The sequence below is a fragment of the Paenibacillus montaniterrae genome (assembly GCF_018403185.1).
GTDB classification, from domain to species: Bacteria; Bacillota; Bacilli; order Paenibacillales; family Paenibacillaceae; genus Pristimantibacillus; species Pristimantibacillus montaniterrae.
The window spans coordinates 519,043-576,713 of the sequence record NZ_BOSE01000003.1 but is presented as its reverse complement, the minus strand read 5'-3'; the positions used below and the strand labels follow the sequence as shown (position 1 = coordinate 576,713).

The window sequence follows — 57,671 nt, the reverse complement described above, 5'->3', positions numbered from 1 at the left end:
ACTAAGCTGATCATACATCTCTCCTGCTACTGTAATGATGAGATCGGGCTTCAGCTCTAATATCTTTTCCAGCGATGATGCTTCGATTACTCCTATATCTTCAATTCCGTCTGTCATCCCCGCGAGATGAGGATATTCGATTTCCCAGCTTGGAGCGCCTACTGGCTTAACATCAAAGGCAAGCAAATAAGGCAGCAAGCCTTGCGTCACAATTCTTTGCGGATTTGCCGGAATCTCAATATCGCCATTCACAGTTGAAAAAATCCGGGTTGCTCCCTCCCTTGAATTAGAGCTCGATGTTGCCGAGCCACAGCCCGCAAGCAGGCAGATAACCAGTAAATAAATCAACAGCAGTTGCTGAAGGCGTAAGCGATAATGCATAAATAAACCACTCCTGTTCTCATTGAGAAAGATTCTCATCATTAGTTACCAGCTTATTATAACTGGTAGTAGAAGAGGGCTCCATTACATAATCTCGCATCCTTTGTATGCCTTTCTGTTGCAACCTGCCTGCTCGATGTATAGAATGATGTCTTCATGCTGACAATTCCAAGTCAAGATAAGCCCTTTCACCTTTTGCTTCAGCTTATTGTCCGCCGCTTTTCTTTGCCGCCCACTGCTTAGTCGATTCCGCTGCACTAACTATAAGCGGCAGCTGTTGCAGCAACGTCGCTGCATCGTCTGTCCAGAATTGCTGAAGCGGTAAAGAGTAGAGCTGTTTATTTTGCATTGCCGGCAGCGATGACCAAATATGATCAGCCTGCAGCAGCCTGTACAGCTGCTCAATACTATCAGCATGCTGATGGATAACAAACATATGATCCGCTGCAAATTGCGGCAATTGCTCCAATGGAATCGCTATATAACTGAGCTGCTTATGTTTGCACTGCAAGAGTGCTGGCGGAGGCTTAAGTTGAAGTCCTTGATAGAAGTTGTAGCTGCTTCTACTGCCGCTAAACCAAATTATAACAAGCTGCTCGCCTCTCAATTCATAACAGGCGGCCGACTCGTCTGGAGCAATGATTTTTGCCAATCGCTGTCTCCATTTTTCCGCAATTTCTCTATATTCCGCTATCCAGCGCTCTGCTTGCCGTCTACGACTTACAATGTCTGCAAGCTGCATGAAGCGAGTGATGCTGTCCTGAGCATAAGACGAAAAAAACAATATAGGAGCGATTTGCTCGAACTGACGCAAGCGACTGGCGTTTTGCAGCAAAATATAATCTGGAAGCAAAATCAAGTCTGGCTGCTGCTCTTTTAGTAATTCAAAATCCTCCATCTCATAGATGTTAATGGTCCCTGCGCGAATCAGGCTTTCGTGCAGCAGAGGTGAGGTTTGCCATGGGGCAAAGGAAGCAGCAATCGGCGCTGCCCCTAACGCCAGCAAATCTCCCGCCTGCTGCAACGCAGCGATACGCAATGACTTGTTTTTCAGTATTGCGCGAAATTCTGTAGGCGCCAAGCCGCAATCCAGCTTAAATCTCCGGCTTAAATAAAGGCCGTTTGTAAAGCCGACACGATGGGCAATTTGATCAAGCGTCATCTCCGTAGACAGCAGCAGTATGCGAGCCTGATTGAGTCTGATTTTCCCAAGTAAGGCAGAAAAGCTGTAGCTGCTTACGCTTTGGAAAGCACGTGAAAAATGGCTGACGTTGAACTGCTTGCTGCGTGCAGCTTCTTCTCTCGTCCAGTTCCTGTCATAATGAGCCAGCATTTCTCGAATCGTTTCCGTTACTGCTTGCTCCGCTGTAGGGCGGTCCATCCTTGAGCTATTCATTTGCATTATAATTTGCTGTACAAGCTCATTGAGATTGCGATTGCATAGATAGCCATCCGGCGAAATCTGCATGCTTTGCTGCACTAGCTCCAGAATAAGACCAGGCGTCCTCGACGTTATTGGCTTAAGTACAAAACCATGGTTAGGCAGCATGCTGTAGTCCTGCCGATAAACGAGTCTATCTCCTGTCTCCTGCTCCAATACATAAGCCCGAAAATACAATCCGATCACGACGGTATCGTTGTCATCGGCAGGATACAGTGTCACAATCGACTCCGGCTGAACGTAGATTAGCAGCTTGCTATTCAATTGCTTTCGCTTGCGTTCAAAATCAACATATGCCCTTCCTTCCGTGTAAAGCAGCACCGCTTGCTCTGTTTTAATCGTGACGGGCCGCTTGTCTTGCTTCCACTCCCATACACAAGCTTTGTAAAATTTGTACACGTTAGCTGCGCCCCTTTCTTCTCAGAAATGAGAATAATTATCAATTATAGCGCAGCTAACTTGCGTATAAAAGCTTTCTGCATTAAAACCCCCTACAAAGTAAGCTCTGCTCAAAAGCAGATTCAATACTTTGCAGGGGGTTACGAAAGCTTAAAGCTTCTATAAATCAGTATTACTAATTAATCGTCGTAGCGATCATCGTCATCCCAATTATCATCGTCGTCGTGATCGTCATCATCCCAATCATCGTCCCAATCGTCATCATCCTCGTAACGATCATCATCCCAATCGTCGTCGCGATCCAGCTTTTGCGACAGCACCTTGCCGCTATAAGCATCGATGTCGAGCTCTACCTTGCCTTCAGTTGTTTTTATTTCAACTTCATACTTCGTAACCCCGTCATCGCGATCCAGATCCAGCTCGATAATCGTGCCCTTCACAGTATCAAGCGCGATTTTTTTAGCCTGCTCTTTTGTAAGGATGGTGCTGCTGTTGGCTGACTTGCCGCTTGCTGTAGTACTAGTTCCATTTGTCGGCTTTGCGCTGACAGACTGGCTGTTCGCAGACTTGCTGCCTGCTGCTCCGCTTGAGCCCTGCGAGCCGCCACCGTTAGCGCTTGAAGCCGAAGCGGCAGCGCTTGACACAGCCTCTCTGCCAGCACGCGGCATATCATCGTCATCATCATCATAAACCGCCAAAGTCTCGCCTGTTTTCGCATCAATGATAACCGTTGCATCATCGTCCTTGCCAGAGCGCTCTATCTCGATCTCATACACAAGCTTGCCCCGCTCACGCTCCAAATCGATCTCTTCCACAACCCCGCTTACTTGCTTAAGCGCGGCTTCCTTGGCTTTGGTTTTGCTGATGATGCCTGAGGATTGAGCGGCAATAACGCTGCCTGTTCCCAGCAAAGCAACTGCGGCGGCTGTAATAATCCATATCCTTTTATTCATTCCTATCTCCTCCTGTTTTTCTTGATGCTTTCATAGTAAAGCCGCTTTCTAACAAAAGGATTATAGAAAAATTAGAATTTGATGAGAATGCAAAGCTTATTGATCATCATTGTCATCATCGCCTGCATCGTCATCGTCTGCATCGCCATCATCGTCATTATCATCATCATCGCCCCATGTAATCGACATCACCTTGCCTGAGGCAGCCTGGATTTGAACCTGCGCCTCCTTGCCGTCCTCCGTTTCAATCTCGACCAAATAGTAGCGCGTGTCGCCTTTGCGTTCCAAATCGACATCCTCAACCGTGCCGGCAACCTGTGCCAGCGCAAGCTCAATCGCCCTGTCTTCGGAAATAAGCGCCGGGCGACCTGGCGGAGGCGTTGGCGTAGTGGTTGGCTTTTCTCCTTTATCAGGTGTTGCTGTTGGCTTGCCATTGTTGCTGCCTGAAGTCGGCTCAGGCAGCGTGCTTGACTCTGGTGCAGCCGAGCCATCGGGGGATGGACTGGCTGTTGGCTGAGCTGAAGTTTCAGGAACAGGTGCCGATTCCTGTCCACCTTCCTCACTGCCTTGCTCACCATCGCCTTGCCCGTTGTTGCCTCCCCCGTTTGTAAACTGCTCCAGCGTCGTAATGCCGTAAATACCGCTGCCATCCGTTTTCACCTCGACCTCATATAAGCCTGCAGCTGTTTGCAGCTTTACGATATACAACGCCCCAGAGCGCGAGGTTTCCAGCACCTCGCCTTCATATTGCTGCAGCACCGTTTGAGCAGCTTCCTGCGCGCTAATCTTTGCTTTATCCTTAGCTCCGCAATAGCTGAGCACGACTATGAAAACAATGGCCAGCAGCAGAGCGCCGCTTATCATTAATGCTTTTTTTCGCATCCCTCTCACCTCATCCAGGGCGTGTCTCGCACGCCCAATCACTTGCTGCTATTGTAACTCGCTTTTATTAGATTTTGCTGAGAATGCCGGAATATGAATGGCAGCGGTCGTTCCGACGCCTTCCTTGCTTTGCAGCTCCAGACGAACACCTGTAGCCTCGGCAATCTCCTTGGCTAGCGACAGGCCAAGCCCGATCCCGCCCGCAAGCACGGATTCATCACGACTCCTCGCTTTATCTACCCGATAAAATGGCTCGAACACCCGTTCAAGCTCAGCCTCGGCAATGCCAATCCCGCTGTCCTTAACCGCAATGCAGCAGCCATCCGCTTGCTGGCTAACCGCTACAGTAACCGCCGCTTCGCTATATTTGCGAGCATTATCCAGCAATATGATGAGCAGCTGGCATAGCTTATCCTCGTCGCTTACGATCATTACCGCTCCTTGCTGCGCCAGCTGCAGCTCGACCTGGCGACCATAAGCCTTCTCGAAATTAGCTGCTGTTCTTTCCACCACACCTACAGCGTCAAATTCAGTAAGCTTAATTTGCCACTGGCGATTCGGCTTGGCCAAAAGCAGCAGCTGTTCCGTCATCGCCTTCATCCGCACCGCTTCAGAATGAATCGCCTCAAGCGACTCCTCCAGCAGCTCCGGCTGCTGATGCAATCGTCTTTTTAGCAGGCTGGCATAGCTTTCAATGACTGTAATCGGGGTTTTCAGCTCATGCGAGGCGTTGGCGACAAATTGCTCCTGGCGCGAGTAATTGCTTTCCAATAGCGCGATCATCTCATTAAAGGACTCGCCCATTTCCAGCAGCTCATCCTTGGAGCGGCCTGCTTGCTTGAGCCTGACAAAATTGCCGCTTTTGGCAACCTGCTTCATCGTTTTGATCATTTCTGCTATCGGCTGCATAATGACGCTGCCGAGCACCCTGCTCGATATAACGGCGGGCAGCATGACACAGAGCGCAACGATGAGCAGCACGATACGAAGCATGCGAAGCAGCCCCATCAGCTCGCGCAAGCTAATCATGAGCTGCAAATTGACCACCTCGCCGCTGGCTGCGATAACTGGAATGGAAACAAAGCCGTAGCTTTGCTGATTAAGCTCGATTTTTTCCAGCCGCTCCATGCTATGAAACTGCAGCGTCTGCTTGCTAAGCTGCCATTCTGATGCAGAGGTGACGACAAGCGGCGTGTCGCCTTGTGCAACATACGCAATCATCCCGTTGAGCGGCACATAAGCGCGCAGCAGTTCCTCGATTGCAAGGCGGTCGGTGCGCTGCATTATATCTGCCGCTGCATGCTGCGCCTCGGCTTTCAGCTGCTGCAGCTCATTCGAAATCGACATGCGGCTGAAGGCCGCATATATCGTAACACTGGCAGCGATAAGCAGCAGCGCAAACAGCACGGACGTATATAAATGGATTTTACTGCGCAGCTTCATACGCTTTCTCTCAGGACATAGCCTATGCCGCGAACCGTATGAATCAGCTCCTGGCCAAAGCCCTCGTCTACCTTCTTGCGGACATAGCGAATATATACATCAACTACATTCGTATCTCCCGCGTAATCAAAGCCCCAAACCTCAGTTAGCAGCTGCTCGCGGTGCAGTACAAGCCGCTGGTTTCTCATCAAATAAGCAAGCAGATCAAATTCGCGCTGCGTCAGCTGAATTCCCCGTTCATCTCGATACACCTCGCGCGTTGCCGGATTCAACCGCAAATCGGCAATCGTCAGCCATTCGCCAGGCGAAGCCTGCACAGTCGCTTTGCGAGAATTGCGCAGCGCCGCTCTAACGCGAGCCAGCAGCTCCTCGATTTCAAATGGCTTCGTCACATAATCCGTTGCGCCAAGATCAAGGCCGGAAACCTTATCCTCGACCGCTCCTTTAGCGGTCAGCAAAATAACTGGCGTCTGCTCATCCTCGCTGCGTATTCTGCGCAGCAGCTCTATTCCACTCATAACAGGCATCATCACATCAAGCAAAATAAGATCAACCACCTGCTCGCGATAGCTGTTCCAGCCAGTCAGGCCATCGAATGCTACCTGCACCTGATAGCCCTCACTTTCCAGCTCGATTTGCAATAGACGGGCGATTTTCCTTTCATCCTCAACGACTAAAATTGTTGCGCTCACTTCATCTGCTCCTCCCTTGACCGTACGCTGCCGCAAAACTCATTTACGGTTAGTTTAAAGCGTAGCTGGCAAAAGGTAAAGCTGAAGCTGAAGTTGTTAAAGAAGCTTGGGACACAATGAAATAATGTAATACTATAAGTAAAATATGTTCTAAGGAGGATCGCGTGAAGTTTGTTTTAATTTTTGGTCCGCAGGCAGTAGGGAAAATGACGGTAGGTATGAGTTGGAAAAGATCGCGGAATTGAAATTGTTGCTTCTGAAGTTGCTGCAATTATTAAAAATAGATTTAACTTGTAAATTAAAAAACCGTCTTTTTCTGAGCAATGGACGTGACTACACTCCACTTTCAGAAAAGACGGTCTCTATGCGTAATCTGGCAATTAGCCAGCAATTATAACAACGTGCCCAAGCAACTAATTCCGCAATAAAGCCTGCTCGCCTGAGGGCAGCGGCATTGCTTGGTCGGCCGCAACAGGCGCGCCAAGCTTTGGCGTACCATCGTCATGCCAGCTAAAGCGCTGCATGCGAATTTCACGCTTCCAGCCCGCTCCCTCATGCTTGGCTGTATGATACACGATCCACTCCTCCGTGCCGTCCGGCGATACTGTGAAGGAGGCATGGCCAGGTCCGTACAGTCCGTTGCCTGCTTGAAAAATCGGCTGGCTTTGCTTCGTCCAGGAGGCTGGATTCAGCAAGTCGCTGGCTTCGCTCGCCGTAATAAGGCCAAGACAGTAATCGTCCGTCCAGCTGCCGCTCGCCGAGTAGACCAAATGAATTTGTCCGTTGCGGATTAGCAGCTGAGGTCCTTCATTGACATGCGGATGATGATTCGTCTCCCAAGCATAAGTTGGTCGTGCCAGCTCCACACGCGGCGAAGCAATCGTCCACGGATTTTGCATCGCGGCAATGTACAGGTTTTGTCGTATATTTTCATCCCCTTCCCAGCCCGACCATAGAAAGTAAAGCTGCTTGTTCAGTTGCAGCACCGTGCCGTCAATCGCCCATTTATTGCTTGCGTCGGTAATTTGCCCTTTATCCTCCCAGCTTCCTGCAAACGGATCAGGGGAGCGGTTTTCCAGCACGTACATCCGATGATTGGCATTGTCGCCATCGTCGCGAGCGTAGTAGATATACCATGCGCCAGCTATATAATGCAGCTCAGGCGCCCAAAGGTTGCAGCCTTCAGGCTGGATCATACAGCTTCTTCCCGAGCCGATCGTTGAAAGCCGCTCTGATTTCCAAATTGTAATGTTGTTCCCGGTTGTTTTCGTGAAGTAGTAATAGCCGTCCGTATGCTTGTATACCCACGGGTCCGCGCCATCCTCCACGACTAAGCTATAAAAGCTGTCTTGCGCAGCAGTATTGACTTGCATAGCTGCATCTCCTTTCCAAACCAGCTATTCTCGAGGCTGTCCGCACTAGCCTTTAATCGAGCCGACATAGACCCCTTTTACGAAATACTTTTGCAAAAACGGGTACACCAGCAAAATCGGTACGGTCGATACTACTATTGCGCAATATTTGACCAGCTCGCGAAATGCGGTTGAGCTTTCCGCGCTGTTAATGACTACCCCTGCGGCGCTGCCCATCGTTGTCGCCGTAGAATCATTGGCGACCAAAATTTCCTTCATCAGCAGCTGCAATGGAAACAAGCTGCGGTCCTTCAGCAGCACCATCGCGTTAAACCAGGAATTCCAATTGCCAACCAAATAATATAAAAAGATGACAGCGAGCGTAGCCTTGGACAGCGGCAATATAATTTGCAGCAAAATTTTTGCCTGGCTGGCGCCGTCAATCGTCGCCGCTTCCTCCAGCTCAATCGGCAATGACTGAAAGCTCGTTCGTAAAATAATGATGTTCCATGTGTTCAGCGCGGTAGGCAAAATCATCGCCCACAAATTGTTATACAGCCCGATATCCTTCATAAGCAGAAACCACGGAATCAAGCCGCCGCCGAAAAACATCGTAATCGTAATAATGATCATAATGAAATTTTTGAAATACATATCTCTGCGCGACAGCACAAATGCCGCCAAAATCGTCATTACCATATTAACCAGCGTTCCAAGGCTGACATAGATGAGCGTATTGCGATAGCCAATTAACAGGCTGCTGTCCTTGAACACCAGCTTGTAGCCGTCCAGCGTAAAGCCGAGCGGCTTGAGCAGCGCTCCTTTATGCGCCATCAAGGCAACCGGATCACTGACTGAAGCAAACAATATGTGAATGAGCGGATAAAGGCAAACTAAGGTTAACGCCGCCAGAAACAAATAGTTTAGCGTATTGAACGTTACATCGCCTATTGATCTTTGTCTCATCATTCTCTGTCCTCCCCTACCATAGACTAACCTCTGAAGTGCGTTTGGCGATTCTGTTCGTAAGCCACAGCAGCAGGAAGTTGATAATCGCGCTAAACAGCCCAACCGCCGCGGAAAAGCTTAGACTCGCCTCGCGCAAGCCGCGCCTATAGACGTACGAGGCTATAACATCAGCTGTGTCGTAGGTTAATGGATTGTACAGCAAAATAATTTTTTCATGGCCGGATGCCATCAAGCCGCCTACTGCGAAAATAAACAGAATGACAATGATCGGACGAATTTGCGGCAGTGTAATATGCCACATTTTCCCGATCCGACCAACGCCGTCTATTTCAGCCGCTTCGTACAGCGCTGGATTGACCGTGCTCATCGCCGCCAAATAAATGATGCTGTTCCAGCCGATGTCCTGCCAAATGCCGGAAAAGGTGTAGATCGGTCTGAAAAATGAGGAATAACCGAGCAGCGAGGTGTACTCCTTGCCTGTAATGAGCTGCACAATTTGCGTAATAATCCCTTCATCTGCCGTAAAGATATGAATAATCCCGCATACGACAACGAGAGAAATAAAGTGCGGCATATACGTAATCGTCTGCACTACTCGTTTAAACTTGCTGTTGCGCACCTCATTCAGCAGCAGCGCCAGCAGAATCGGAGCAGTAAAGCCGAAGGCCAGTCCCCACACATTTAGCATTAAGGTGTTTTTTACGACGCGCCAAAAGTAAGGCCCTTGAAAAAAGTCGATAAAATGCTTAAAGCCGACCCAATCGCTCTCGGCAAAGCCAAGCAGCGGCTTGAAATCTTTAAAGGCAATCGCAACTCCCCACATCGGCCCGTAGCAAAATACGATGTACCATACAAGCACGGGAATCGCCAGCATATATGCAAACCAGTGCTTGTTCAAATCCTTCTTAAGCACACTTTGTAAACGGGAGGATTTAGGGGCGTTGAGCACGCCCCCGGCCTCCTTCACTTTCGGGGTTGACTTCATCATTATGCACCTGCTTTTCATATCTCGAATGACCAAACCGAGCTAATCTTGAATCGCACGGAATGCTTGCTTTAACCGCCTATCTGTTGTTGTATCGATCCAGTGCCGCCTGATGGATGCTAAGGAATTCATCAAGCCCCATCTTTTGCGCTTCACTTAAAAATTTATCGTAGGCATCAACCGGCAGCTCGCCTTTAATAATTTTGGCAAAGTATTCATTTCTAAGCGTAGAAAGCTGGTTGCCGAGCTCCGCCTCGCGTGAAGCCTCTTCCTTCGTAAAGGAAATTGGCGGCATCGCAACGCTTGCGTCCATATTCTCCGTCCAATATTTGCGAATATCTCCCGAATAGCTGCCTTCGGATACGATTAGCGGATTGGAATGATGCTCGTCGCGAATGTTTGGCCAGTTATGCATGCGATATTTATGGAGCGTAACCGCGACCGGCTGACCGTCCGGGTCGTTGTAGATGTAGCTTTCAGGGTGGTAGTACGGCATGCCGTTTTCATCAACCAGATGCACGGTGCCGTATTCGCCGTAGTTGATCATTTCCCAGCCTTTTTTCGTATAGTTGAAGTCAAGCCAGGCCATCGCTGCCTCTACATGCTCGCTCTGCGTCGTAATCGCAGCGCTAACACCGGTGCGCATAAAGTTTCTGTAGGTTGTAGCAGACTTGTCGCCTTCATTGAGCACAGGGTTGAGCGCGCCGACAAAGTCGATATTGTTCTGCTGCTTCCAGAAGCTCCACATCGTATCCGGCGAATCCATCATCGCTGCCGTTTTGTCGGAAATAGCGGTCGACATGCGCTGATTGAAGTCTGCCGTCGCCCAGTCGCGATTCAATAGCCCTTCCTTATTCCATTGCTGCATCGTCGCCAAATAGTCCTTCGCTTGCGGCTGAGCCGGTCCCCAGCCAACCTTTCCATTTTCATCAAGGAAGGTCCAGTCCCATACGCCAAAGGCGCCATTCAATATTCCCGTAAAAATTTGTCCGTAGTTGGAGCCGTAGTTAAGCGGCTCGCTATAGCCGACTTCCTTCGCCTTCGTCAAAAACGCATGCCATTCCTCAATCGTATTCGGCACGTCCATTCCTGTTTTATCAAGCGCTTCCTGCTTGATCAGCATACCGAACCACATCCACTCCGAGTAAGGGGCGATGCCGTAGAAGCCGAGCAGGCGGCCATCGTCAGTAACAGTTGTTTTTCTTCTCATTTCGTTAGAGTTGCGCCAAGCTGTATAGTTGGGCGCATATTGCTCCATCAGATCCGTCAAGTCCAAATAAGCGCCATCATTTACACCTGCTTCAAAGCCGCCAGGATAACGACCCGGGTCAATAATAATGTCTGGCAGGTCGCCGGAAGAAATCATCAAGGTAAAGGAGTCCGCTTCCTGACCAATTGGTGGTGTAATGAAGTTGACCTTAATGCCTGTCAGCTTCTCGATCTGCTTCTGAACCGCATGCGCGTTCATATCAGGAATATCGGAGTTGGCCGGCATCCATACGTCGAGCACAACCTCCTCCTTGAACGGATAAGCGGAATAGTCGCTCGGAATGACCTCCTCAAACACATCGCCGAGATACGTGTCGTTCAGCGTCGCATTAACAAGGTCAATTTGCTCCTGGGTAGGCCCCTTGTTGCCGCGAATGTCTGCGCTTATGTCGTCAAAGTTTTGATCCGTGTTGACTGCTTGATTGCTGTTGCCTTCGTTGCTCTGCCCGTTTTCTTTATTAGTGCCGCCGTTTGAACCGCCGGAGTTGCCGCTGCAAGCAGATAAAACAAGCATAATTAGCATAGAAATAATGGCAAGATTCACAATACGTTTGGATCGTGTATTCATGTTTATCCCCCTTGTTTTAATCCTTATAAAATGATTTAATACAAAATTTTCGAATCAATGGCAATGCTAGTGCTGTAAAAAACAGGCTGATCGATAGCCTGGCATTTACTCTAGCATCTGCTTTTTCTAGCATCTGCTTTCTACCACTTGCTTTCTAGCGTTTGCTTTCTAGCATTTGCTTTCTAGCATATTACCTGCTAAACGCTCGCTTCTCCTGACGGCAAATCAAGCCATTTATCGGTCGCCAGCGGTGTGCCGAAATCCGGCATGCCGTGCTCCGTCCAGCCAAAGCGCTGAATCCGCAGGCTGCGGCGCGAGCCTTCTGCACGACTCATTTCCGACTCAGAGTACGAATAGGCATGGTAGACAATCCAATCCTCCGTACCGTCGGGCGAAACCGTAAAGCTGTTATGCCCAGGAGCGTAGACGCCCTGCTCCGGGTCTTTGGCAAAGACGGGGCCTTCATGCTTTTCCCAGGCCGCAGCATCCAGCAAATCGCCAGCTTCAGCGATGCTGGTCATTCCCAAGCAGTAATCGTCAGACCAGGTGGCGCTCGCCGAAAAGACCAGGAAGATACGGCCATTGCGTCGCAAAAACACCGGGCCTTCATTAATCGCCATCCCGCCTTGCTTTTCCCAAGCCTGCGTTGGCGCGGTAATCAGCACATTGTCACCGGTCAGCGTCCACGGATTGGACATCTTCGCTGCATAAATCGCCGAGCCGTAATCTGGAAAATAGCCATAGCCTGAGTAGAAAAAGTAAAGCTCGCCTCGATGCGCAATAACGGTGCCGTCCAAGCCCGCATGCTCGGTATTGACAGCTCCCTTGAAGCTCCAGCTGCCGCTTAGCGGATCATCACCTTGCAGCTCAAGCACGCATATGCGGCGCGATTGATCGCCGCTGCCATCTGACGCCGTATAGTAAATATACCAGCCGCCTTCCACATAATGGAGCTCAGGAGCCCAAAGCTGACGAGAAAGCGGCTCGGAAGGATCAGGCTGCCAGACAACCGTTGGCTGCTGCTCGCCAATGCTGCTCAATGCCTTGCTGCGCCAAAGCGAAATGCGATCATTTTGCGTAACCGACATATAATAGTAGCCATCCGTATGCTTTATAATCCATGGGTCCGCGCCATCAGAAAGCAGCGGATTTTGAAATGCTTGCCTGCTCATAACTTCCTCCTTATGCTCTTGAAAGATTAATTTCACGAATCGTCTCAAGCGGTAGCTTCGGCTGACGCGTCTCGGTCAGCAAGCCGTTTACCTCCTGCTGCACATCCGTAACCTGCGTGTAGCAGTAGCCGACAATATACTTCGCTTGCCTGATCGCTTGGTGCAGTCCGCGCAATCGCTGCAGCAGCGCTTCCTCATCCGCTTCCTGCCTGCCGTAGCCCCAGCCGCTATCATTTTTCAGCGCAACTCCGCCAAATTCACTTAAGATGATCGGCTGCCCTTTATAGCTATAGCCGTCGGCAAAGGCGTATTTGAAATAGTTGAATGCCCGCTCATTGTGGACTATGCTTTGCTTGTCGCTGAAGCGCTGCAGCAGCTCCTCACCTGTTTCCACATAATCATGCAGCGTTAAAATGTCGGATACAGTATGCTCCCAGCCATCATTCGTAATGACCGGACGATGAGGATCAAACGATTTAGTCAGGTGATAGATCCCTTCCGTAAATTGCTGCTGCCGAACGTCTGTCTTAATCTTCATAATTCCCCACGACTCATTAAACGGCACCCACGTTATAATGCTCGGATGATTGTACTGCTGACGAACAACCTCCAGCCATTCGGCTGTAAAGCGATGCACGGCCTGATCATTAAATTCAAAGGCGGCAGCCATCTCCGACCAGACGAGCAGTCCCTTAACATCGCACCAATACAGAAAACGCGCATCCTCCACCTTCATATGCTTGCGCACTCCGTTGTAGCCCATTTGCAAAATGAGATCGATATCCGCGATAATCGCTTCCTCTGACGGCGGAGTTAAGTGACTTTCCGGCCAATAGCCTTGATCAAGCACAAGCCGCTGATAAAGCGGAACATTATTAAGCAGCACCTCTCCCTTCTCAATCGAAATCTTTCTCATGCCAAAGTAGGAATGCACATGATCGACCTTCTCTTCGCCGTGGTACAGCACAAATTCCACATCATACAAATGCGGATGAGCAGGCGACCAGTAGCACATCTTCCAAGGGCCATTGCCTTCATGAATGAGGCCTATGTCGACCTCCAGCCAAGGGCGGTCGATTGCCAGCCTAATTTTTTTAATTTGCTGGCCCTTGAAGCTGATGATCGTTTCCAAGGCAACAGGCTTGCTCTGAAAATCCCCCTTTACTTGAAATTCAAGCTTGACGGAAAATGCATCGACATCCGGCGTTATTTTGACCGAATCGATATGTACAGGATCAACCAGCTCCATCCATACCGTTTGCCATATGCCGGTCGTCTGGACATAGAAGCATTCAAAGCTGCGATCCACCCATCTTTGCTTGCCGCGCGGCTGCGTTGCGTCCTTGCTGTCCTCGACCTTAACGGTTATTTGATTCGTCGAGCCCGGGCGCACATATGGCGTAATATCAAAGGAAAACGCTGCATATCCCCCTTGATGAGAGCCGGCATAAATGCCGTTGATCCATACCTTGGCGAAATAATCCACCGCTTGAAAATGCAAAATTAGCCGTTTGCCTGGCACTTGCAGCGGAACCTCAAACGCACGATGATACCACACATTAGCATGATGCTCCTCGACGCCAATCCCGCTAGCCTTCGTTTCATACGTAAATGGAACACGGATTTTCAGCTCATTTGGAAATTGCGCAAACCATCGCTCCTGCTCGCCTCGATTATGATCATCAAACCGAAAGTCCCACTCCCCATTCAAATTAACCCAGTTGCTCCTCACAAATTGAGGACGCGGATAATCCTTCACATACATCGCTGTTGTCATCCTGTTTCTCTTCTCCCTAACAAAACAATTGTTTTATTTCATATATTTTGTTTATAAACAAATATTATAACTAAATAAAAATAATGTCAACGCTTTCTTTCAATATTTTCGTTTCAATCAATAAAAAAAGATCCGGAATATACCTCCTTCCCTTTAGGAAGACATATCCGAATCCTTAAATGAACGTTCAATAATTCGGCTTTCAGGACCAAGAAGATGGCACGATACTAGAAGGCGAGGAGCGCAGCGTAGGCACTAGCTACGTGAGCACCGCAGCCTTCGGTAGCGTGACATATTCGCCGTCGACTAAGCTACAGAGCAACTTCATCGTCATCAAAGTCGGATTTTTGAACTACCTCTTCCAATAAAAGTTCAATAATCCGGCTTTCAGGACCAAGAAGATGGCACGATACTAGAAGGCGAGGAGCGCAGCGTAGGCACTAGCTACGTGAGCACCGCAGCCTTCGGTAGCGTGACATATTCGCCGTCGACTAAGCTACATAGAAGCCGCATCGTCATCAAAGTCGGATTATTGAACTACCTCTTCCAATAAAAGTTCAATAATCCGGCTTTCAGGACCAAGAAGCTTGCACGCTAGTAGAAAATGAGGAGCGCAGCGTAGGCACTTGCTACGTGAGCACCGGAATTTTCGCTAGCGTGCAAGATTCGCCGTCGAATCCGCAACAGAGAAGTCACATCGTCATCAAAGTCGAATTATTGAACTACCTCTTCCAATAAAAGTTCAATAATTCGGCTTTCAGGACCAAGAAGCTTGCACGCTAGTAGAAAATGAGGAGCGCAGCGTAGGCACTTGCTACGTGAGCACCGGAATTTTCGCTAGCGTGCAAGCTTCGCCGTCGAATCCGCAACAGAGAAGTCACATCGTCATCAAAGTCGAATTATTGAACCTCCTCTCTACAGTCTAAATATCGTATTCTAGGCGCATAATAATCCCCTGCGCATGATCGCCAAACGCTTTGCCGAACAAATTCATGCCGCCCTGATGCTTGGCATCCGGCTTGATCCCGATGCGCAACGTAATGTAAGGCTTGTCCTCAAGCATCAGATCTGCAATTTTCGTATCAGAGCATTTCTCCTGATCAATCGTGCTGCGGCTCAAGTCGACGCACCACGTTTTCAGCAAACCATACTGCGTGCTTTTGTCGTACCACCACGAAGGGTTCAGCTTGCCACGATGATCGCCAAAATCACCCGGCGAAATCCAGGAACCAAGCTCTACTCCATTTACCCAAACTGTAATTTCCGAAGGCCAGTCATTGTTGTAATTTGGCGCCTCGGAGCATAGCTCCAGGGAAAACTCCAGCGAGCGAATTTGCGCTCCCGGCGGGTGCTTTCTCGGAAAACGGTATTCTATCCAGCCCTTGCGGAACCAGATCAGCTCGGCTGTGCGGCTTTCTGGCAAGTAAAAGCTGACGGGATCATCCTCGGGAAACAGCATGCCTGTGCTGTTAGCCATGCCGCATGTCGGCACAATATCAAAGTTGATAAAATGCCCGATCGGCATTTCTACCTCCTCCACCTTGCCCCGCTCCTGCTCATACACGCTAGGATTAAGAATCATATGCACATCGTCAAAGTTGCGTCTGCATACCTTCATCGCTCCACGCGTTGCAGGCTGCAGCTCAGTAATAATCAGCTCGGCCTCCTCCAGCACCTTAACATTGTTCGCTGCCGTCGATACTGGAATATCCAGCTTCTCGGCGATTTCAACAATGTTGTAATCCGGCTTGGTAAGCAGCAGCTTTATAATGCCAACTCTGGTATGGGTACTAAGCGCATGTGCGACCTTTACGAGTCGATCAGGATCATTAATCGAAAGTTGCAGCAACGATATTCACCTTCTTTATCATTTAATTCAACTCAATTTGGTTGTGATGATTTTAATTTTATATTTATTGTAATAAAACAATCATATCACATTATTGTTAACTTTTCAGCCTAAAAGATAGAGCTACTAAATTCCTACTACCGTAGTCAAAAAGTTCCAATTTCTAGGATGCTGGCAGGTTTTTTTAAATAAAAGCCGAATGTTTCTGGTTGGATAATGATAGATCTATTCATAACGAACAACGAAGGAGAAGGATAAGATGAGAAAACAAACTTTAAAAGTACAGCTAACGATTTTGCTTGCATTCATTCTTATTGCCTCATTTGCTTTGCCGGGAGGAAAACTGGAAGCCGCCAGCACTTTCATGGGTGAGGTTGAAGAGAAGTACGAAGCGCTTGAAGCTAAGTTTACGGAGCAATATAAAACTGATTTGAAAAGCGAAACGAATTACTATGAGCAATTTTTACAAAAGATATCTAGCGAACAGAAGAAGCTAGAGCAATGGCTCGATGAAGATTTGGAGTATCTGGCCGATCTGCTGAAGGAGGATTACAAGAAGCTTGAAGCTCAATTCGGCTCAGACCGCTCCTACAATTCAAAGCTTTCGCGATATAAAAACCAAATTAATGAAAGCTACTCTACCGGATCGCTGTGGAAGTACGCCAAGGAATCCGACAAAAGCTATTCCACAAGCCTGCACTGGAAATTCAATACGCAAATTAATCCAAGCTACAGCACCAGCCTAATGTGGAAGTATAAAAACGAAATCAACCCAAGCTATTCTACGAGTACGATGTGGAAATATGCCAATATGGTTAATCCCAGCTATTCTACAAGCTTGATGTGGGAGCTTCATAATGAAAGCAATCCGAATTATTCAACCAGCACGATGTGGAAATATAAAATAGGAAACCTCAGTCTCGAGGAAGCAAAGAAAGATATCGAGAGCATACTGAAAACTGGCGAAGAGGATTTGCAGGCTGAGCGCGACTCGCTTATGAACACGATTCAGAAGACGCGCGAAAATACGATCAATGATGTCGTCAAGCTGCGTGATGAAACGGTTCGCAGCATTCTAAAGCAGCGCACAGATAGCCTTGAAGAAATTTCTGATTTGAGAGAGCAATATTTTGGCGCTGGCATTAAAGCAAATGCGCTTGTCATTAGCTTCGACTCGATTAAAGTCGTTATCGATGGAGAGCTGCAGCAGTTCGAGCAATCGCCAATTGTCGTAAAAGGTAATACGCTAGTTCCAATGCGAGCGATTTTTGAGCGGCTAGGGGCAAAGGTTGAATGGAATCAAATTCAGCGCACCGTCAAGGCGACAAAAGGCGACACAACCATTGGGCTAACGATTGGCAGCAGCACGGCAACTAAAAACGGGCAATCCGTAAAGCTTGATGTTCCGGCACAAACGAAAAACGGCCACACAATGGTTCCGCTGCGTTTCATTAGCGAAGCGCTGGGCGCAAATGTGCAGTGGAACGGCAAAACAAGCACCGTAACGATTACAACCTCATAACAATACGCAAAAGATATGTCGGAGGCTCATGCTGCCAAGCAGCTCGGAGCCTCCGACATTCTTTTTTATGCCCTTATTCAGAACGAAGAAGATGACGGAAATTTGAACAAAAAGATCGTTTATCTGTCTGTTCCTTCACTAAGCCAAGCAATAAGCTAGTATTGTGTCTACTAATAAATCAGGTTGAGGAAAGTGAGGTTGAGCATCAATATGAACACCAAGATCCGAAAAATTGCAGCATTGCCCCTGGCGCTGCTCATGGTGCTAGGGCTCATTTCTCCAAATTTTCTCGCAGCACAGACTGTACTGGCTGAAGCCAACACTCCATTGGAGCTAAAGTTTAATATGGCGCATCCAGGAGCTTCACAGACGGGAATGGAGGAATGGACATCGATCTACCCTGCAACGCCAGCTTATTCACCCGAAATTGGCTACGGCGTCCTTGATCCAAGCGGCTTGAATTCGCGTGACCGCAATCAGCCTGGATTAACGCCGCTGGAAAATCAGTTTTTACTTGGCGTTGCTGCTTTTCGCGTCGATCTGCCAAATGGCCATTACAGGGTCACGGTATACTCGGGCGACCCTACTGGCAGTGGAACAACGAATATGAACGTTTCAGTAGACGGCTCAAATAAAGGCAGAATTAGCGTTAAAGCGGGAGTTAGCTCGCTAACCTTTGAGCAACAAGCAGTAAACGGATATATTCAACTCGATTTTTCCGGTCATTTATATCTTAATGGCATTGTCATCACTGAACTGCTGCCTGAAATTCCTGAAGCGCCAGCTTCTTTGCAGGCAACTGCGTCCTATACGAGCATCACGCTAAATTGGCAGGCAAGCGCAACTGACAATACGAGCTATCAGGTTTACCGCTCGCTGAGCGGCGCAAACGAGTTTGAGCAAATCGCTGCGCAGCTCACTGAGCCAAGCTATCAGGATACAACAGCCCAGCTCGCAAGCAGCTACGATTATTATGTAACCGCCGTGAAAAACGGCTATGAATCTGGACCAAGCAATCTCGTAACCACTCAGTTGCAAGCGGTTACAGAAGCGCCGCCAGCACCAGCCGCGCTCTCGCTGCATAGCGTCGGTGCAGGCTCTGTTACCCTTGCCTGGTCAGCAGCTCCGCTTGCCGATAGCTATCGTCTTTACCGTGCCGAGCAAGCAGCCGGTCCCTTCGAGCTGATTGCCGATTCCATTGTCAATCTGCAATACAGCGACACTAGTGCCGATACCTCGAAGATCTACTTCTATCAGGTGCGGGCAGTGAACAGCATCGGCGAATCAGAGCCATCGCCGACGGTGCAAAGTGTAATCTATTCCGCACCTGTCGAGCTTCCTGACAGCTTCCCATATCGTTTTGACTTTGGCCAAGGCGTAGCAGCCGAAGGCTATATTCCGATTAATGAGCAAAATGTGTACAGCGAGGAGCTTGGCTATGGCTTCTCCAGCATGGAAGGCACTGTATGGGGGCGGAACAACGATGCTGATCCAGTAAAAAATGATTACGCGATTCCGCAGCCAGCAACCGAGTTCAAGCTCGATTTGCCTGCTGGCGACTATCGCGTTACCGTGATCGCAGGCGACTCGCAGTTAGCGTCGCGCACAGGCATCATTGCGGAAAGCATGCAAAAGGTGCAAATTCCCGAGACGGAGGCAGTTGGATACATGGAGCGCACATTTGATTTGGCTTTGATTGACGGGCAGCTTAATATCAGCTTTAACGGCAGTGCTCCGAAAATCAATGCGATAACAGTGGATAAATTGCCTGAACGCCAGCCGGGCTCGCAGCCAACAGTATATCTTGCCGGCGATTCCACCGTGCAAACCTACGATGAATATTGGAAGCCGGAGGCGGGCTGGGGACAAATGATCAATCGCTTCTTTACCAGTGATGTGCTGTTCGACAACCACGCCATCGGCGGCAGAAGCAGCAAAACCTTCTTTACTGAAGGCCGCCTCGACAATATTTTGCGTTCGATTCGTCCTGGCGATTATTTGTTAATCCAATTCGGTCATAACGATGCAACGATTAGCGTGCCGGAGCGCTATACGTCCGTTCCAGACTATAAGCAATATTTGAAAACCTATGTCAACGGTACGCGCCAGCGCGGAGCAGAGCCTGTTCTTGTAACTCCGGTTGGACGCCGTTCCTTCAACGAAGCGACAGGCAAGTTCAATGTCAGCTTCCCGGAGTACGTGCAAGGGATGAAGGAGGTCGCAGCAGAACTGAATGTGAAGCTGGTTGACCTTAGCGCGCTGAGCATTGCCTTCTACGACGAAATCGGCTTTGAAGCAACTCGCTCCGTCTTTTTGCATACGGACCCAGGTGTTTATCCTGCTTTCCCTAACGGCAGCACCGACGATACGCATTTTCAGGAGTACGGCGCTATTCAGCTGGCAAGACTAGTAGCCGGTGCAATCAGCGAGCTGAATCTGCCAATCTCGCAATATGTGATTGCTAGTGAAGCGCCTGACGCTGTGCCTGACGCTCCGAGCGATTTAATTGTAAGCAGCATTAGCAATGCTGGCGCTACAGTGAGCTGGTCGGCAGTAAATGGCGCAGACATTTACAAGGTGTACCGCAAGCAGGCTGATGAAGCCGCGTTTACGCTGGTAACAACCTCAACCTCGCCGCTGGCAAGCATTACTGGCATGACGGACGGAACCGAATATGTCGTATATGTAACGGCCGTTAATGCCAAGGGAGAATCTGAGCCTTCGGCTCAAGCAAGCTTCCGTACAAAATCGGCCGATTATAAATTCGATTTCCAGGGCGGACCTGATTATCCGCATCCGGGCACCGATGCGGCTGGCTATACGATCGTTAATTTGGGAGCGTCCGAAGCAACCTCGACAGCCTACAATGAGCAACGCGGCTACGGCTTGTACTACGAAGCCGGCATGATCGCCCGCAACCGCGGCTACGGTAATTACGCCGGCCAGCTGCCAACAGAGGTGCTTGATGCGCTGCGCGATTGGATTGGCTATTTTAATACAGGCTGGCAGTTTAGAGTGGATGTGCCAAACGGCATCTACGCGATCAAGCTTTATGTTGGCGACTTCGGCGGCAGCGCGCGCACTAATCTGGCGGTCAATGGCGTAAGCTACGGCGCAGTGAACGCGGCCAACTCCAGCTATACAGAGCGGGTCATTAACAATATTCAAGTTACCGACGGCAAATTATTGTTCCACTTTACCGGATCAACTGCAATTGCCAATGCGCTTGAAATTACAACGATTCTTGTCGCTCCTGACAATTTGCATCTGGCAGACTCGACACTAGACATCGAGCAGCCATCGATCTCATTAAAATGGAATGATGCTGCCGACATCGTCAAATACCGCGTTTATCGTCAAATTGAAGGCTCCTCCGTGCGCGAGCTGGTTGCAGAGCCTGCCGAGGCTGAATGGACAGATGAAAACGTAGTTGTCGGCGCAAGCTACCGCTACTCGGTATCAGCGGTTGACCCGGGCGGGGTCGAGTCGGTTCGCTCCAATGAGCTGGTCGTTGATTTGTTCGAGGCAAGCAATGGCGTGATTGACGCACCGCAGCAGCTTGCTGTGGCAGAAATAAACAAAAATGATGTAACCATCGAGTGGGATGCCGTTGCTGGTGCTCACGCCTATGCGATCTATCGTTCAGAAAGCATTGACGGGCCATATGAGCTGGTTGGCTTTGCGAATGCTCCGGCCTTCACCGATACGAGCGTGCTGACGACAATCGCTTACTACTTCAAGGTCAAGGCGCTGCATAACGGTCTACCTTCCGAGCTGTCTGAAGCTCTGGCAACTCCTGCTGTTACGACGCTTGTACGGCAAGCGGAGGCGCTTGACCGCGGACTGGTTGCAGTGAATACGAGCGAAGGTGTATTTGTGAGCTGGCGCATGCTCGGAACAGATCCGTCCTCCATCGCCTTCCATCTGTACCGCGATGGGCAGCGCATTACCAATACGCCTATTACAAGCAGCACCAACTATTTGGATGCGCAAGGCACGCTGCAATCCGTTTATGCTGTAGCAGCCGTTATCGACAATAAGGAGCTGCCTGCCTATGATCAGGCACAAGTTTGGGCCGAGCAATATATCGACATCCCGCTCAACAAGCCGGCTGATGGTGTGACGCCGCTTGGCGACCCGTATACGTACAGCGCAAACGATACAAGCGTGGCTGATCTCGATGGCGACGGCGAATATGAAATTATCGTCAAATGGAACCCGTCCAACGCCAAGGACAACTCGCACGCCGGCTACACCGGCAACGTCTATATTGATGCGTATAAGCTGTCCGGCGAGCAGCTATGGCGGATTGATTTGGGCCGCAATATTCGTGCAGGAGCGCATTATACGCAATTTATGGTGTATGATCTCGACGGAGATGGCAAAGCCGAAGTCGCCATGAAAACCTCTGACGGCACTATCGACGGCACAGGCAGCGTTATCGGCGATGGCAGCAAGGATTATCGCAATTCATCCGGTTATGTCATTATCGGCAATGAGTATTTAACGATATTCGATGGCTTGACGGGAGCGGAGCTTGCTACTGTCGACTATGATCCGCCGCGCGGTGTTGTCGCGGATTGGGGCGACGGCTACGGCAACCGCGTTGACCGCTTTGCAGCCACGATCGCTTATCTTGACGGTGAGCGCCCTAGTTTAGTGATGGCACGCGGAGTATATACCCGGATCGTGCTTGCCGCCTACAACTGGAGAGATGGCCAACTGACTCAGGAGTGGAGATTCGACACGCTAGATGAAGGCAATGGCGACTATGCGGGCCAAGGCTACCACAGCTTGAGCGTTGCGGATGTCGATCAGGATGGCAAGGACGAGATCATTTACGGCCAGATGGTAGTCGATGACAACGGCAAAGGCTTATACACAACTGGCCTGGGACATGGCGATGCGCTTCATGTCGGCAACTTCGTTCCAAGCCGCGAGGGACTGGAAATTTTCGCTGTGCAGGAAAATACCGGCGCACCGTATGGCTATAACCTGCGTGATGCTCGTACCGGAGAAATTTTATGGGGAGAGCACACGGGCATTGATACAGGACGCGGTCTGATTGCCGATATCGATCCTCGCTATCCTGGCGCCGAGGCATGGGCAATCAAAGGAGAATGGAACAGCCGCACAGGCGGCTTGCACAATGCAACGACAGGAGAGCAGATCAGCACCTCGATTCCAACGAGCAACTTTGCGATTTGGTGGGATGGCGACCTGCTGCGCGAGCTGCTTGACCATGACTATCATGAAGCGATTGGCGCAGGCACTGGCGTTATCGACAAATGGGATTATGAAAACGCCAAGCTGGAGCGAATTCTGACAGCTGAAGGCACGCTTTCCAACAACAGCACCAAGGGCAATCCATCGCTGCAGGCCGATTTGCTGGGAGATTGGCGGGAAGAGGTGCTGTGGAGATTGGAGGACAGCTCGGCACTGCGGCTTTACACGACAACGGATGTGACTGAGCATCGCATTTATACGCTAATGCATGATCCAAACTATCGGCTAGCAATCGCATGGCAAAACGTTGCCTACAACCAGCCGCCGCATCCTGGCTTCTTTATCGGAGAAGGCATGGCGGAGCCGCCTAAGCCGAGCATTTACTTGAATCAGATTGCCATTAGCAGCATTACGATTCAGAGCAGCAGCAACGAGCTTCAAGCTGGCGAGCAGCTTCAGCTGCAGGCTATGATAGCGCCTGCTGCGGCAACGAACAAGCAAGTCGCCTGGAGCGTAACGAACCTCGATGGCTCAGCGACAAGCAAGGCCGCGATAACGAGCGATGGCCTGCTTGTGGCTCAAAGCGCAGGCGAGGTCAAAGTAACAGCGCGTGCCCAGGATGGCTCAAATGCTGCTGGCGAGATGATTATGACGATAAAAGGCACAGGCGGCGAGCCTGGAGAGCAAGGGGTTATTGTTGCACAGCCTAACAGCGATGGCATTGAAGAAGCGGTCATTACACCAGAGCTGCTGCAGCAATTGGCAAAATCAAAGCAAGTCATTCAGGTTAAATGCTCAAGCAGCAACTGCACGAAGCTGCTGTTAAGCTTTACACAGCAAGTAACCGAGCAATGGACCAGACTGAACGCACATAAGCTTGAAATCGAGACACCACTTGCCAGCATCAATCTTGGCGCGGCAGTTGTGCAAAGCCAAAAGGGCAAGGGCAAGCTGGAGGTGCTGCTGGAAAACGTGCAAGCTCCAGAAGCAGTCGTCAAAGCTACGGGCAGCGATACTATGCTGCAGCTTACTGTCCTTTATGATGGCAAAGAGGTTGATAAGCTTAAAGGCGGCGTAACCGTAACACTGCCGCAGCAATTAGAGAGACCTTCCTCGAAAGGGAAATGGACAGTCTACCGTGTAGACAACAATAACCGCTTAACTGCTGTCAACAACAGCAAGCTCAATAGTAATCACCAGCTTGAGTTCAAAGCGGAGCAAAATGGCAAATATGTCGCGGCATATGTAGAGAAAGGCAAGAAGTAAGTGAGAACCACGTAAAAGAGAGGCAGTGACAGGCGCTTTCGCCCATCACTGCCTCTCTAGGCGTGTCTGAAAACCCGCTCAGTAGCAGTTCTCAGACGCACCCTGACTTAAAGCTCAACCATGCTGCCTGCTTTAAGCTCAACAGGCTGGTCATCTACGCTAACCCATAGATCAAGCGCGGTCGGATTATGAACGACACTGCAATCCATCGTAAACCGCAACTGCTGCAGCGCCTTCATATAGGCGACAATTTCCGCATTGGTCGCATACCAAATATCGTCGCGGCCTGCGATTTTCTCGCCAAACTGCTGCACGATTTCCCAATTGTTGTCACCTTCAAATTCATAGCTATGTCCCCATACGTAAAGCAGGCTCATCCGTGTATGCCGCTGCTGCAATTGCAGAAACTTGTCTGCATGCTCTAGCATATGTTTGTGGTGGCAGGTCGGATGCCATGCCAGCCAATTTTGCGGCATATGAAATTCGCCGTGGCTTTGCACCGTGCGCGCATATTCTATTCCTAACGCTTGAAGCTGCTCGATTACACCAGCATGATACGTGCCGAACGGATAGCTCATCCCTCTGATCGGGTAGCGAACAAGCGACTCCAACGCCTGACGATCCTGCACAACTTGAAAAATGATTTGCTCCTGCGGCGATTGCTCGAGAAATGGATGATGCGTTGTATGGATCGATACTTCATGCCCTCGGAACAGCTCGGCAACTTCTCCCGCTTCAATATAGCTGTTGCGGCCAAAAAAACCGCTGTTTAAATGAAAGGTTCCTTTCAGCCCATACTCATTAAACAGCTCCACCAGTCTGCGATCATATTCTCTGCCATCATCAAAGCTTAGTGTAAGCGCCTTCGTAACGCCGCGAGGAAAACGATTAAACAAAATATTCATAAGTTCCGCCTCCATCAATTTAGCTATACTTGAAATTGTGCTTCTCTATTATTTAGCTGTAGCGTTGCAAATATCCTGCAATATATGCTGCCTGCAAACGTCTAATCTCTTCCTTGTAATGCACATGATCACAGTACGCTTCACTGCCGAAGGCTCGCGTGAACGTATAAAGATCAATTGTCGGGACCTTGTGCTTGTCCATAATCTCATCCGCCGCCTCATTATAGGCTACAACATCGTCGTGAAATCGAAAAAAAGCTGAGCCAGGGGAATTATGTATGTTCTCATCCGCATCCGTCGTACGAATCCAGATTAATCTTGGTGAAATTTCCTGCGCGAAATGGATGATCGCTTCAAGATTGGTTCGATACAATTGCAGCGATATTTGCTTTAGCCCTGAGTGCGGATCTGTCTTCAAATCATGCAAGCCGCAATTTACGAGCAGAACATCATAGCGCACGCCCTTGCTTCTTTCCTGCAATAAATATTGCAGCACCATGCTGCTGTCGCCGCCATTGGCACCAACCGGCTTGTCCAGGTCAGCCAACGCTTCCTCTACGCCGCGTTTCCGATCATAATGAAAGCGGCCTGCTGTCATTTGCTTTAAGAATGGGCCATACTGAATGGAAATACTGTCTCCAACGACGAACAGCTTTTTCATTTACAGCCCTCCTCTCCATTAATGCTTTATCGCAATGCGATTAATCTACATGTTTACTTTATTACAAAACTATTAAGCAATCCTCTACTAATATTGCACTCTTCCATTAAATCATTGCAATTATTGCACAAGCCAAAAAAAGAGGCCAGCTATTGACCTCACTTCAGGATTTAATAGTAACGATTATAGTCTCATATGAATACCTTCATCTGCCAAATACTGCTTTATTTCCTGCACGGTATATTCTTTATAATGAAGAAGTGACGCAACAAGCGCAGCATCTGCATTCCCTTCAATAAAAACATCCTTAATATGCTCTAGCTTGCCCGCTCCGCCTGAAGCAATTATCGGTATTCCGACATGCTTGGAAAGCGCCTCTATAAGCGCCAAGTCATATCCTTCTTTTGTTCCATCCTTTTCAATACAGGTACAAATAACCTCTCCCGCGCCGAGTTCCTCGGCGTACTTCACCCATTCAATCGCATCTAGCCCGGTATTTTCGTGTGCCGAATGCGTATAGACTTCCCATCTGAGCACGTTGCTTTCTTCATCGTAAACAGGCATCACATCCAGGCCTAAAACAACACACTGACTTCCAAATATTTGTGCCGCTTCTGAAATTAACTCCGGTCTTTTTACTGCGGCCGAATTTACTCCTACCTTATCCGCACCGGATCTTAGAACTTGTTTGATATCATGAACTGATCTAATCCCGCCAATAACGGAAAAGGGAATAAAGATTTCTTCGGCAACTTTTTTAATCCAATCATATTTGACTTCCTCATTATGAAGCGATGCCGTTGTATCCAAGTAAACGATCTCATCAGCTCCCGCATCAGCATATAATTTGCCAAGCTGAGCCGGGTCGCCAATAACCGTAGGGTTGCGAAATTTCACATATTTTACAGCCTTGTCCTGCAAAACATCAATCGCTGGAATAAGTCTTTTCGTCAGCATCCACGGCACCTCCCAATTATTATTTCCTTCATTATAAAGAGATCCCCATACAGAAGTAAGGGGAATCTTGTCGAATATATTAATTTTCTTGTTACTTAATTAATATATATGTTTATAAAATAACGAATCGATATGCTCAGCGATTTCTTCAGTATCATCAAGCTCAAAAACAGACAGCTTCATACTATCCGCCAGCTTGCTCCTAAGTTCCACCTGCTCCCACATGTCAGGCCACAATGCAGCAGCCGTAACGCCGGGCAATTGCTTAATCAACTCAACGTCCTCAGCGGAGCGGATTAGCACGAGCTTAGGGTAGGGTTCAAGCTTAAAGCCTTCGACAATTACAATCGCATCCCTCGGCGCCTGCTTTATCAAATCAGCCAACTGCTCCGTCTCATTATAAACAATCGCTGTACCGTTGCTGGCCGTTATCGCTGACCAACAGGCGCCAGAATGGCGGTGCAGCCATGTATCGCTGCCTTTGCGATCAAATTCAAATTGATGGGCATCATGCTTAATCGTGGCAACACGCTGTCCCTTATCTGTCCAGAAATCGATTAGCCGACAAACAAGATTGGTCTTTCCTCTATTTTTATACCCGACAATTTGATAGGGGCTAGCCATATTGCCGCGCCTCCTCTCCTACTGGAAAGCTCCGTGCTTCCTCTCTTACTGAAAAACTCTGCTGCAAGCGCTCATATTGCTCAGGAGTGTTCATATTGCAAACAAAGCGAGGATCAATACCTGCATCAAGCAAGGCTTGCTCTGTCACAATAAGCGGCTCCAGCCTTTGCATAAGCACTCCCATGCGGCGTTCCCCCGCTGCAACGAGCGGGGCAAGCAGGTTAATGCTCTCCTTGCGGTAAATAGCCTGCAGCGGATGCAGCTTGCCGCCGATCTCTGGAATAACCGCCATGGCTCCGCTCACCTTTAATTGCTGGACCATCCATTCCGCAGACTTTGCAGAAACTAGCGGCATGTCGCAGGCCGATAACCAGACGAGCTCCTCCTCCCTCTTCTGCAAAGCGGAATAAAAGGCGACGAGCGGGCCGCAATCTGGCGCTTCGTCCAAAGCAACAGACAGCCCTAGCCTGCTGTAGTGCTGAGCCTGATGCTCATATGCGGCAGCGACCGTTACAGACTGGCACAGCCTGCTCATTTCTACAGCAATTCGCTTTATAACAGGCATTCCAGCGAGAGGTAGAAGCGACTTCATTTCCCCATTCATTCTGCTGCTGCGCCCTCCGGCTAATATAATGCCGCCAATGCCGGTATTCCCTGCTGTTCCGTTTTCATACGATTGCTCTCGCTTTGCTAAGGCATGTTGGATCATAGATAGCATGGCTCCTTTCCTATGTGCGGCAGACGGCAGATTAATCCGTATAAGCTCTAATCGAAACCGCGCAGGCTTTAAAGTCGGGCATTTTGCAGTTGGGGTCGAGCAGCGGATTAGTTGAAAGATTGACATTTTGAACGCCGCCCCAATGCATAGGCGCAAATACCGTATCCTCACGGATTGCTTTGGAAAACCTGCTGCGCACTACGAAGCTGCCGCGTCTCGATTGCACCTCGACCAAAGCACCATCGGCGATCCGGTATTTTTTTGCCGTTTGCGGATGAATTTCCAGCACAGCAGCCACCTCGCGCGCAATTAGCGAATGACTTCGTCTCGTTTGTACCCCTGTCAAATAATGCGGCAGCAGCCGGCCATTAGTAAGAATTAAAGGAAATTGCTCATCTGTTTGCTCCGAGCCAGCACTCATCACAAGCTCGGCAAATACGGCGCGTCCGTCTGGATGAGCAAAGCTTTCTTCAAACAATCTGGCTGTGCCGGGATGCTCAGGCGCTGGACACGGCCAGTAAATTCCCTCTTCCTTTCTAAGGCGCTCATAGGTAATGCCGTAATAGTCGGCAGCTCCCCCTTGACTGGCGCGCCGCAGCTCTTCAAATATCGACTCAGCGGAATGAAAGGCAAACTTATCGCCCTTGCCAAGCAGTTCCGCAAGCGCGCACAGCACCTGCCAGTCATCACGAGCTTCGCCGGGCGCTGGAAGTGCTTTTTCCCGCAGCAGCACGCGTCCCTCCAAATTCGTCAGCGTGCCTTCATTTTCCAAATATGCGGTAACAGGCAGCACAACGTCCGCCAGCTTCGCAGTTTCGGACATGAGCATATCGGCGACAACTAAAAAATCAAGCCCGCGTATTCCTTCCTCTACATAGCCTGCATTCGGATTTGATACGATCGGATTGGAGCCCATAATAAATAGCGCTTTAATATCCCGTTGACAAATAAGCTCCATCATTTCATAGGCGGAAACCCCTTTGCGCGGCAGCTCCTCCGGCTCGATCCCCCATATCTTCGCAATATGCTCGCGATCCTGCTCATTTTCAATCAAGCGGTAGCCGGGCAGCTGATCCGCTTTCTGTCCATGCTCTCTGCCGCCCTGCCCGTTTCCTTGTCCGGTAACGGCCCCATAGCCGCAGCCTTCTCTGCCTATTTTTCCGGTAGCGAGCGCCAAATTAAGAAAATTTCGAACTGCAATATGACCATCCGCGTGCTGTTCAACACCTCTGGCCGTGAAAATCATGCCGCTTTTCGCTTTGCTGTAGAGAGAAGCTGCTAGCCGAATATCTTTCTCTGAAATGTCCGTCGCCTGCGCCACTTCGCCAAGCTGCACTGATTCCAGCTGCTGCAGCACGGCTGCAATGCCTTTCGTCCGCTCGCGAATAAACGCTTCGTCCAGCCCGCCTTCCTCTACAATCGCCTTTAGCAAGCCGCTTGCCAGCAGCGCATCCGTTCCAGGCTTCACCTTCAAATGCAAATCAGCAAGCTCTGCGGTTGCCGTCCGCCGCGGATCAATTACGATAATAGCAGCGCCGTTTTCCTTCGCTTTCGTGAAATAAGGCATTAGCGTAGGCTGACATTCGGCGATGTTGGTACCGGCCAAAATGATGCATTCCGTAAAAGGAATTTCATCCAGTCGATTGGTCAAGCCTCGATCCACCCCAAACGTCTTCACTGCTGCCGAAGCTGCTGCGGACATGCAGAAACGGCCGTTATAGTCGATATAGCGCGTGCGCAGCGCTACTCGAGCGAATTTGCCAAGCAGGTACGCCGTTTCATTGGTGAGTGAGCCGCCGCCGTATACACCGACCGCGTCCGCACCATGCTCCTCTTGAATGGCAGTCAGCTGCGAGGCAATGACGAAGAGCGCCTCCTCCCATGAAGCCTGAACGAATACGCCATTCCTTTTAATTAACGGCTGAGTGAGCCGTTCCTTGCTAGTCGCGTGTTGATAGGCATTCATTCCTTTAACACATAAGCGTCCTTCTGAAGCTTTATTCATCAGACCCTCGACTTTTATCGCTGCTTCGGCGGCTCCTTGCTGCTCTGTAAACTCGATTTGCATCTTGCATTGCACACTGCAAAAAGGACATTGCGAGTGCACCAGATTTTTCACTTCCATCGCCATAATCTTCACCTGCCTATTTGCTAAATAAATGCTGAAGCGGTCGTTCCCGCTCTGTTCATTTGATCCTGCCAGCTTAGCTGCAGCTTTTTCCGCTCTTGCGGATTATGCAGCTGCTCACGAATATTCATAATGCCCAATCTATCAAGCCACTCCCATACTGTTTCACCGTAATAAGCAGACTCTCTATACCACTCAATAGCGCTGACAGCTATATCCAAAATCTGCTCTACGGACGACTCAATCGAGAGCAGCTGAGCTTGACGAAGCGGCAGCTCCGCATGTCCGCCAATATATAGCTCCCAGCCAGCAGGAGCAGCGACAAGGCCGAAACCGCTAACGAGCACGCCTGCCGGAAAACGGGTACCGCCTGAAATGGCAATTGTGACCTTTGCCGGCATTGGAAAGGATGCAAAGCTCATCTCCAGCTGCTCCTTAAGCAAGCCCGCTTCAAATGATGCTATCCCCGGCTTCGCCTCAGCCTCGCATGCCAGCTGAATCGAAGCGCCTAGCGGAAATAGGCTTTGGCTAGCATCTATTAATCTTCTATTATGACTGCTAGCTTTTGCATGAACCGTCCAATAGTATTGAAGGGCTGGCTGACAAACTGCGCAGCCAGCCTGCGTTTTCCAATTCAGCCTGCTCATCACCTGCGAAGGCTCAAGTGCTAATCCGCGAGTAATCTCGCTTATTAATGCGGGATGATCAACTGTGCTGCAGCCGCAGACAGGCTCCAGCTCCTCTGGCTCCAGCTCTGGTGATTCAAGTGCTATCCGTATTACCGCTTCGACTAAAGGGCGGCAGCCGCCACAAGAGCCTGATGCCTTTGTTTTTTCGCGAACCTGTTCAATGGTTTCAAGCCCATCCCTGCACACCGCGCTTACAATGTCGGCTTTGCAGACGCCATTGCAGGAGCAAACCGTATCCTTCGGCGCTAGTGCCGCCGCTGCATCATCATTCGCATTGGTCGCCTGCTCGCGATATAATTCAGACACAGGCGAGCGCTTTTGAATAAGGAACAGCAAATGCGAGGCTTCGTTAATGTCGCCGTACAGAATCGCTCCAGTAACTTTTCCGCCGCTCATCGTTACCTTTTTGTAGCTTCCTTTAATCGCATCATACATTTGCAGCGCGGTTTGCTGAGAACCATCGTAGCTGTTGCCTGCCGAGAACAGATCAATCCCGGAAATTTTCAATTGGGCTGACGGCACTGTGCCGCGATACGGTTCGGTTTTCACACCGCATAAGACTCGAGCCAGCACCTTTCCCTGCTCATAAAGTGGCGCTACGAGCCCGTATACGATGCCTTGATGCTCAGCGCATTCGCCGACCGCATAAACATCGGCAATATTGGTCTGCATATAATCATCGACAATAAAAGCACGATTCGCCTGAAGTCCACTGCCTTCTGCCAGCTCGATCCGCGGCTTTATGCCGACTGCAAACACGATATAGTCGACGGCAAGCTTCGTCCCGTCATCAAATAACAATCCTTTCGCACGGCCTCGGCCGATAATTTTTTCGGTCCGCTTATTTAGCAAAAAGCGCATCCCTTGGCCTTCCAGCTCTTTTCGCAGCAGCTCGGAGGAAAAAGGGTCGAGCTGACGATTCATAATATAAGGTGCGTTGTGGACGATATGAACCTCCATGCCTAAATTGAGCAAGCCTTTTGCTGCTTCAAGACCGAGAATCCCTCCTCCGATCACGGCTGCTCGTTGATAAAGCTTGGCTGCTTCCATCATCGCAAGGCAGTCCTGAATATTGCGAAACCCTGTTACGCCTGCTTTATCTACGCCAGGAAGCCTGGGAATAAACGCCGAGGAGCCCGTTGCCAAAATAAGCCGATCATACGCTGTTTTTACCCCTTTGTCGGTTTCAACCAGCTTTGCTCTCGTATCAATTTTAGTAACAGCTGTCCCTGTATGAAGCTGTATTCCTTTCTCCTCGTACCACGACCAATTATGGATCATAATATCATCGAACGACGAATTCCCCTGCAGCACCTTCGACAGCATGATTCGGTTGTAATTAGGGTACGGCTCGCTGCCAAACACTGTAATTTCATACTTCGAATCATCGATGCTCAGCAGCTCTTCTATACATTTCATTCCCGCCATTCCATTTCCAATAACGACTAGCTTTTGTTTATTCATGTTCGATCTGCAACCTCCATTCATGATACAGCGCCACGCTTAGAAGCCAGCTAGCGGGAGCAGGCTTACCGTTTCTCCCTTAACGGCCCCGCGCGCTCCCGGCGGGATGACAGCCAAAGCATTAGCATGTGCAAACGCAGCAATGTTGCCAGATCGATCTCGGCCCAGTGGCTCTACGAACAGCCGTTCCTCCTGCCAATAAGCAATCGAGCGCACAAATCTAGTAAAAGGACTCGACTTATCTAAACCAGAGGCGAGTGTTCCTTGGAGAAAACGATTTTTATAGTCTATATATCCGGCTGCCTTCAGTACCGTTGGCTTAACGAGCAGCTCCAGACCTGCAAAGCAAGCGGAAGGATTGCCTGATAGCGAAATAATTAGCCTGTTATCGGCAATAAAGCCGGAGGTTGGCTTGCCGGGACGCATCAGCACCTTGCGAAATAAGGCTGAGCCTCCTGCTGCCTCCGCCGCTTGTGCGACAAAGTCGTAGTCGCCAACCGAAACACCGCCAATCGTAATGATCAAATCATACTGGCTGAGCGCGAGTGTTAGCGCATCTGCAATTGCTTCTACATCATCGGGTACTGGCGCAAAGCGCTGGACAACTGCTCCTAGCTCCTGCAAGCGCGCAGCAGCCATATAGCTGTTCGCATCATAAATATGATAGGGAATGAAAGAATCGCCAGGCGACAACAGCTCATCCCCGACAGGGATTACCGCAACCTTTGGCTTTTCGTAAACGGATACCTGCGCTTGACCGAAGGAAGCAAGAATCGCAATTTCCTTTGCATGGAGCACCTTCCCGCTCGCAAGCGCCATCGCTCCGGCCGCAATATCTTCTCCAGCCTCTGCAATATGCTCGCCTTGCCGAAATGCTTTATAAAGCTGGATGCTGCCAGGATTAAGGCGTCTTTGCTCAAGGGGGATCGCTTCCTGCACAATAAGCGTATCCCACTGCTCGGGAACCGGGGCGCCTGTAAATATTCGTGCGCTTTGGCGCTGCCCGGATTGCATTTGCTGAAATTGTGATTGCAAAGCCAAGCCAGAGCCCGCTTTAATTTCACCTACAACGGTTAACGTGGTCGGATTGTCGGGACCTGCTTCAACTAAGTCTTGCGAGCAAACGGCATATCCATCCATCGCTGCTCTGCGAAAGGGCGGCATCGGGAACGGCGTAATGAAATCGTCGGCAAGCACTCTTCCTGATGCCTCATGCAACGCAACACGCTCCGTTCTTCGCTGTGGCTCTAGCAAGCTGCACAAGCAATCAGCAGCCTCTTGGGCGGTTAATGCCTTGATGATGGTTTTGGTTTCGATTTGGGTCATACGATAATCCCCTCCTCTTTTTAGACAGAAAAAGTCCATCCTCTATGAAAGAGAACGGACATCTTTGTCACGATTACAGGCACGCCATTGTGCCATTCTTATTGGATTGTTAGTTTGATTATAATTTCCACAATTATAAATGTCAATAAAGTTAACGTAATATGGGAATGTAGTCAAGGATTATACGTGAAATTAGGGTGATATAGATAAATAAGAAAATTTGTGTAATATTTATTGACATATTCTTGACGGTCATTCTATAATGATTTTGAAATTACGAAATGTGAACTGAATGCAGACACAAAGGAGTGTCTGATAGGCAATGGGGCCGGGAGTACGCCATGGATATAGGCGCACTACGGCCTTTTCTTTTTTTAGCAGTAGTTCAAAAAGCACGACTTTGATGACGAGGTTGGGCGTTGTAGCGGATTCGACGGCGAAGATTGAACGCTAGCGAAAATTCCGGTGCTCATGTAGCTTGTGCCTACGCTGCGCTCCTCATTTTCTACTAGCGTCCAATCTTCTTGGTCCTGAAAGCCCTGCTTTTTGAACACTTATTGGAAGAAGAAGTTCAAAAAGCACGACTTTGATGACGAGGTGATGCGTTGTAGCGGATTCGACGGCGAAGATTGAACGCTAGCGAAAATTCCGGCGCTCACGTAGCTTGTGCCACGGCTAGCGCTCCTCGTTTTCTACTAGCGCCCAATCTTCTTGGTCCTGAAAGCCCTGCTTTTTGAACCTACTACTCTATGTTGTGCAATTGAAGAAAAGAGAAAGAAAAAAATTTATATGTTGGAGGGATTTACTATGGAGAGTAAAAGCATGGAGAATAAAAGTTTTTGGAATAGCGGCCATAAGCCATCTCTTTTCGGGGCGTTTCTGTATTTTGATTTTAGCTTTATGGTATGGGTGCTAATTGGACCGCTAAGTGTATTGATCGCTAATGATTATGATATGACGGCAGCGCAAAAGGCTAATCTGGTTGCTCTGCCTATTCTGGGCGGCTCTATTCTGCGTATCGTATTCGGCTTTCTTACCGATTATATCGGGCCGAAACGTACCGGTCAGCTTGGCATGATTTTAACGCTGCTGCCGTTACTTTGGGGCTGGAAGTTTATAGGCTCGCTTGGCGATTTATATATCGTTGCCCTGCTGCTCGGAGTCGCGGGCGCTTCATTTGCTGCTGCTTTGCCGCTTGCAAGCCGCTGGTATCCGCCAGAATATCAAGGTCTGGCAATGGGGATAGCAGGTGCAGGCAATAGCGGAACGGTATTCGCCACACTGTTTGCCAATCGCTTGGCTGTTCATTTTGGTAGCTGGGAGGCTGTTTTCGGTCTCGCCATGATTCCTATCGCAATTGCGCTTATTGTCTTTACGATCTTTGCCAAGGAAGCGCCTAATCGTCCTGCTCCGAAAAAGCTTGTTCATTACTTGAATATATTGAAGCAAAGAGATACTTGGCTATTTTGCATTATGTACAGCATCACCTTCGGCGGCTTTGTCGGCTTATCGAACTACTTAACGATTTTCTTCAACGCCCAATACGGGCTTTCCGCAGTTCGTGCGGCAGATTTTACAACGTTCTGCGTCATTGCCGGAAGTCTGTTCCGACCTGTCGGCGGCTTTTTGTCTGACCGCTTGGGCGGCATAAAAATGCTCATTGTGTTATTTGCCGGAGCAGGCATTATGTTCGCCTTTGTCTCCACGATTCCAACACTTTATGCTGCACTAGCTCTGCTGTTTGTCGGAATGATGTGTCTCGGCATGGGCAATGGCTCAGTATTCCAGCTTGTTCCGCAGCGCTTCCGCGACGAAATTGGACTTATAACAGGTATTGTCGGCGCGGCTGGCGGTGTTGGCGGCTACTTGCTTCCAAATATTTTAGGAAATCTGTATCAAGCTACAGGCTCCTATACAACAGGCTTCCTCACATTAAGCGGCATTACGCTCTTAAGTGTAATTATGATGTTCGTGATCCAGGGCAAATGGAAAAAGCAATGGCTGGCGAATGGCGGTAAAGCAAGTCTGCAATCTGATATTTAAGCTTCGGAGCAAAGCTTTCATCCTTACGTTTTTCGGAAAGCTTTGCTCCTTCACTGCTGCTTTATTGAACTTCCTTCATTATTGTGCGACGAACTCGCAAGCTTTAATGCGGGTAGAACGCTTCGAACTCAATACCACAAGGACCGCCATCTGGGTTTACTTCCAGATCAACCTCGGTTCCATCGGCACGATACAACGGCTTATAAAATTGTCCGATATGGGTCGCCGATTCATTGGCATAATGGCAGATGAACGCTCTGCGGAATCGGTCCTTCGTCTTGTTGCGGTAAGAGCCATGAATCAAGTTGCCGTTGAAAAACAGCACATCCCCCGGCTCCATCACAACCGGCATCGCCTTCTGATCCTTCGGCGGTTTTACAAAATGCGTCGTAAATGATTCCTTTGCATCCGCATATTCCGGACATACGATATCATAATCCTGCGTCTTCGGCACAACCAGCAAACCGCCGTTTTCTTCATCAGCTGCATCAACGGCCGTCCAAGCGGCAATGCAGTTTCCAGGCTCCACCTTCAAATAAAAATTATCCTGATGCAGTGCCTGCCCTCTAGCTCCAGGCGGTTTATAATAGAACATGCTTTGCGCGGCAAGAGCCGGCTCCCCATACAAATCCTGCAAAATTTCGAGCACCTGTGGGTGCAGCATATACTTTTTTGCGGTTTCGTTAAAGCGATGCGGATGCATGACCCGCGGATAGCGCTTTAGCGGATCACCCGAGGCATTGCTCAAATCCGGCTCAAAAAAGCCTGGCACCACCTTTTGGCTAATTTCCTCAAACGTTTCCTCGATCTCGCTAAGCTGCTGTTGCGTGAATACCCCTTTCACAATTAGAAAGCCTTCGTTCTCGAATTGCTGTTTCTGCTCTTCACTCAATACTTGAAGCAAATAAGTCATGTAAATGCCCTCCTTTCAAATTACATTCAGTTTAATTCGTTTGCACGGGATAAGGGATTATCTATCCTGCTTAATACTCACACGATCCTGCTATCCACTGGATTTAAAATTCGCGGCGCGCTATGCTTAGCTTACAAAGCACTATAGATCAGGGGGCACTTGTAATGGAACAATTCGACGAACCTTCGCATTTTGACGGGAAAGCGTATGGGATCATTATTGCTGGACATTTTCAGGTAGATGACACTTATATGACTAGCCGGCCTCACGGTATGGACGATTGGCTGATTGCTTTTACGCTAAATGGCAGAGGCTATTTCAAGGTCGATGGAGCCGAAAGGGTTTGCGGCGAAGGAGATATTGCCTTGCTAAGACCGGATACTGCTCATGCATACGGCACAGTGAAAGGAGAAAGCTGGAATTTCGTATGGGCGCACTTTACGTCCAGGTCAGTAGGTGATCAATTATTGCCGGTCGAGCCTTTATCCGTTCACTCTTTTGAGCAAAGCTCGCTCCGTTCGCGTATCGATCAGGCTTTTCGGAGAATTCTTTCCGATTCAAGAGAAAGAAGCGAGTTATGGCATGAATTATGCGCAAACTCGCTTCGTGAAATATTAATGCTATTATCTCAATTACGCAAACAGAAGCTTGACCCGCGGGTTGCAGAGGCTCTGCACTATCTTTCGCTTAACATGCGTAGTCCAGTTCAAATCGCAAAGCTAGCGAAAATGATCGGGATCTCGCCTTCTCGCTTGTCCCATTTATTTAAAGAACAAACGGGATTATCAATCATTGATACTTTAAACCAAATGCGAATACGTCAAGCCGCCTTGCTGCTCGAGCATACGAATCGCAGCGCTTCTGAGGTTGCCTACGATGTAGGCTTTAATAACTATAATCATTTTATCGAGCAATTTCGCAAATGGCTTGGCACCAATCCGAGCGGATACCGAAAAGCAAGCAAGTCACCAAGCCTATCCTGATACAGCGGTAAGACCGCTTTCGTTGAATGCGTCAAGATCTTCAATGGACTGAATTTCCTTCAAGCTTTTACCGGAAAATTTATATTCAATGCGGCTGGAATTGTCGTCTTCGGGCTGCAAAATAAATAGCGCATTGCCAATTTCAAGCTGTTCATGCTGCTTTAGCCTGGATATCATTTCAACAATTTGCTCCAGGTCGCCCGCTTGCATGCCGCGGTTCAGTTGAAACGTCAAATCGAACTTCAAATTCGCTTCGGAGTAAGCAGTGACTTCTCCATTGCTTACTCTCACTCTGTCACCTTCCATGCAGCAGGTGAAATCGATAAAAAGAACGTCTTTAAATTCGCTGTCAACGTCGGCCAGGAGCATGTCCACATCCTCTTTCGCTTGATGCAGCCATACGATTTCTGCATAATCATCATAGTAGGCATTCGCTTGCTCCTTGCTTGGATAGACTGTAAATTCAAGTTGCTCAGCGTCTTTTGGATATACGCGCGCACTTATTGGCTCAATATTGTCCCACAAATAACTTACTTTTTTGACTACCATCTTTTCATTATACGTCTGTTCAAGATAGTTTTTTACTTTGTACTTATAAATTGCTTTTTGAATGTTTCCATATTGAAACTCCAGCACCCCTACGATTATGAGGAGTGCAAAAATACCGATACCAACTACATAAACTTTTCCGCCATTGTTCTTCCCGATCATTAGAAAACTCCCTTCTAGTGTTTAGACGCAGGTGCTGTACGGGAGGTTTCAACTTTATTCCGTTTGCGAGTCCGGCAAGTTCAGCAGCTCAGGTACCGTCACGAACGAATAACCGTCCTCACTCAGCTCGGGAATCATTTGCTTTAGTGCCTCAATCGTGTTGGCAAGATGATTTTTCCCGTTGGCGGTATGCTGCAAAACAATCCCTCCAGGGTATAATTGCTCGCGGACCAAGCCTATAATCTCCTCTGAGGATACTCCCGACCAATCCATCGTATCCACCGTCCAGTTGACGACAGCCAGATTCATTTGAGAAAGCTGATCGAGTTTATCTTGTTTAAGTGTGCCATAGGGCGGTCGAAACAGGCTAGGACGATATCCAATCGTTCTTTCAAGCAAGCTTTGCGTATCCTCGACTTCCTTTAGCGCCTCCTCCATTGAAATGTTATCGAAATTCGGATGAGACCAGGAGTGGTTGCCGATCGCATGTCCTTCATCCACGATGCGTTTCACAATGTCAGGATGGGTATTGGCCCGATTTCCTAATATAAAAAAGGTTGCTTTAACATTATGTTCCTTCAATACGTCCAAAATTTTTGGAGTAACGATTTCGTCCGGCCCATCGTCAAACGTTAATGCCACTTGTTTCCCGTCCTCCGACTTGCCGCTAAAATAAATTTTGTTGGCAGCTGCAGAAGTATCGTCTGAGGAAGTGTCGTCTGACAAAGGATCGTCTTCGCTGCGTGGAGTTCGTTGGCTAACATACTTCTTTATCCCTTCGAAAATAGCGTTGGCTGCCAAATCCTGCCCATCGCGGCTTACGATTGACTTCTCCTCTTTTTTATTAGTCAGATAGCCGACCTCTACGATCACCGCCGGCATTTGCGCCAATGACAAAACAACAAGCTGATCCTGCTTCACGCCGCGGTCGCGGGTGCCTAGCGCTGATACAACCTGCTCCTGAAGCAGCTGAGCAAGCAAGATGCTATCGTCATTGGTGTATAAAGTTTCCGTTCCGGAAACCTTCTTATCCTCGTATGTGTTGCCATGAATTGAAACGAGCACATCCGCCTTCCAATCGTTAGCGAGCGCAGCCCGATCCTCCAGCTCAATAAATTGGTCGTCCTCACGAGTTAATCGCACCTCAAACATCGGGTCCTGATCAAGCAGTTGAGACACTCGCTTAGCCAGTGACAGATTAAACTCCTTTTCATAAGCACCACTTGCTCCCGTTGCTCCTGGATCACTGCCGCCATGACCCGCATCAATCACAATCCGAAATACAGCTTGATTCGGGTCCACTGCTTCGCCCGCTTCAGATAGTGATTTGTCGGATTTCTCCGTCGGATGCGAGCTCGACTCTGCTTTAGTAAAATTTAAATTCCTAACTACTCCAATCGTAAGAACGACAACAAATAATAGCATTAAAATGTATAGCCCTTTTATTGAATTATGTTTTTTGCGGTAACCAGGATTAGCCATTGTTCCTCCTTGTAAGTTCTAAGTTCGTTTTCTATGAATTAAAGTTAATAGAAGAATACACGCTGGAAATAAAGATCATATGCAGACAGAATAAAAATCAACTAGGGCGTGTCTGAGAACTCCGAAGACAGCCAATTTTGCCGAATTTTCGTTCCATGCAAGGCGCGTTTGTGAAGGCGTACCGGGCGTACGTCAAGCAAACGGAACGAAGCAGGGGGCGAAAAGGCGGTGAAAGGGGCCTCTGAGCGGGTTTTCAGACACGCCCTAAACGATGCACTCGGTATGCGCAACATATTCGTTGCCAACTACGCTACAACGAAAAAGAAAACCACATCAAAGCTGAGCCATTTATAATCATTCAGCGTTTCGGAATAAGCATTCCATCAGTCGCTTTTTAAATACTGATGCTTTTTTAGTAAGATAGGTTGCATCAGCATTTAAAGACGACCCTTTCCTTTTTCGCAACTTTGAATTTCCTCCTACGTTCGAGGTTCAAAAAGCAGGGCTTTCAGGACCAAGAAGATGGCACGATACTAGAAAACGAGGAGCGCAGCGTAGGCACTTACTACGTGAGCACCGCAGTTTTCGGTAGCGAGACATATTCGCCGTCGACTCCGCAACAGAGAAGTTACATCGTCATCAAAGCCCTGCTTTTTGAATTTCCTCTTCCAATCGAGGTTCAAAAAGCAGGGCTTTCAGGACCAAGAAGATGGCACGATACTAGAAAACGAGGAGCACAGCGTAGGCACTTACTACGTGAGCACCGCAGTTTTCGGTAGCGTGACATATTCGCCGTCGACTCCGCAACAGAGAAGTTACATCGTCATCAAAGTCCTGCTTTTTGAATTTCCTCTTCCAATCGAGGTTCAAAAAGCAGGGCTTTCAGGACCAAGAAGCTTGGACGCTAGTAGAAAATGAGGAGCGCTGCGTAGGCACTTGCTACGTGAGCACCGGAATTTTCGCTAGCGTTCAAGATTCGCCGTCGAATCCACTACAACGCATAACATCGTCATCAAAGTCCTGCTTTTTGAACTTCCTCTTCCAATCGAGGTTCAAAAAGCAGGGCTTTCAGGACCAAGAAGCTTGGACGCTAGTAGAAAATGAGGAGCGCAGCGTAGGCAAAATGCTACGTGAGCACCGCAGTTTTCGCTAGCGTTCAAGATTCGACGTCGACTAGACTACAAAGAAGCCGCATCGTCATCAAAGTCCTGCTTTTTGAACTTCCTCTTCCAATCGAGGTTCAAAAAGCAGGGCTTTCAGGACCAAGAAGCTTGGACGCTAGTAGAAAATGAGGAGCGCAGCGTAGATAGACCTACGTGAGCACCGGAATTTTCGCTAGCGTTCAAGATTCGACGTCGAATCCGCAACAGAGAAGTTACATCGTCATCAAAGTCCTGCTTTTTGAACATCCTCTATGAACTTCCTTTAGTATAGAGGATATATGTAACCAACTCCCGTACAACTTGTAAACAAGTTGTAAGAATTTCTATTAAATTTACAACTTATTAGCCAAAGCAAAAACGAGCAGCAATCAGGAGTTAATTTTCCTGATTACTGCTCGTAAAAAAAGGCGACAATGAAAACAAGCCGAGGCTTGACATCAGCAGATATTCGTTACATCACATTGAACAAAATGACATAATTCAACCAACAAGGATTCAATAATTGCTGTTAACCTCTGTCCAAATACGTCGGGCCATTCTCATGAAGAACAACGACTGCTCCCAGCGGTCACTTATTTCGCGCCTACGATCCCCATTTTCGTCAGTCGTAATCGCATATGGTGGAGGCCCTAGTTCCACAACAAACGGAAAAATATCCCCTTGACTAGCAGAGTCGCACCAATGTCTCATGCCGCTATGCCACCAGCGTTCGAAATGCTGTAGCATCGCATGTTCGCCTCGGGCACCAACATCTACCTGAATCTGCTCACCGTTCGACACTCTCGAATGGATTGCCGAAGTACGCGGGAGCAATTTCTGGATATGAGATTCCGTTTCTTCACTGATAGTATGCATTTCGCCGGCTACCACATAATGCGACAGATCGATCGTAAGCCGTAAAGTTTCCAGTGATTCTATGTAAGAGATCGTACGCAGCAAATCTTGTGTAATGGTTCCGCGATGCGTCTCAACATAAGCAGGAATTCCAGCTGCAGCAGATAATTTATCAAGTTCACGCAGCAATTCAACAGCTTTTTCGCCAATCACAAATGGAGTCATGACCTGAACATTAATATGCTGAATCCGCCCATATTGCTTGGCACGTTGCAAGAACTCGACCATATCCTCAGGAGTTCTTGGATAGGTATTAACGCTTAATTTTAATCCATAATAGTCAAGCAGTTGATTCCATTTGCCTTCATCCTCAGGGGAAGGTATAAAACCATTTATTCCATCAAAACCTGCCTCTGCTATCAACTCGAATCGTTGTTCCAAAGATAGCTCCTGACCGTTTCCTGCTAGCCCCGTCATCCCCCACCACGACATATGAACCTCAAGGCTTGGTGGACATAGCTTCTCCATCGTAATAACCTCTCCCTCATAACTATTCATATTTAGTGTATTGCAGTTGACGTTGCCAAGGTAGTAGCGATTCTGCTTTTCAGTCACACGATTCTGCAATTTATTTATTCACTGGTGCTAATGGACTAAAATATACTAAAGTGTTCCAACCATCGTATATAAAAGAATTTTGAAATTGGGTTAAATTTTGAAGCCACTTTACAGATTTTCGAAACAATTCACCAATGCCTTTGTGCAATTTCGTTATCAGCTTGTTAAGAAAAGCTCATTAAACAAGAAGCGGTCTTTATCGATGGCACTAAGATTGAAGCGAATGCGAATAAGTTTCAGTTTGTGTGGAAGAGGGCAGTGGAAAAGCACCATGCTCGGTTAATCGAACAGTCCAAATCAATTGTGCACGGAACTATTTGTAGCGCATATTCTGCCTGAAATAGAGCGAGAACGTGAAGATGAACTTTCTGTTAAAGAACTTGGACAAGTCGTGGAGAAACTTGAAAAGGTTGCACTGAAAACATAAATAAATCCACGACTCCGGTTGAGCGAAAACAACATCGTCGTGAGCGTAAAGTACCAAAAGAGCACCCTAAGAAAGTGCGTGAATGGCTTAAACGTAAGCAAAACTATGAGAATCAGCGTAAGATTTTAGGAGCACGCAATAGTTTTTCCAAAACGGATTGTGATGCCACCATTATGCGTGTGAAAGACGATTATATGAAGAATGGGAGTCTGTCGATTTAACCGAGTAACGGGCATATGATACGAAAGAGGACGGTTATACTTGTCCGAATGAGGAAGCAGGTCAAGTTCGTTAGGCATACCTATCACAAGGTTAAACAGGCTTTCAGCGAAACTTTAATGTATATGAATGTGAGGATTATACAGAGGCTGTCCCTTTCGATTAGACTGTACCAAAGCAGAGACGAGAGACAACCGTACCCTCAAACACAAGGGGAATGGCAGTAAATCTAAGACAATATGTAAGGAGGGCGTAGATTTTCACTCCCAATGGTAAACCAAAAAACAATGACGGTGAAATCTTGGCGATTTCACCGTCATTGCTTAATTTAGAGACTGGTTATGTCCCAACCTCTTTGTATTGATTTTAGTTATTCTTTTAATCAAGAAAAGTAAGAATTTTATGCACGTAACCTTCTTTTAATGTTATCTTTGCATTAAGAAATGCCACCGGGAATTTTTCTTCATCATACAGAACGAAATATACATCATTTACTCGATATCTAAAATACTCTAATCTAGGATAGGCATTGCCATATATATAGAGTACATTATTGATAGGGAATTTTTCATCGTGTCTAAGATAATCAGTATAAGATGGTTGTCTGCCTCTTGATCTAACAAAATCATATGTCTCCTTACCGTATTTAGCCTTAGGTATTGCTGAAAGGTCAGCTATACCCGCATATAGAGCGACAAATCCACCCTCAAATCTATTTTTAACTAACCATTCTTGATCATACTGATTAAAAGTTATTTTATATTTTGAACCATCAATAACAGGAAGCAGATGCGTGTCATATTTGTAGATAGTATCGTACAGATATCGATCTCCACGTTTTATTCTTATTATAATGTTACTCGTTTGATTAGGTGTATCAAGTATCACTTTTGCATTAGTATAATTTTTAAATTCGTAAAATGCTTTGGGGTTAGTTCCGTATTTAAAATTAATGTATATAGGCTTTTTATTCGATGTAAGTGAAGCAGGGATTGTAATAGAGACTATATCATTTGGCAGTAGAGGTTCAATGAGTCTAAAAGAATTTTCATTTAAGTAAAATAAATCTGCAGTAAAATGATTTTTATCAATAATAAACTGATATTTATTTGTTATATAGGTTTCAGGATTATACATTTCAACATTAATTTCAATACGTGTAGTTGTATAAGGATCAAAAATTAGTTTATACTCTTTACCCGTTATTGCTTTTTCGTCAAAATAAAGTGATTCTGTCTTGATAGAATTTTCGTAAGCGCTAAAACGATAATCAGGAGAAGTTATCTTAACAGAAAAATTCACTTCTAATCCCTCTAAAAAATCAAATTTAATTGTTTGTTTATTGAGTTTTTCCCAATTTTCCCTTGATACCGTAGTAATATAATGATTTTTATCGCTATTAAAAGTGCCACTAGTATAATTGGTTGTTAAAGTCACATTGTTCCGGTAAGTTATATATTTAGGAAAATAATCATTAGCAACATAATCCCATTTAAGGCTTGGCAAAGATGAAATCGAAAATTTATCTAACACCGTAGGTGCAGTTTTCAATGGTGAATTTGAATTATAGTCAGGATTACTGAACGTAAAGCCTGTATGTAGTTTTTCTTTTGGTACCTCAATTGGGATTAGAACTAGATCAATGAATTTGTAATTACTATCGTAGAATGCGATGTAATGGTCTATATGTTGATCAGTTGTTTTGGTATTCCCATTATTTACATCTGCTGAATCCCAAATATAATATCTTTTGATCGGATCCCAATCCTTTGTGAAATCTAAAGTTTCACTCCTTTCATATAAGCTAGAATAATATTGATCTCTATATATATCATCCATATTAATTCCATTCTCTCGCCCAATTCCTTTTAATTTAAACCCTTTATAGTAAACTGCATTTGGATATTTTGTTTTGTAGTAATCCTCATATATGATTAGTCCATAATAATAGCCCAAGCTATTTATTTTTTCCTTGTAATATTCGTCGTCATAATATTCGATTTCGTAATCTTGAGACGTTAACACTACAGGCTTTATCTTAGAGATATTATTTACAACTACTGCTTCACCTATATATCGGTTATAAGTTACCTTATATTCAAATGCATCGGTGAGAAATTTAAGAGGCACGTAGGTGACACCATCTACTACCGTAGGTGCTAAAGATAGAGTTACATTTTTTTTATTTAACTTAACTATTTTACTGTTAATTGTAAATTCAATGCTAGTATCATGTTTTGTTGCAGTAACCGTATTGGCAGAAGTCTTTTTTACTGTCACTCCCATATATGAAGCGAGTTCTCGTAATGGCACCATTAACGTTCCATTAAAGTCACGAAGATTTCCATTATCGAAATCGAAAGACTTGCCCTCAAAAATTAAATCTACCTCTTTACCAAATTCTTTTATACTCGTATTCGCCGAAGCAATTTGAGCAAAACAGATCACAAAAAATACTAGAACAAAAATAAAGGCAACTTTTTTCTTCATAACAATCTCCTTATTTAGATTTAAAAGCTTTAATGAGAAATAAGTGTACTTAGTGCAAATAAAATATCCATCTATTAACAACTACAACAAAATAAAGAGTTTGTAAAGATCCAATTTACAGATTATATTCTCAATAAATAGAGGTAATACAGCGATGAAGGAAACGTAGCGAATCGATTCATGCTTTTCAGGAATTACTGAAGCAGCAGATGAGGGTAGTGGAAAACAAGAGTGACGTTTATCCGTCAATAATGGAAAAGGCGTAAAAAGTGTAGCATCAGGGCAGCAGGTGGTATCATAACAGGTTGTCGCAAGCGCTAATCCAGAAAGCAAGGAACGAGTTGAGATTATTCTAGACGGTGTCGAACATGTATTAAAAGAGCGTGCGAATGAAGTATTTTGAAGTATGTCGTACGTATAAAAGTGAGTCTCTTTGTAGCTGTAAAGTCGTTTATCGTAAAAGTAGAACGCAACGCTATGCCTGATGTTGAAGCTTTCAAACGTAAAATTCAACATATGATTGAAGAAGCTATCATCAAAGAAAATGTAGGTGTTGCAGCGAAAACTATCAGATGAGAATTTATAACGTATTATGGCTATGAAGCGTAAAAACGTTCCGATAACATACAATTAAGTTCGCAAAATTAAAAAGGAAAAGTCATCGACACCTCGTAGAAGAGATTACCGATGACTAATCCTCGTTTTAATGCAAACTTTGAGCAAATGCTACTGCAAATTATCCATGCTAGCAATGAATCTAGGGTTCTCTTCTGTTTCCTTGGGAGTGGAATTACTTTAGAGCATTTAATCCTAACAGCACCAGAATCCCCGTTCCAACAGCCCATACTACTATGGCAATCGTCTGCCAAATTATCACATAGCGTTTCGACGCACCCGCTGCGATACAAACTAAAGCCGCGATATGGTCTCCGATCAACAAAGGACCTAGAAGAGACACGCCGGGAACACCGTACTTTTGGAATAGCTTCTGCCCACGTTCTAGACGTTTATTGTGCTTTTCTTGTTTACGTTCAGACGGTTTTCTGCTTTGCAGCCACTGCCTAACACGATCACTAGCCAGGATAACAACCATAACCGAAATCCAGTTTCCGACGATTGCTGCTATGATCGTCATCACTGCAGGGAATCCGACCGCAATCCCTATAGGCACTGCAAAGTATCCTTCGAGAAACGGGATCATTCCTACAAGCATAACCCCAAGGAATTGTAATATCGGATTAGAGTCTTGCAACTGCTGCAAAAATTGTTCCAACTTGCCATCATCCTTTTCTAATTTGTTAAATCTTGTATGCCTTCATCGCTTTGCGCAGCTCTTTGAAGCTAGGGCGCTTGCCGTACATCAGTACGCCAGTGCGATAAATTTTAGCTGAGAATACGACTGCCAGGTAGATCGTAACAACGAGAATGCCTAGTGATACAAACACTTCCCAGGTTGGGATATTGGTCAAGCCAGCTCGCAATATCATGACGAATGGCGAGAACAATGGAATGTGGCTGCAAATTTTGACTAGCATGCTGTCTGGCGTCGCAATACTGAAGATTGCAATGTAAAATCCAGCTAGCGAGATGAATGTCATCGGCATTACTGCTGAGCCAAGGTCCTCTGTTCTGCTCACAATTGAGCCAAGTGCTGCATACAGCGTTGCGAACAAGAAGAAGCCAAACAAGAAGTAAAGAATTGCGAAAATGATCAGCATCGGATCTACTACAGATAGATCAATACTAAGTCCTTGCAGCATTTCAGCGTTATGCGGCAGGCTGATGTTGAGTAACGCAACCGCAATATACGATGCAAGCTGGATCAGTACGATCAGGAACATCCCTGTAATTTTACCGAACATGCTGGTAAGCGGCGATACGCTTGTAATCAGTACTTCCATAACACGCGAGCTTTTTTCTGCTGTTACTTCAGAAGCAATCATTTGACCAGAAATCATAACGGCCATGAACAAGAAGATAATCAGGAAGTAAATGATGCCCATATTAACGCCTTGCTCAGCTGCGGATATTGCTGAATCGCCGTCTTCACCAGACATCGATCCTTTGATTTGTACTGCTTCGACAACGATTGGCGCCTGCAGCTCATTCAATTGCTGCTCACTTAAGCCAGATTGGGCCAAAACGTTGGATTGACGAATAATGTGCAAAGCTGCTTCGATTTGGTTGGAGATTGAATCATCCAACAGCTTTTCGCTTTTTACAATGACTTCCGGGAAGCCGCTATCTGTCATTTCACCAAATTGCAGGTAGCTGTAAAGCTCGCCATTATTTAGCGCATCTCTTAATGTCTTCTCATCTGCTGCTGCATCGCCGGAGGACGGGAATGACTTCAACTGTAGTCTGCTTCCTTCAACTGCCTCGAAATATTGCTGCAATTGCTGCGCTGTCGTTGAACCAGGTGCAGCTCCGTCCTGAATATATCCAATCGTTTGGACTTTATCTGAGCCGCCGCCCTGGAACTGCATAATAATATAAGGCAAATTGACCACTACGGAAATAATAAGTAGAAAAACAATCGTAGAAATAATGAACGGCTTTGCTTTCAGCTTGTTCATTACTGTAAAGCGAACTACTGTACCAAAATTATTCATTACGCTCACCAACCGATCTAATAAAGATTTCATTTAATGTAGGCTCTTTTACTTGGAAATGCTCAATTTCAGACTGCGACAAAGCATGATTCAAAATGTGCGACGCTACTTTTTCCTCGGCAATTTCAATTTCTAGTCCATGCTCATGGCGATGAATTACTTTTACGCCGGCAAGCTGCTCAAGCCCTTTAACCTCTTGCTTCGTTTGCAGAAATACTTTTTCTTTCGGGAATTTGCTCTTGATTTCTTTTACGCCGCCTTTAATAACTTCTTTCGAGCGGTGCAAAATTGTAATGTTGCGGCAAAGCTCTTCCACATGCTCCATGCGGTGCGTTGAAAAGACGATACTCGCTCCATTATCGCGCAGCTCCTTGACCGTTGCCTTCAACAGCTCTACGTTTACCGGGTCCAGTCCGCTGAACGCCTCATCCATAATAATAAATTGCGGATTATGAATAACGGCAGAGATGAATTGGATTTTTTGCTGATTACCTTTGGACAGCTCCTCAACACGCTTGCTGTAGTTTTCAGGCACCTCGAAGCGCTCAAGCCAATATTTCAAGCTTTTATCTGCATCCTTGGCGGACATCCCTTTAAGCTGAGCCAGATAAATAAGCTGCTCGCTTACTTTAATTTTCGGATACAAGCCGCGTTCCTCTGGCAAGTAGCCAATGTTTTTTAATAGTTCATTGCTGTACGGCTTCCCGTTATAACGAATTTCACCTTGATCGGGATAAATGAGTCCCAAAATCATCCGCATTGTTGTCGTTTTGCCGGCACCATTCGCGCCGAGCAAGCCATAAATTTCACCTTTCGATACCTCAAACTGCACGCCGCTTACTGCGGTTTTGTCTGCATACTGTTTAACTACATTGTTCACTACTAATGGATTCACGACTTTCCCACCTTTTCATTATTTTGCAAATTGTCTTGCTCTTTTAACATGCTGCAATAATATTTCATCCAGCTCTAACAGCTGCTTGCTGCGTACATTGACCTGCTGTTGCTCGAGCCATTGCTCCGCTTCAAACGCCTTTGAGCTAATTACTTCATAAAATCCATTGCTAACAAGCTTATGTTCACAATATCCAGGAATAGAACGAATATCGATTGTAGAATGCGCTGGCGTCTCGATAAAATAAGTCATCCAGCTTTGCAGCAGCTCATCCTTTTCATAGGTGCCATACACTTGCCCATCAATCAGGAACACAATGTAATCTGCCAGCCGCTTTACTTCATCAACGATATGGGTCGTCATCAAAATCGTGTGATCCTCATTCTCCATATACTGGTGCAGCACTTCGATCATCGTTTTCCATGCGATCGGGTCAAGTCCCGAGGACGGCTCGTCGAGCAGCAGCAGCTTCGGATGATGTGCCATCGCTAGCGACAGGTCAAATTTACGCCGCATCCCTTTCGACATTTTCTTAAGCTGCAAATCATCTCGCGTTGCCAAATTAGATAGCAGACGCTGGTAAGTGTCGTTGTTCCAGCCGCGGAACCATTTGGCATGAAAAGCCGCCTTGTCATAGCCCTTCAAAAAGTAATCAAAGGTTGTCGCTTCCTCTGGCAAATGTCCGATGTTTTGCTTCAGCTCATCATCGTTGTCATAACCAAGTTGTTCGCCAAGCACATGGATATTGCCTTGCTGTGGCTTGATCGTATTCATAATCATTCGAAACAACGTGCTTTTGCCTGAACCATTTGGCCCTACTATCGCTGTGACGTAGCCTTTTGGAATTTCCAAATCCAGCGGACCAAATGTAAAATGGTCACGCACCAGCTTGACGCTGTTTAACGCAATCGCATGCTCTCCCATCTCAACTCCACACCCCTTGCTTTCAATATTGCTTTAGCTTTTCCTCGAGCAGCTGCTCCAGCTCCTGCTTTGAGCATTGAACGCGTTTCGCTGCTTCCATCAAATGATCAATCGCTTCAATCACAACCCCGAGTCGATGCTCTTCCCGCGATTGCTCTTCAACGTGGGAGACATAAGTTCCTGTGCCTTGCTTCGTGCGCAGCAAGCCCTCCGCTTCCAGATCGCTATATACGCGCTTAATGGTGATGACGCTACATTTCAACTGTGACGCAAGCTCTCTGATCGAAGGCAGCAATGTCCCTGCTTGTAACGTCCCACTAATGATGAGCGCTCGAAGCTGAACTTCTATCTGGTAATACAGTGGCTCCGCACTCTGTTCATTAATTCCGATCGGTAGCCGCATTCACTTATCACCTTCTTTAGTGGTTAATTCAGTATATTTCTTGTTCTTACTCTTTCATTAATGATTCTAAAAGCGAGCAGGCAGCTCGCTGCAATCAGAATAATGCTCGCTGCAGCCATTATGATCGGAGTTCGTTGTACGGCATAAAACAGACTTTCCAGTAAAAAGAACTTCCAAATTAATGTGTAGCATAGTACGATTAAAAGCTTAACAAACGGGATTATCCAGCAATAAATCATGTACTGCTTATAGGTGCAGCTCATTTCGACTACCAAATAAATGAGGTTGAATACATAAATAATTGCATATACCGTCAAACCGTGCAGCATGTAAGGAACGAGCTCAAAGCTTAAGCTATCAAGCTTCATCAGGATCCCTACAAACAGGTAGTAGGCGACTAACGATAATAAACTGAATATTGTTACGCCCGCTACTCTTGACCAAACAATTTGCTCGATCTTAATTGGTAATGAGCGCCAATAGGCTAAACGCTCGCTCAGCAAATCCTTTTTCGAGCCAAAGCCGTAAAGATGAGTAGTCGTTAGCCCCGTGATCGAAAACATAATTAAGATTAAGTAATCGATTAAAAATGTGTACGGTTCTTTGGTTGAATCCGAAACAATCGCCGCCAGCTCTCTGTAAGTAAATAACGTTAAGTATGCTACAAGCACGATCACAAACAGGTTTTTCCATCTGGCATTGCGGATATCATTCCATATCAGATAACGAATTCCTTGCCAATAGCTCATGCGCCTTCCTCCTGCCTTTTCTCCAAACACTGTGTATACTGTTTATAGTGTATATACTGTTTATATCTATATACACAGTATATACACAGCAATATGCACTGTCAACCCCCTTTTAAAAAGTTAAATTAGATTTTTTTGGTGTTGTCGAATCGAAACTCCCTTTTCTTCAGTATAAACAAAAACGCCTGGAGCGCATTCCTACCGAATGTCTCCAGGCGTATTCTATTCCTGTTCAATTAATGGTCTTCTTGTTCTATTACTGACGGAACAAAGCATCAATAAATGGCTGTGTATGCCCACCCGGGTATAGCAGGTAAAGCAGCACATAAACAGTAATCCCTGTAATCGCCGTAATAAACCAAATCACTGCAGTAACACGACCAAGCTTGCGATGCTTGTCATACTTTTTTCTGTAGCCTAAAGTAAGCGTCGTGATGCCAAAAACCGCAGCAACCGTAGCCAACACAATATGGAAGAACAGAAAAATAAGATAAAACGTCTTAAGGCCCTCTGGCCCGCCCCAGGTTGTATTGCCGACAAAAATCGTTCGCGAAGCATAAATAATAAAGAAAATAATAGCAGTGACCGCTGCCCAAAACATCGTTTTCTGATGCGCTTCACGCTTCTTATTTAAAATTTGCTTCCAGCCAATTGCAACAAGCACTGCACTTAATGCAATAAAAAATGTACTAATCGCAGGCAAAATTTCAAATTCAAGATCTCCCATGCCTGGCTTTCCCCTCTTTCGTCAAATCGAATAAAAGACTAAGCAGCGCTCCGGAGCAATGCATCCTCAACGCTACGGAGCAAAGCATCCTACAGTCGCTTTTTAAATCGTAATGCTCTCTTATTGGTTTTTTTAAGGTAGCATTACGATGTTAAAGGCGACCCTCTTCGTTTTTCGGATGCTTTGCTCCTCCGCTGTAGCTTTGTTGAGTGCAAGTCCAAGAAGCTTGGACGCTAGTAGAAAATGAGGAGCGCAGCGTAGGCACTTGCTACGTGAGCACCTCAAATGTTTCCGCAGGAAACATACATCGGAAGCATAGCTGTCGCTAGCGTTCAAGATTCGCCGTCGACTATGCTACAGCGCACTACATCGTCATCAAAGTCCAGTATTTTGAACTACCTCTTTCCAATGAGAGTTCAAAATACTGGGCTTTCAGGACCAAGAAGCTTGGACGCTAGTAGAAAATGAGGAGCGCAGCGTAGGCACTTGCTACGTGAGCACCGGAATTTTCGCTAGCGTTCAAGATTCGCCGTCGACTATGCTACAGCGCACTACATCGTCATCAAAGTCCGATTTTTAAACTTCCCCTTCCAATGAGAGTTCAAAATACTGGGCTTTCAGGACCAAGAAGATGGCACGATACTAGAAAGCGAGGAGCGCAGCGTAGGCACAAGCTACGTGAGCACCGCAGCTTTCGGTAGCGTGACATATTCGACGTCGACTACGCTACAACGCTCAGCATCGTCATCAAAGTCCAGTATTTTAAACTTCCGCTTCCAATGAGAGTTCAAAATACTGGGCTTTCAGGACCAAGAAGATGGCACGATACTAGAAAGCGAGGAGCGCTGCGTAGGCACTTGCTACGTGAGCACCGCAGCTTTCGGTAGCGTGACATATTCGCCGTCGACTACGCTACAGCGCACTACATCGTCATCAAAGTCCAGTATTTTGAACTACCGCTTTCCAATGAGAGTTCAAAATACTGGGCTTTCAGGACCAAGAAGCTTGGACGCTAGTAGAAAATGAGGAGCGCTGCGTAGGCACTTGCTACGTGAGCACCGGAATTTTCGCTAGCGTTCAAGATTCGCCGTCGAATCCACTACAACGCATAACATCGTCATCAAAGTCCAGTATTTTGAACTACCTCTACTATTTTTGTTTGATTGCTAGTGCATCTTGTAGCAGCTGCTCATCAATCGCTTCCTGTTTATGCTCGCGGGTAAACCATTCACGGAACACCATGGCAAGCAATACGCCGTAGGTAACCTCTTGGATTAGCTTCATAATGATTCCGCCTGCTTGCTGATCCTCTAGCGTCGTAAAGCTGCTGAAGAACTGAGGCCCTTCAAATTTCTTAATCAGGAAGCTGGTATCGCCTGGCACACAATAGCCCATCGCATTTACCCAAACCTGCGGATCATTGTAGACCGCATATAGCGGATCGCTGGAAAAAATAATAAGCGCACATGCTGGCGTTAGCAGCACACCGTTGGCAAATATGTAAGCCATTCGTTTTACATGCGACATTTGCTCCATGCCTTTAATAGGCGTAATAACATGCCACCACATCATAAAAGCAGCGATTAGCATCACTAAATAGTATAAACGATGAATGACAAAATTGGTCATGACGTAATCGTGAACAACTGGAATATGATAGACAGAAAACATCATGTTAAATAAAATGAGCGTAACGATGGGATGCATAAGAAATTTAAGCTTGCGCCAAAAGGATGCGGAAAATGCAAATTTCCATACATAGCCAGGCACTGAGGCAAGCACCATTGGAGGCACAATTAAATAGAGCAATGCCATATTGGTCATATGGAACGAAAACATTATATGTCCTAGCAAGCTGAGTGGACCTTCATATGCCAAATAGTAGAGGAGCGCCGCTGTAATGAAGAGCAGCTTTTTGCCAAGCGCAACTGGCGATTCCATAGGAAAATGCCGTTCACGCCATGGACCAACGACATACAGATATCCGATGATAAGCGCAATAGTGGCAAACAAAAACATCGGACTCCAAACTGCTTGAAAACTGAAATATTGCAAGCCTAACATGATGTAGCTCCTTTCTTATGCATCCATATTACAAATTTAAGTCGATATAGAAGAAGGGGAGTCACCCAGGACTCCCCAAATTTTATATAACATGAATTACCAAGTCGTCCAGAATAGCGCCATAATTACACAAGTAAAGACTACGACGACACCACTTAAAATGGCAATAATCGCGAAGGTATGACCTTTATCCTTCATATGCATCCAAAATGCCATCTGCACGAACACTTGGATAATCGCTAACACCACAAGCATGATGTAGATAAAGTCAGTGTTGATTTCGCCAGCCATTACAAGTGCGAAAGCAATAAATGTTAATAGAATGGAGAAGACAAAAGCGATAATATGCTTTTTCGAGCCTTCTGGCTTTGTCGTCTTCACATCTGAACGATGCGAAGTTTGTTCGTTAGCTGCTGCCATAATATTAACCCACCTTTCCCATCAAGTAAACGACTGTAAAGATGAATACCCATACGACGTCGATAAAGTGCCAATACATTCCGAACACATATACCTTTGGCGCAGTTGTAGTATTCAGGCCGCGCTTTTTAAGCTGCAGCAGAATCAAGATAACCCATAGCAAACCGAAAGCTACGTGCGCGCCGTGGAATCCAACCAACGTATAGAAGGAGGTTGAAAACGCACTGGCTGCAAATGTATGACCAAGGTGAACATAGTGATTGAACTCGTAAATTTCCAATCCAAGGAAGGCTGCACCAAGCAGCAAAGTTACAATCAACCAACCCATTAAGCCTTTAACATTATGCTTGTGCATCGCCTGCAATGCAAACACACTCGTTAAGCTGGAGGTCAGCAAAAGTGCAGTTGCAAGAGCGACCAATGCAAAGTCGAACAGCTCATTCGGTGTAGGACCGTCCATTACTTGGCCACGTAGTGTCAGGTATGCCGCAAACAGCGTACCGAACAATACGGTTTCGCCACCAAGGAATAACCAGAAGCCAGTAATTTTATTGCGACCCTCAAGGGTAGCACGTTCCGGCTCATGTGGCAATTGACCTTCTACATGTGAATGTGAACTCATGCCTTAACCCCCTGATCCTTAAGAATTTCTTCTTCTTCAATATGGAAGCCATGATCATCAATCCAGGAACGAAGCCCCATACAACCGAATGTAATCACCAAGCCCGCAATACCGATGACAAGGCTGACTACGCCAAATTCTCTTGCATACATAAAGCCGAATCCTGCAATAAACAGGCCAAGACCCATGAAGAATGGCAAAATACTTGGAGACGGCATATGAATTGGGCCAATTGGCTCAACAGGCGTCATCTTGGAGTTGCCTTCCATTTTCTCTAGCCACCAAGCATCGTAACCGCGTACTAGAGGTGTTTGAGCAAAGTTGTATTCTGGTGCAGGAGATGAAATCGTCCACTCCAGCGTACGACCGTCTTTCCATGGATCGTTTTCAGCCGTTTTAGGTTTGCGCATTGTAATAAGGATGTTGATAATAAACAGAATCGTACCGACACCCATTAGCAACGCACCGATTGTACTGATAAAGTTCAATGTATTGAAGCCCATGCCGTCCAGGTATTGCCAAATACGACGCGGCATACCAAGCAGACCCAGGAAGTGCTGTACAAAGAACGTTAGATGGAAGCCGATATAGAATGTCCAGAACGTCCAGTAGCCCAGCTTCTCGCTAAGCACGCGTCCGAACATTTTCGGCCACCAGTAATGCAAGCCTGCGAAAATACCAAGCACCAAACCACCAACGATTACGTAGTGGAAGTGAGCTACAACGAAGTAGGTATCATGGTACTGGTAATCGGCTGGCGCAACCGAAAGCATAACCCCGGTAACCCCACCCATAACGAAGGTTGGAATAAAGCCGACTGCAAACAGGTTGGCGACGGTAAACTTGATTGAACCGCCCCACATCGTAAACAGCCAGTTAAAGATTTTAATACCTGTCGGTACCGCGATCAGCATCGTCGCTACAGAGAATAAGGCGTTTGCAATCGGACCAAGACCTGTTGTAAACATGTGGTGAGCCCACACCATGAAGCCAAGGAAACCGATCAAAATCGTTGCAAATACCATTGAGCTGTAACCGAACAGACGCTTGCGCGAGAACGTACTTACAACCTCAGAAATAATACCGAAGGCTGGAAGAATTAGAATATAAACCTCTGGGTGACCGAAAATCCAGAAAATATGTTCCCAAAGAACAACGTTACCGCCAGCGGAAGGATCAAAGAAATTCCCGCTGAACAATCGGTCGAACATCAATGCCGCAAGACCAACAGTAAGTGCCGGGAATGCGAACAAAATTAGTGCTGATGTAATAAAGGTTGCCCATGTAAACATCGGCATACGCATAAAGGTCATGCCAGGCGCACGCATATTGATAATCGTTACAAGGAAGTTAATCCCGCCGATTAGCGTACCGATACCTGAAATCTGCAAACCAATTACATAGTAGTCTGTCCCGAAGTGCTCGGTGTATGTAGTTCCCGACAACGGAGCGTACATCGTCCAGCCCGCATCTGGTACAGAGCCTGCGATAAAGCTTATGTTCAGCAATACTCCACCGAAGAAAAATGTCCAGAAGCCCAGAGCGTTGACGAAAGGATACGCAACGTCTCGTGCTCCGATTTGCAGCGGAATAATCGCATTCATGAAACCGAACAAAATTGGCATTGCCGCCAGGAAAATCATCGTTGTACCGTGCATCGTAATCAATTCATTATAAAATTGAGCTGATACAACTTCTGATTGAGGAAACATTAGTTGCAAGCGAATCAAGATCGCTTCTAAGCCACCAATTAGGAAGAAAAATCCTCCTGCAAGCAAATACATAATACCTATTTTCTTGTGGTCTACCGTCGTAAGCCAATCCATAATTCCAGTACGACGTTTAACCGCATGCGCATGTGCATGTGCCAAGGTAGCTACCTCCTTCACTGTTGATTGAGATTATTCATAGTCAAGCGTTAACGTAGACAAGTATTCAGCAATTCCAGCAACCTCTTCATCAGTTAGTGTATATTGATCTGTCATATGGTTGCCCGGCTTCACGGCCTTAGGATCTTTAATCCATTTGTACAGGTTGTTATACACTGTGTCCTCGTGCTTGTATTCCTTCTCGCCTTCTTCGACGTTGATCAAAATACCAGCTACGCTTTCACGAGAGGCGATACCTGTCAAGTTAGGGAACGTGCTACCGCCATATTCTCCAACAGCATGACAAGTCAAGCACTGGCTTTCAAATACTTGAGCCAGCTCAGGATCACTTGGCAGCTCTACTGTATCCAGCATCGCAACTTGCCAACGATCAAATGAAGATGGTTCTACCGCTTTAACTTTGAAGTCCATCAAACCATGGGAAGGTCCGCATAGCTCCGCACATTTACCTTGATATACACCCGCTTTTGGTGCTTCAAAGTACATTCTGTTAACGTTGCCGTCAGGATTTGTATCAATTTTACCTGCTAGTGACGGAATCCAGAAAGAGTGAAGCACGTCTGCAGTTTTCGCTTCAATCGAAATCACTCGATCAGTCGGGATGACAAGCTCTTGTGCAGTTTTAATACCTAGCTCAGGGTATTCAAACTCCCACCAGTATTGATGAGCTGTAACGATAACCTGCAATGCATTCGGATCCTCTGAATAGTCCTTGGATAGAGAAAACACCGTTTTCAATGTAGGAATAGCTAGAATAACTAGTAAGATAATAGGAATTACTGTCCAGATCACCTCTAGCTTATGGCTTCCCTCTACTTGTTTAGGGATTTTTTCATCCCCTTTGCGTCTGCGGAATTTGATCAAT

Annotated in this window: 43 protein-coding genes and 1 pseudogene (2 of these 44 only partly in view); 6 read left to right on the top strand and 38 right to left on the bottom strand. The window is 47.0% G+C overall.

Going from position 1 to position 57,671, the window contains the following annotated elements; all coding sequences use genetic code 11:
* The 6 genes from KJS52_RS11505 to KJS52_RS11480 form a co-directional block, all read right to left on the bottom strand.
* Nucleotides 1-381, bottom strand: partial view of an iron-hydroxamate ABC transporter substrate-binding protein gene (locus tag KJS52_RS11505; protein WP_213515087.1) — the beginning only. 555 nt of this gene lie to the left of the window's left edge; only the first 381 of its 936 coding nucleotides appear in the window; the start codon lies at nt 379-381; the stop codon falls past the left edge of the window.
* Between the two features lie 205 nt (nt 382-586).
* Nucleotides 587-2,221, bottom strand: a complete 1,635-nt coding sequence (locus tag KJS52_RS11500) for an ABC transporter substrate-binding protein (RefSeq protein ID WP_213515085.1) — start codon at nt 2,219-2,221, stop codon at nt 587-589.
* 179 nt (nt 2,222-2,400) lie between these two features.
* Nucleotides 2,401-3,174 carry a PepSY domain-containing protein gene (locus KJS52_RS11495; protein ID WP_213515083.1) on the bottom strand — a complete coding sequence of 258 codons (774 nt, stop codon included), beginning with the start codon at nt 3,172-3,174 and terminating at the stop codon, nt 2,401-2,403.
* Nucleotides 3,175-3,270: 96 nt separating this feature from the next.
* Complete coding sequence (locus KJS52_RS11490; protein ID WP_213515081.1) at nt 3,271-4,056, bottom strand: PepSY domain-containing protein; 786 nt, start codon at nt 4,054-4,056, stop codon at nt 3,271-3,273.
* A gap of 48 nt (nt 4,057-4,104) precedes the next feature.
* Complete coding sequence (locus tag KJS52_RS11485) at nt 4,105-5,499, bottom strand: sensor histidine kinase (protein ID WP_213515079.1); 1,395 nt, start codon at nt 5,497-5,499, stop codon at nt 4,105-4,107.
* Nucleotides 5,496-6,191: a response regulator transcription factor gene (locus tag KJS52_RS11480; protein WP_213515078.1), complete on the bottom strand. Its 696-nt coding sequence runs from the start codon at nt 6,189-6,191 to the stop codon at nt 5,496-5,498. Before KJS52_RS11480 ends, KJS52_RS11485 begins: the two co-directional genes overlap by 4 nt.
* A gap of 164 nt (nt 6,192-6,355) precedes the next feature.
* Between KJS52_RS11480 and KJS52_RS27895 the strand changes: the two are divergent.
* A pseudogene (locus tag KJS52_RS27895) lies at nt 6,356-6,441 on the top strand (shikimate kinase); the annotation flags it as partial.
* Nucleotides 6,442-6,604: 163 nt separating this feature from the next.
* On the opposite strand, the gene KJS52_RS11475 reads toward KJS52_RS27895, so the two are convergent.
* The 7 genes from KJS52_RS11475 to KJS52_RS11445 all read right to left on the bottom strand — a co-directional run bounded on the left by KJS52_RS11475 (nt 6,605) and on the right by KJS52_RS11445 (nt 16,132).
* Nucleotides 6,605-7,564 carry a glycoside hydrolase family 43 protein gene (locus KJS52_RS11475; protein ID WP_213515076.1) on the bottom strand — a complete coding sequence of 320 codons (960 nt, stop codon included), beginning with the start codon at nt 7,562-7,564 and terminating at the stop codon, nt 6,605-6,607.
* 45 nt (nt 7,565-7,609) lie between these two features.
* Nucleotides 7,610-8,512 carry a carbohydrate ABC transporter permease gene (locus KJS52_RS11470; RefSeq protein ID WP_373871357.1) on the bottom strand — a complete coding sequence of 301 codons (903 nt, stop codon included), beginning with the start codon at nt 8,510-8,512 and terminating at the stop codon, nt 7,610-7,612.
* Between the two features lie 13 nt (nt 8,513-8,525).
* Entirely contained in the window at nt 8,526-9,386 is an 861-nt protein-coding gene (locus KJS52_RS11465; protein ID WP_373871358.1) for an ABC transporter permease, read from the bottom strand.
* A gap of 190 nt (nt 9,387-9,576) precedes the next feature.
* Complete coding sequence (locus KJS52_RS11460) at nt 9,577-11,334, bottom strand: extracellular solute-binding protein (protein ID WP_213515070.1); 1,758 nt, start codon at nt 11,332-11,334, stop codon at nt 9,577-9,579.
* Between the two features lie 197 nt (nt 11,335-11,531).
* Entirely contained in the window at nt 11,532-12,506 is a 975-nt protein-coding gene (locus KJS52_RS11455) for a glycoside hydrolase family 43 protein (protein WP_213515068.1), read from the bottom strand.
* Between the two features lie 10 nt (nt 12,507-12,516).
* A complete protein-coding gene (locus KJS52_RS11450) occupies nt 12,517-14,283 on the bottom strand; it encodes a glycoside hydrolase family 2 protein (RefSeq protein WP_213515067.1) in 1,767 nt (588 codons plus the stop codon).
* Between the two features lie 922 nt (nt 14,284-15,205).
* Nucleotides 15,206-16,132, bottom strand: coding sequence for an ArsR/SmtB family transcription factor (locus KJS52_RS11445; RefSeq protein ID WP_213515065.1), 927 nt, complete (start codon nt 16,130-16,132; stop codon nt 15,206-15,208).
* A gap of 259 nt (nt 16,133-16,391) precedes the next feature.
* On the opposite strand from KJS52_RS11445, the gene KJS52_RS11440 reads away from it, so the two are divergent.
* Both KJS52_RS11440 and KJS52_RS27705 read left to right on the top strand, forming a co-directional pair.
* Nucleotides 16,392-17,654 carry a copper amine oxidase N-terminal domain-containing protein gene (locus KJS52_RS11440; RefSeq protein ID WP_213515063.1) on the top strand — a complete coding sequence of 421 codons (1,263 nt, stop codon included), beginning with the start codon at nt 16,392-16,394 and terminating at the stop codon, nt 17,652-17,654.
* Nucleotides 17,655-17,864: 210 nt separating this feature from the next.
* Nucleotides 17,865-24,146: a rhamnogalacturonan lyase family protein gene (locus tag KJS52_RS27705; protein ID WP_213515061.1), complete on the top strand. Its 6,282-nt coding sequence runs from the start codon at nt 17,865-17,867 to the stop codon at nt 24,144-24,146.
* A 107-nt stretch (nt 24,147-24,253) separates the two neighbouring features.
* On the opposite strand, the gene KJS52_RS11430 is transcribed toward KJS52_RS27705, so the two are convergent.
* From KJS52_RS11430 to KJS52_RS11395, 8 genes are all read right to left on the bottom strand, one after another.
* Nucleotides 24,254-25,051 (bottom strand): polysaccharide deacetylase family protein, encoded by a 798-nt coding sequence (locus KJS52_RS11430; protein WP_213515059.1) that lies wholly within the window; start codon nt 25,049-25,051, stop codon nt 24,254-24,256.
* A 52-nt stretch (nt 25,052-25,103) separates the two neighbouring features.
* Entirely contained in the window at nt 25,104-25,712 is a 609-nt protein-coding gene (locus KJS52_RS11425; protein ID WP_213515057.1) for an SGNH/GDSL hydrolase family protein, read from the bottom strand.
* A 183-nt stretch (nt 25,713-25,895) separates the two neighbouring features.
* The gene (hisF, locus tag KJS52_RS11420; RefSeq protein WP_213515055.1) at nt 25,896-26,669 is read right to left on the bottom strand and encodes an imidazole glycerol phosphate synthase subunit HisF; all 774 of its coding nucleotides are present in this window, start codon (nt 26,667-26,669) and stop codon (nt 25,896-25,898) included.
* Between the two features lie 99 nt (nt 26,670-26,768).
* On the bottom strand, nt 26,769-27,293 hold the full coding sequence (mobB, locus tag KJS52_RS11415) for a molybdopterin-guanine dinucleotide biosynthesis protein B (RefSeq protein WP_213515053.1): 525 nt from the start codon (nt 27,291-27,293) through the stop codon (nt 26,769-26,771).
* A complete protein-coding gene (mobA, locus tag KJS52_RS11410) occupies nt 27,286-28,002 on the bottom strand; it encodes a molybdenum cofactor guanylyltransferase (protein WP_213515051.1) in 717 nt (238 codons plus the stop codon). The genes mobB and mobA overlap by 8 nt, the downstream gene beginning before the upstream one ends.
* Nucleotides 28,003-28,042: 40 nt before the next feature.
* Nucleotides 28,043-30,172 carry an assimilatory nitrate reductase catalytic subunit NasC gene (gene nasC, locus KJS52_RS11405; protein WP_444980913.1) on the bottom strand — a complete coding sequence of 710 codons (2,130 nt, stop codon included), beginning with the start codon at nt 30,170-30,172 and terminating at the stop codon, nt 28,043-28,045.
* On the bottom strand, nt 30,163-32,292 hold the full coding sequence (gene nirB / locus KJS52_RS11400; RefSeq protein ID WP_213515047.1) for a nitrite reductase large subunit NirB: 2,130 nt from the start codon (nt 32,290-32,292) through the stop codon (nt 30,163-30,165). The genes nasC and nirB overlap by 10 nt, the downstream gene beginning before the upstream one ends.
* A 39-nt stretch (nt 32,293-32,331) precedes the next feature.
* On the bottom strand, nt 32,332-33,618 hold the full coding sequence (locus tag KJS52_RS11395) for a molybdopterin molybdotransferase MoeA (protein WP_213515045.1): 1,287 nt from the start codon (nt 33,616-33,618) through the stop codon (nt 32,332-32,334).
* An 822-nt stretch (nt 33,619-34,440) separates the two neighbouring features.
* Between KJS52_RS11395 and KJS52_RS11390 the strand changes: the two genes are divergently transcribed.
* Complete coding sequence (locus KJS52_RS11390; protein WP_213515044.1) at nt 34,441-35,661, top strand: nitrate/nitrite transporter; 1,221 nt, start codon at nt 34,441-34,443, stop codon at nt 35,659-35,661.
* A gap of 103 nt (nt 35,662-35,764) precedes the next feature.
* Here the strand turns inward: KJS52_RS11390 and KJS52_RS11385 are convergent, their stop codons facing one another.
* Nucleotides 35,765-36,574 (bottom strand): phytanoyl-CoA dioxygenase family protein, encoded by an 810-nt coding sequence (locus tag KJS52_RS11385; protein WP_213515042.1) that lies wholly within the window; start codon nt 36,572-36,574, stop codon nt 35,765-35,767.
* 164 nt (nt 36,575-36,738) lie between these two features.
* On the opposite strand from KJS52_RS11385, the gene KJS52_RS11380 reads away from it, so the two are divergent.
* On the top strand, nt 36,739-37,557 hold the full coding sequence (locus KJS52_RS11380; protein WP_213515040.1) for a helix-turn-helix domain-containing protein: 819 nt from the start codon (nt 36,739-36,741) through the stop codon (nt 37,555-37,557).
* On the opposite strand, the gene KJS52_RS11375 is transcribed toward KJS52_RS11380, so the two are convergent.
* The 4 genes from KJS52_RS11375 to KJS52_RS11360 all read right to left on the bottom strand — a co-directional run bounded on the left by KJS52_RS11375 (nt 37,549) and on the right by KJS52_RS11360 (nt 45,501).
* Nucleotides 37,549-38,268: a hypothetical protein gene (locus KJS52_RS11375; protein WP_213515038.1), complete on the bottom strand. Its 720-nt coding sequence runs from the start codon at nt 38,266-38,268 to the stop codon at nt 37,549-37,551. The genes KJS52_RS11380 and KJS52_RS11375 overlap by 9 nt on opposite strands.
* 54 nt (nt 38,269-38,322) lie before the next feature.
* Nucleotides 38,323-39,750 (bottom strand): N-acetylmuramoyl-L-alanine amidase, encoded by a 1,428-nt coding sequence (locus tag KJS52_RS11370; protein WP_246563435.1) that lies wholly within the window; start codon nt 39,748-39,750, stop codon nt 38,323-38,325.
* 1,658 nt (nt 39,751-41,408) lie between these two features.
* Nucleotides 41,409-42,305: a sugar phosphate isomerase/epimerase family protein gene (locus KJS52_RS11365; RefSeq protein WP_246563433.1), complete on the bottom strand. Its 897-nt coding sequence runs from the start codon at nt 42,303-42,305 to the stop codon at nt 41,409-41,411.
* A gap of 1,084 nt (nt 42,306-43,389) precedes the next feature.
* Nucleotides 43,390-45,501, bottom strand: coding sequence for a copper amine oxidase N-terminal domain-containing protein (locus KJS52_RS11360; RefSeq protein WP_213515036.1), 2,112 nt, complete (start codon nt 45,499-45,501; stop codon nt 43,390-43,392).
* Nucleotides 45,502-45,900: 399 nt separating this feature from the next.
* Between KJS52_RS11360 and KJS52_RS11355 the strand changes: the two genes are divergently transcribed.
* A complete protein-coding gene (locus KJS52_RS11355; RefSeq protein WP_213515034.1) occupies nt 45,901-46,077 on the top strand; it encodes a hypothetical protein in 177 nt (58 codons plus the stop codon).
* A 214-nt stretch (nt 46,078-46,291) separates the two neighbouring features.
* On the opposite strand, the gene KJS52_RS11350 is transcribed toward KJS52_RS11355, so the two are convergent.
* The 12 genes from KJS52_RS11350 to coxB all read right to left on the bottom strand — a co-directional run.
* The gene (locus KJS52_RS11350) at nt 46,292-46,774 is read right to left on the bottom strand and encodes a small multi-drug export protein (RefSeq protein ID WP_213515032.1); all 483 of its coding nucleotides are present in this window, start codon (nt 46,772-46,774) and stop codon (nt 46,292-46,294) included.
* A 25-nt stretch (nt 46,775-46,799) separates the two neighbouring features.
* Nucleotides 46,800-48,146 (bottom strand): ABC transporter permease, encoded by a 1,347-nt coding sequence (locus tag KJS52_RS11345; RefSeq protein ID WP_246563430.1) that lies wholly within the window; start codon nt 48,144-48,146, stop codon nt 46,800-46,802.
* Entirely contained in the window at nt 48,106-49,008 is a 903-nt protein-coding gene (locus tag KJS52_RS11340) for an ABC transporter ATP-binding protein (RefSeq protein ID WP_213515030.1), read from the bottom strand. Before KJS52_RS11340 ends, KJS52_RS11345 begins: the two co-directional genes overlap by 41 nt.
* 18 nt (nt 49,009-49,026) lie before the next feature.
* Nucleotides 49,027-49,932 (bottom strand): ABC transporter ATP-binding protein, encoded by a 906-nt coding sequence (locus KJS52_RS11335; protein WP_213515028.1) that lies wholly within the window; start codon nt 49,930-49,932, stop codon nt 49,027-49,029.
* Nucleotides 49,933-49,954: 22 nt separating this feature from the next.
* Nucleotides 49,955-50,335 carry a GntR family transcriptional regulator gene (locus tag KJS52_RS11330; RefSeq protein ID WP_213515026.1) on the bottom strand — a complete coding sequence of 127 codons (381 nt, stop codon included), beginning with the start codon at nt 50,333-50,335 and terminating at the stop codon, nt 49,955-49,957.
* Nucleotides 50,336-50,358: 23 nt separating this feature from the next.
* Nucleotides 50,359-51,084 carry a hypothetical protein gene (locus KJS52_RS11325; protein ID WP_213515024.1) on the bottom strand — a complete coding sequence of 242 codons (726 nt, stop codon included), beginning with the start codon at nt 51,082-51,084 and terminating at the stop codon, nt 50,359-50,361.
* Nucleotides 51,085-51,340: 256 nt separating this feature from the next.
* A complete protein-coding gene (locus KJS52_RS11320; protein WP_213515023.1) occupies nt 51,341-51,811 on the bottom strand; it encodes a DUF420 domain-containing protein in 471 nt (156 codons plus the stop codon).
* A 1,149-nt stretch (nt 51,812-52,960) separates the two neighbouring features.
* A complete protein-coding gene (gene ctaG, locus KJS52_RS11315; protein ID WP_213515021.1) occupies nt 52,961-53,875 on the bottom strand; it encodes a cytochrome c oxidase assembly factor CtaG in 915 nt (304 codons plus the stop codon).
* A gap of 96 nt (nt 53,876-53,971) precedes the next feature.
* On the bottom strand, nt 53,972-54,295 hold the full coding sequence (locus KJS52_RS11310; RefSeq protein ID WP_213515019.1) for a cytochrome C oxidase subunit IV family protein: 324 nt from the start codon (nt 54,293-54,295) through the stop codon (nt 53,972-53,974).
* A 4-nt stretch (nt 54,296-54,299) separates the two neighbouring features.
* Nucleotides 54,300-54,917 (bottom strand): cytochrome c oxidase subunit 3, encoded by a 618-nt coding sequence (locus KJS52_RS11305; protein ID WP_213515017.1) that lies wholly within the window; start codon nt 54,915-54,917, stop codon nt 54,300-54,302.
* Nucleotides 54,914-56,743 carry a cytochrome c oxidase subunit I gene (ctaD, locus tag KJS52_RS11300; RefSeq protein ID WP_213515189.1) on the bottom strand — a complete coding sequence of 610 codons (1,830 nt, stop codon included), beginning with the start codon at nt 56,741-56,743 and terminating at the stop codon, nt 54,914-54,916. Before ctaD ends, KJS52_RS11305 begins: the two co-directional genes overlap by 4 nt.
* Before the next feature lie 75 nt (nt 56,744-56,818).
* Nucleotides 56,819-57,671: the 3' portion of a cytochrome c oxidase subunit II gene (gene coxB / locus KJS52_RS11295; RefSeq protein ID WP_213515015.1), read on the bottom strand. Its footprint extends 200 nt past the window's final position; the window shows 853 of its 1,053 coding nt (coding positions 201-1,053); its start codon lies beyond the right edge, outside the window; its stop codon occupies nt 56,819-56,821.

Excerpts from the sequence above, each read along its gene's own strand:
- KJS52_RS11495 (WP_213515083.1), bottom strand. The coding sequence starts at position 3,174 with ATGAATAAAAGGATATGGATTATTACAGCCGCCGCAGTTGCTTTGCTG.
- KJS52_RS11490 (WP_213515081.1), bottom strand. The coding sequence starts at position 4,056 with ATGCGAAAAAAAGCATTAATGATAAGCGGCGCTCTGCTGCTGGCCATT.
- KJS52_RS11485 (WP_213515079.1), bottom strand. The coding sequence starts at position 5,499 with ATGAAGCTGCGCAGTAAAATCCATTTATATACGTCCGTGCTGTTTGCG.
- KJS52_RS11475 (WP_213515076.1), bottom strand. The coding sequence starts at position 7,564 with ATGCAAGTCAATACTGCTGCGCAAGACAGCTTTTATAGCTTAGTCGTG.
- KJS52_RS11470 (WP_373871357.1), bottom strand. The coding sequence starts at position 8,512 with ATGATGAGACAAAGATCAATAGGCGATGTAACGTTCAATACGCTAAAC.
- KJS52_RS11465 (WP_373871358.1), bottom strand. The coding sequence starts at position 9,386 with ATGCTGGCGATTCCCGTGCTTGTATGGTACATCGTATTTTGCTACGGG.
- KJS52_RS11460 (WP_213515070.1), bottom strand. The coding sequence starts at position 11,334 with ATGAATACACGATCCAAACGTATTGTGAATCTTGCCATTATTTCTATG.
- KJS52_RS11455 (WP_213515068.1), bottom strand. The coding sequence starts at position 12,506 with ATGAGCAGGCAAGCATTTCAAAATCCGCTGCTTTCTGATGGCGCGGAC.
- KJS52_RS11450 (WP_213515067.1), bottom strand. The coding sequence starts at position 14,283 with ATGACAACAGCGATGTATGTGAAGGATTATCCGCGTCCTCAATTTGTG.
- KJS52_RS11440 (WP_213515063.1), top strand. The coding sequence starts at position 16,392 with ATGAGAAAACAAACTTTAAAAGTACAGCTAACGATTTTGCTTGCATTC.
- KJS52_RS27705 (WP_213515061.1), top strand. The coding sequence starts at position 17,865 with ATGAACACCAAGATCCGAAAAATTGCAGCATTGCCCCTGGCGCTGCTC.
- KJS52_RS11430 (WP_213515059.1), bottom strand. The coding sequence starts at position 25,051 with ATGAATATTTTGTTTAATCGTTTTCCTCGCGGCGTTACGAAGGCGCTT.
- KJS52_RS11425 (WP_213515057.1), bottom strand. The coding sequence starts at position 25,712 with ATGAAAAAGCTGTTCGTCGTTGGAGACAGTATTTCCATTCAGTATGGC.
- hisF (WP_213515055.1), bottom strand. The coding sequence starts at position 26,669 with ATGCTGACGAAAAGACTTATTCCAGCGATTGATGTTTTGCAGGACAAG.
- mobB (WP_213515053.1), bottom strand. The coding sequence starts at position 27,293 with ATGGCTAGCCCCTATCAAATTGTCGGGTATAAAAATAGAGGAAAGACC.
- mobA (WP_213515051.1), bottom strand. The coding sequence starts at position 28,002 with ATGATCCAACATGCCTTAGCAAAGCGAGAGCAATCGTATGAAAACGGA.
- nirB (WP_213515047.1), bottom strand. The coding sequence starts at position 32,292 with ATGAATAAACAAAAGCTAGTCGTTATTGGAAATGGAATGGCGGGAATG.
- KJS52_RS11395 (WP_213515045.1), bottom strand. The coding sequence starts at position 33,618 with ATGACCCAAATCGAAACCAAAACCATCATCAAGGCATTAACCGCCCAA.
- KJS52_RS11390 (WP_213515044.1), top strand. The coding sequence starts at position 34,441 with ATGGAGAATAAAAGTTTTTGGAATAGCGGCCATAAGCCATCTCTTTTC.
- KJS52_RS11385 (WP_213515042.1), bottom strand. The coding sequence starts at position 36,574 with ATGACTTATTTGCTTCAAGTATTGAGTGAAGAGCAGAAACAGCAATTC.
- KJS52_RS11380 (WP_213515040.1), top strand. The coding sequence starts at position 36,739 with ATGGAACAATTCGACGAACCTTCGCATTTTGACGGGAAAGCGTATGGG.
- KJS52_RS11375 (WP_213515038.1), bottom strand. The coding sequence starts at position 38,268 with ATGATCGGGAAGAACAATGGCGGAAAAGTTTATGTAGTTGGTATCGGT.
- KJS52_RS11370 (WP_246563435.1), bottom strand. The coding sequence starts at position 39,750 with ATGGCTAATCCTGGTTACCGCAAAAAACATAATTCAATAAAAGGGCTA.
- KJS52_RS11365 (WP_246563433.1), bottom strand. The coding sequence starts at position 42,305 with ATGAATAGTTATGAGGGAGAGGTTATTACGATGGAGAAGCTATGTCCA.
- KJS52_RS11360 (WP_213515036.1), bottom strand. The coding sequence starts at position 45,501 with ATGAAGAAAAAAGTTGCCTTTATTTTTGTTCTAGTATTTTTTGTGATC.
- KJS52_RS11345 (WP_246563430.1), bottom strand. The coding sequence starts at position 48,146 with ATGAAATCTTTATTAGATCGGTTGGTGAGCGTAATGAATAATTTTGGT.
- KJS52_RS11335 (WP_213515028.1), bottom strand. The coding sequence starts at position 49,932 with ATGGGAGAGCATGCGATTGCGTTAAACAGCGTCAAGCTGGTGCGTGAC.
- KJS52_RS11330 (WP_213515026.1), bottom strand. The coding sequence starts at position 50,335 with ATGCGGCTACCGATCGGAATTAATGAACAGAGTGCGGAGCCACTGTAT.
- KJS52_RS11325 (WP_213515024.1), bottom strand. The coding sequence starts at position 51,084 with ATGAGCTATTGGCAAGGAATTCGTTATCTGATATGGAATGATATCCGC.
- KJS52_RS11320 (WP_213515023.1), bottom strand. The coding sequence starts at position 51,811 with ATGGGAGATCTTGAATTTGAAATTTTGCCTGCGATTAGTACATTTTTT.
- ctaG (WP_213515021.1), bottom strand. The coding sequence starts at position 53,875 with ATGTTAGGCTTGCAATATTTCAGTTTTCAAGCAGTTTGGAGTCCGATG.
- KJS52_RS11310 (WP_213515019.1), bottom strand. The coding sequence starts at position 54,295 with ATGGCAGCAGCTAACGAACAAACTTCGCATCGTTCAGATGTGAAGACG.
- KJS52_RS11305 (WP_213515017.1), bottom strand. The coding sequence starts at position 54,917 with ATGAGTTCACATTCACATGTAGAAGGTCAATTGCCACATGAGCCGGAA.
- ctaD (WP_213515189.1), bottom strand. The coding sequence starts at position 56,743 with ATGGATTGGCTTACGACGGTAGACCACAAGAAAATAGGTATTATGTAT.